This window comes from Pseudomonas sp. 2822-15 (genome assembly GCF_002742515.1).
Classification (GTDB): domain Bacteria; phylum Pseudomonadota; class Gammaproteobacteria; order Pseudomonadales; family Pseudomonadaceae; genus Aquipseudomonas; species Aquipseudomonas salomonii.
The window spans coordinates 449216-506886 of sequence record NZ_LJRY01000156.1; the positions used below are offsets into that span (position 1 = coordinate 449216).

Below are 57671 nucleotides of genomic sequence, written 5' to 3' on the forward strand. Positions count from 1 at the left end.
CGACAGCCCGCTGAAAAGCGAAATCACCAAAGGCTTCGAATACTCCGACTGCTGGGTCGATGACGCACGTCTAGTCGTGCTCAACGCCATGGCCGCCCGCGAAAAAGGCGCGCATATCCACACCCAGACCCGTTGCATCAGCGCACATCGCAGCAACGGCATGTGGGAAATGAACATGGAGCGCGCCGATGGCAGCCTGTTCTCGATCCGCGCCCGCGCCTTGGTGAATGCCGCCGGCCCGTGGGTCGCCAAGTTCATCAAGGAAGACCTGAAGCTGGACTCGCCTTACGGCATCCGCCTGATTCAGGGCAGCCACTTGATCGTGCCGAAACTCTACGAAGGTGCGCACGCGCACATTCTGCAGAACGAAGACCAGCGCATCGTCTTCACTATTCCGTACCTGAACCACCTGACCATCATCGGCACCACCGACCGTGAGTACACTGGCGATCCGGCGAAGGTTGCGATTACTGAAGGTGAAACCGACTACATGCTCAACGTGGTCAACGCGCACTTTAAGAAGCAGCTGAGTCGCGACGACATCGTGCACACCTACTCCGGCGTGCGCCCGCTGTGCAACGACGAATCGGACAACCCGTCGGCCATCACCCGCGACTACACCCTGTCACTGTCTGGCGGTAAGGGTGAAGCGCCGATCCTGTCGGTGTTCGGTGGCAAGTTGACCACCTACCGCAAGCTGGCCGAGTCGGCGATGGCGCAACTGGCGCCGTTTTTCACGCAGATGCGCCCAAGCTGGACCGCCACCGCGAGCCTGCCGGGCGGCGAAGACATGACCACACCAGAAGCCCTGGCCGAAGCGATTCGCGCCAAGTTCGACTGGGTACCCAGCGAGATCGCACGCCGTTGGTCCACCACGTACGGCAGCCGTACCTGGCGCTTGCTCGAAGGTGTGCAATCGTTGGCTGACTTGGGCGAGCACCTGGGTGGCGGCCTGTACACCCGCGAAGTCGATTACCTGTGCGCCGAAGAATGGGTGACGCAACCGCACGATGTGCTGTGGCGCCGCACCAAGCTGGGCTTGTTCACCACACCACAAGAGCAGGACAACCTGCAGCGTTACCTGTCCAAGGTTGAGCAAACCCGCGCAAAGATTGAAGCGGCCTGATCGCAGGCCGTAACAAGAAGCCCCTGCACCGCAAGGTCCAGGGGCTTTTTTATGTCGCGAGTGCCAGGCGCTGATAACGCAGGCCCATGTCTCGAATCGCGCTGGACGCCGCGCTCAGCAGCACCGGATAAGCCGCCTGCAGAAACCCCGGCGTCGCCGTCGCCAGCGCACGCTCAAGCCATACGCAGGCCTGGGCTTCATCGCCCTCTGCCACCAACTCCGCAGCATGGTTGTACTGCCCGCGAAAATCTCCGGCCTCGGCCGAGCGCTGATACCACGCTTTGGCCAGGCGCACATCCTTGGGCACCACCACGCCCTCATGGTGGAAACGCCCCAGCAGGTTCATCGACTTGGCGTGGCCCTTATCCGCCGCCTGCGCAAACAGCGCATACGCCGCGCCCAGGTCACGCTCCACACCGCGCCCGCCGGTGAGCAATTGCGCGTAGTTGTACAACCCCCAATCCAGGCCCAGGTCGGCGGCGTGTCGGTAATGCTGCGCGGCATCCGCCAGATCGATGGCGCAGCCCCAGCCATTCTCCAGGCAGCGCCCGATCATGTTGATCGCCATGGGGTGGCGCTGGCGTGCGGCGATGCGAAACCAGCTCAGCGCCAGCGCCTCATCCTTCTGCACGCCACGGCCGTCGAGCAACAGCTGCGCCAGTGCTGCCTGCGCGTCGGCATCGCCCAGTTGCGCGGCATGCATGACCCAACGTGCATAGGCGCGTGGGTTTTCACCGATATTCGACGGATCGCTCTGCATGGCAGCCCTGTATTGCGATCGAGGACCGCAAAAGTTTCATGAATTATTTCGTTACAAACTATTACATTTGAGATCCTTTATCAATTACGATCGCCTCTCACTTTCACTCACACGAGAATAATCAATGGCTACCGGGATCAGTTCTGCCCCCCTTTCATCGCGGCATTTGCTCGCGTCGGCAGTGGGTTTGGCAGTGGCTGCGCAGGGAGGATTCAGTTATGCAGCGCAGACGGCAGCAGATGACGGCACGGGCGTAATCCAGCTCGGCGCGACCAGTATCGAAGGTCAGGCGCCGAGCCAGAGCACTTACACCCCCGCCGCTCCCTCATCCCCCAAGTACACCGAGTTGCTGCGCGATACGCCGCAGACCATCACGGTGGTGCCCAAGGAAGTCATCCATGACCAGAACCTGCTGACCCTGCGCGATGTGCTCAGCACCGTGCCCGGCATCACCTTTGGTGCCGGCGAAGGCGGCAGCGGTTATGGCGACAGCATCAACCTGCGCGGCTTCTCGGCCAGCGGCGACATCTACGTCGACGGCGTGCGCGACAGCGCGCAATACAGCCGCACCGACCCGTTTAACCTGGAACAGGTCGAAGTGGTCAGCGGCGCAAGCTCGGTGTACTCAGGTTCCGGTGCAGTCGGCGGCACCATCAACCTGGTGACCAAGCAACCTGAGCTGCGCGATAAAACCACGATCAGCGCCGGTATCGGCACCGACAGCTACAAGCGCCTCACCCTGGACACCAACCAGCAACTCAACGACACCACCGCCTTCCGGTTGAACCTGATGGCCCATGGTAACGACGTGCCGGGCCGCGATTATGAAGATTACTCGCGCTGGGGCATCGCGCCCTCTATCGCTTTCGGCCTGGGCACGCCAACCCGCGTCACCGTCAGTTATGAGCATCAGAAAGACGACAACACGCCGCAATACGGCATTCCTATCTACAACGGCAAACCGATGCCGGGCGTGGGCTGGAGCGATTACTACGGCTACCACAACATCAATGACCAGCAAATCACCGCGGACGCGTTCAGCCTGAAGCTTGAGCACGACTTCAACGACGCCGTCTCGGTGCGCAACTTCACCCGCGTCGAGCGCGTGCGCCAAGACCTGCGCGCCTCCGGCCCCGAAGGCGCCCAAGCCGGCTGCCTCGCCACCGGCACCCAGATCACCGGCGCCCCGTGCACGGGCGGGCTCAAACCCGGCTACTTCCAGCCAAGCGGCGGCTCGCTGGGTAACGAGCGCAACACCCAAAACAAGATGTTCACCAACCAGACTGACGTGACCAGCCACTTCAGTACCGGTTTCGTCGAGCACACATTGGTCACCGGTATCGCCATCAGCCGCGAGGAATACGAGGCGGACACCGGCAAATGGCTGACCAACGCCAACGGCAGCACCCTCGTGCCGCCACCGGTCAGCTTCAGCGACCCGAACTCGGAATGGAACGGCCCGGTCAACTTCACCCGTGCGGCGCATATCGACGGTGCGCTTAACAACCGCGCCGCCTATGCCTTCGACACGCTCAAGCTCAGCCCGCAATGGGAAATCAACGGCGGCCTGCGCTACGAGCACAACGCCGGCAGTTCGGTGACCAACGCCTACTCCAGCACCGGCGTGGAAACCCCTGGCGGGCGCTTCGGCCAAGCGGATGACCTGACGTCCTATCGCCTGGCGCTGGTGTACAAGCCGGCCGAAAACGGCAGCCTCTACATCGCCTACGGCAACAGCAAGACGCCGTCCCAGGCCAGCGTGAACGGCAGTTGCTACACCCCGGCCAAGAACAACATGGCAGCCATCAACAACTGTAATGTCTCGCCGGAAACCGCGGTCAGCTACGAAATCGGCACCAAGTGGGACTTCTTCGACAACGCCCTGTCGATCACTGGCGCAGTCTTTCGCAATGACCGCACCAACTACAAAGTCGCCAGCAATGACCCAACCAACCTCAGCGGCACGCAATCGCTCGACGGTAAAGCGCGTGCCGATGGCGTTGCGCTGGGCCTGAGCGGCGCGATCACGGACAAGTGGAAGGTCTTCGCCAATTACACCTACCTCGACACCCGCGTACTGCGCAGCGCCAGCGACTTCACCCTGGCAACCACCGGGTTCGACGCACAGAAAGGCGAACCGCTACCGTTCACGCCCAAACATGCAGCCAGCCTGTGGACGGTGTACGACCTGCCGTATGACTTCCAAGTGGGCTACGGCATCACCGCGCAATCCAGGCAGTACCTGGTCAGCGCCGCCGGGGCACCGACTGCGCCTGGCTACGCGGTACAGCGTGCGATGCTCGGGTATAAGGTCAATAAACAGCTGAACCTGCAGTTGAACGTCAACAACCTGTTCGACAAGCAATACCTGACGCGCATCCGCAACAACGGTTGGGCCGTGCCGGGTGATGGGCGTGCGGCGGTGGTGTCGGCGGACTACACCTTCTAAAACCTGCACCTTCCCCTGTGGGAGCTGGCTTGCCTGCGATGCAGGCAACTCGGTACATCAGGCAAACCCGGTTGATGCCATCGCAGGCAAGCCAGCTCCCACAAAAGGCCTGCCGGGAATACCGTGCTAACCATTCGGTTTTCCGAACACCAAACCCCACCCTATTCGGTTTGCCGGACCGAAGCGTTACAAATCCCTCGTAACACAAAGTTAATCTCCTTATAAATCAAACAAATAACCTTTTATTTCCGGTATGGCACGACTCATGCTCTACACTCCCTGACGATTGCCTGAGGCGCCTTAGGAGCCGTCATGGGCAGTCGCAGTACAAAGAGAGCCGCTTAGCAGGCTTCATAAAAAAAACAAATGTCGAGGAAGTATTGATGCGCATCGTTCCCCATATCCTGGGCGCAGCTATCGCTGCTGCTCTGATCAGCACTCCAGTTTTCGCCGCCGAACTCACCGGCACACTGAAGAAAATCAACGACTCCGGCACCATCACCCTCGCTCACCGCGACAGCTCCATTCCGTTTTCCTACATCGCGGATGGCTCGGGCAAACCCGTGGGCTACTCCCACGATGTTCAGTTGGCTGTGGTTGAAGCCCTGAAAAAAGACCTGAACAAGCCCGACCTGAAGACCAAGTACAACCTGGTGACTTCGCAGACTCGTATCCCGCTGATCCAGAACGGCACTGCGGACCTTGAGTGCGGCTCCACCACCAACAACGCCGAACGCGCCCAGCAAGTTGATTTCACCGTCAACATCTTCGAAATCGGCACCCGTCTGCTGGTCAAGAAGGACAAGGATGGCAAGCCGTCCTACGCTGACTTTGCCGACCTGAAAGGCAAAAACGTCGTGACCACCGCCGGCACCACGTCCGAGCGCATCATCAAAGCGATGAACGCCGACAAGCAGATGGGCATGAACGTCATCTCCGCCAAAGACCACGGCGAATCCTTCCAGATGCTCGAAAGCGGCCGTGCCGTTGCGTTCATGATGGACGACGCCCTGCTGGCCGGCGAAGAAGCCAAGGCCAAGAAGCCGGACGACTGGGTCATCACCGGTACTCCGCAGTCCTTCGAAGCCTACGCGTGCATGGTGCGTAAAGACGACCCGGCCTTCAAGAAAGCCGTGGATGACGCCATCGTCGCCCTGTACAAATCCGGCGAGATCAACAAGATCTACAGCAAGTGGTTCGAGAGCCCGATCCCACCAAAAGGCCTGAACCTGAACTTCCCGATGAGCGAAAAGGTTAAGGAGCTGATCGCTAACCCAAGCGACAAGCCAGCCCCCGACGTAAAAATCTGATACCTGACTAAGCTTATGTCCTGAGGGAGCCAACCCTCCCTCAGGCGTCTGTTACTACCTGCTGGCTTTAATGTGGAACACTCGACCTGGCGGTTTTCGAGCCGATCGCGTGTGCCTGGCGTTCACCGTCAGGCGGGAAAGGATCTTCCCCAAGCAGGTGCTTGTACATCGATCGATCTCGAGGGGAGACCCTAATGAATTACAACTGGGACTGGGGCGTGTTCTTCAAGTCCACGGGCGTTGGCAGCGAGACTTATCTCGACTGGTACATCGCCGGTTTGGGCTGGACCATCGCCATCGCTGTCGTGGCATGGATCATTGCCTTGTTGCTTGGCTCCATTCTGGGCGTCATGCGCACCGTGCCAAACCGTCTCGTAGCGGGTATCGCGACCTGCTACGTGGAACTGTTTCGTAACGTGCCGCTGCTGGTGCAGCTGTTTATCTGGTACTTCCTGGTGCCCGATATGCTGCCGCAGAACCTGCAGGACTGGTACAAACAAGACCTCAACCCGACCACCTCGGCCTACCTGAGCGTTGTCGTGTGCCTGGGCCTGTTCACCGCCGCCCGTGTGTGCGAACAAGTGCGTACCGGCATCCAGGCGCTGCCACGTGGCCAGGAAGCTGCGGCGCGTGCCATGGGCTTCAAGCTGCCGCAGATCTACTGGAACGTGCTGCTGCCCCAGGCCTACCGCATCATCATTCCGCCGCTTACCTCGGAATTCCTCAACGTGTTCAAGAACTCCTCCGTGGCGTCCTTGATCGGCTTGATGGAACTGCTGGCGCAAACCAAACAGACCGCCGAGTTCTCGGCCAACCTGTTTGAAGCCTTCACCCTGGCCACGTTGATCTATTTCACCTTGAACATGAGCCTGATGTTGCTGATGCGCGTGATCGAGAAGAAAGTCGCGGTGCCCGGCCTGATCTCCGTGGGGGGTAAATAATGGACTTCGATTTCAGCGGTATCATCCCCGCCATCCCGGGCCTGTGGAACGGCATGGTCATGACCTTGCAGTTGATGGTCATGGGCGTGGTCGGCGGCATTGCGCTGGGTACGGTCCTGGCGCTGATGCGCCTGTCGTCCAGCAAACTGCTGTCACGCCTGGCCGGCGCCTACGTGAACTACTTCCGCTCGATCCCGCTGCTGCTGGTGATCACCTGGTTCTACCTGGCGGTGCCGTTCGTGTTGCGCTGGATCACCGGCGAAGACACCCCGATCGGTGCGTTCACCTCCTGCGTCGTGGCCTTCATGATGTTCGAAGCCGCGTACTTCTGTGAAATCGTGCGGGCCGGCGTGCAGTCGATTCCCAAGGGCCAGATGGGCGCAGCCCAGGCGATGGGCATGACGTATGGCCAGACCATGCGCCTGATCATCCTGCCCCAGGCGTTCCGCAAGATGACCCCGTTGCTGCTGCAACAGTCGATCATCCTGTTTCAGGACACCTCGCTGGTCTACACCGTGGGCCTGGTGGACTTCCTCAACTCCGCCCGCTCCAACGGCGACATCATCGGCCGCTCCAATGAGTTCCTGATCTTCGCCGGTGTCGTCTACTTCATCATCAGCTTTTCCGCCTCGCTGCTGGTCAAGCGTCTGCAAAAAAGGTTTGCCGTATGATCTCTATCAAGAACATCAACAAGTGGTATGGCGACTTCCAGGTGCTGACCGATTGCAGCACTGATGTCAAAAAAGGCGAAGTGATCGTGGTGTGCGGCCCATCGGGTTCGGGCAAATCCACCCTGATCAAGTGCGTCAACGCGCTGGAACCGTTCCAGAAGGGCGACATCGTGGTCGACGGCACCTCCATCGCCGACCCGAAGACCAACCTGCCCAAACTGCGCTCGCGCGTGGGCATGGTGTTCCAGCACTTCGAGCTGTTCCCGCACCTGACCATCACCGAAAACCTGACCATCGCGCAGATCAAGGTGCTGGGCCGCAGCAAGGAAGAAGCCACCAAAAAAGGTCTGCAACTGCTTGACCGTGTGGGCCTGTCGGCACACGCCCATAAGCATCCGGGCCAGCTCTCCGGCGGCCAGCAACAGCGTGTGGCCATTGCCCGCGCCCTGGCCATGGACCCGATCGTCATGCTGTTCGACGAACCGACCTCGGCACTCGACCCGGAAATGGTCAACGAAGTGCTCGACGTGATGGTGCAACTGGCCCACGAAGGCATGACCATGATGTGCGTGACCCACGAAATGGGCTTCGCGCGCAAAGTGGCCGACCGTGTGATCTTCATGGACGCCGGCAAGATCATCGAAGACTGCCCGAAAGAAGAGTTCTTCGGCGACATCAGCGCCCGCTCCGAACGCGCGCAGCACTTCCTTGAGAAAATCCTGCAGCACTAAAAAGCAGCACTGTTCTCCCTGTGGGAACCGGGCTTGTGTGGAAGACGGCTTGTGAGGGAGCTGGCTTGCCTGCGATAGCATCACCTCGGTGCAACTGATACACCGAGGCGCCTGCATCGCGGGCAAGCCCGGCTCCCACATAATCAAATTGCCCACACAACCGGGTTCGCAACAGGGCTGACAGCGCTGGTTGACCCAAGGCATCTGTGATGAAATGCGACCCCAACCAATTTCGCGCCGCACCGCCATCACTTGCCGTGAAACCTCGTCTGATTCGCCAACTGTTCCTGCCGCCGTTGATCATCGCCCTGATGATCGGCCTGGGTTACATCGGCTTCTGGGTCAGTGAGTACTATGGCATCCGCACCCTCAGCGACAACGGCGAGCGCCAGCTCGAACTGCATGCCCGCACCGTCGAAAGCGAGCTGAGCAAATACACCTACCTGCCCAGCCTGCTGGAGCTGGAATCCAGCGTCTCCAGGCTGCTGGCCGACCCGAGCCAGGAAACCCGGCAAACGGTCAACGGTTACCTCGAAGGCCTGAACCGACGCAGTCGCAGTCGGGCCATCTACGTGATGGACACCACCGGCCGCGTGCTGGCCACCAGTAACTGGCGCGATGCCGACAGTTACCAGGGTGAAGACCTGTCCTTCCGTGCCTATTTCCAAAATGCCGTACGCGGCCAGCCCGGCCGTTTCTATGGCATTGGCAGCACCAACGGCGAACCCGGTTACTACCTGGCCCACGGCCTCGAAGAGCATGGCAAGATCATCGGCGTGGCCGTGGTCAAAGTGCGCCTTGAAGCCCTCGAAGAACGCTGGCAACGCGCGCGTCTTGAAGCCTTTGTGAGCGACGAAAACGGCATCATCATCCTTTCCAGCGACCCGGCCCGGCGCCTCAAGGCCGTGCGCCCGCTGAGCGATGACACCAAGGAACGCCTGGCCCACAGCCTGCAATATTACTGGGCAACGTTGAACGAGCTGGAGCCGTTGGCCCGCGAGCGTCTCAACGAAGGCTCCGAGAAACTCACCTTCCCGGCCAACAGCGAAGTGGTCAACGACGAGCGTGAAGTCAGCTACCTGGCCCAGACCCGCCCGCTCAGCGACACGCCGTGGAACTTCACCCTGCTGACCCCGCTTAACGACCTGCGCCGCGCCGCGATCAATCAGGGCATTCTGGTGGCGGTCGCCTTTGGCCTGGTCGCGTTCCTGCTGATCGCCTGGAACGAGCGGCGCAAAGTCATCGCCACCCGCCTCGCTGCGCGCGAAGCCTTGCAGGAAGCCAACAGCCAGCTGGAACGACGGATTGCCGAACGCACCGCCGACCTGCGCGCCAGCAACGAACGGCTCAAGGGCCAGATCCGTGAACGCCGCCAGGCCGAAGAAACCCTGCGTCGCGCCCAGGACGAACTGGTGCAGGCCGGCAAGCTGGCCGCCATCGGCCAGATGTCGACCAGCATTGCCCATGAATTGAACCAGCCGCTGGCGGCATTGCGCACGCTGTCGGGCAACACGGTGCGCTTCCTCGAACGTGGCGCCCTCGACACCGCCAGCGCCAACCTCAAGACCATCAACGAGCTGATCGACCGTATGGGCCGCATCACCGCCAGCCTGCGCTCGTTTGCCCGGCGCGGTGATGACCAGGGCGAAGCCAACCTGGGCAAAGCCGTGGACGCCGCCTTCCAGGTGCTGGGCGCGCGCCTGGACGGCTTGCCATTGACCGTGCACCGCGACTTCGCCCCCGCCCGGCTGCAGATCGACCAGACCCGCCTGGAGCAGATCCTGGTCAACCTGATCGGCAACGCGCTCGATGCGATGCAAGCTCAGCCGACCCCCGAACTATGGTTGGACGGCCAGGGCACCGACGGTAAATACCGTCTGCACGTGCGCGACAATGGCCACGGTATCGACCCCGAAGCGCGCAAACATTTATTCGAACCGTTCTTCACCACCAAACCCGGCGAACAAGGCCTGGGCCTGGGCCTGACCCTCTCCGCCAGCCTGGCGGCGGCCACCGGCGGCAACCTCGCCGTGGAACACCCGGCCAGTGGTGGTACTGCCTTTGTCTTGTGCCTGCCGTTGGTGGGCACCCAAAAAGCTGAGTCGACATGATGAGTACCGATCCTAAAGACCTCACCGTTCTGATCGTCGAAGACGACCCCCATGTGCTGCTCGGCTGCCAGCAAGCGCTGGCGCTGGAAGACATTCACAGCGTGGGCGTGGGCAGTGCCGAGGAAGCGCTCAAGCGCATCGGCGAGAACTTTGCCGGCATCGTCATCAGCGACATTCGCCTGCCAGGCATCGACGGCCTGGAGCTGCTGACCCGCCTCAAGGCCCTGGATAAAAGCCTGCCGGTGGTGCTGATCACCGGCCATGGCGATATCTCGATGGCAGTCGGCGCCATGCGTAACGGCGCCTACGACTTCATGGAAAAACCCTTCTCCCCCGAACGCCTGGTCGATGTGGCGCGCCGCGCCCTTGAGCAACGTGGGCTGGCACGGGAAGTCTGGTCGCTGCGCCGCCAACTGGCCGAGCGCGACTCGCTGGAAGGCCGCATCATCGGTCGCTCGCCCGCCATGCAGAACCTGCGCGAGCTGATCGCCAACGTCGCTGACACCTCGGCCAACGTGCTGATCGAAGGCGAAACCGGCACCGGCAAGGAACTGGTCGCGCGTTGCTTGCACGATTTCAGCCGGCGCCACGACCACCAGTTCGTTGCCCTGAACTGCGGCGGCCTGCCGGAGAACCTGTTCGAAAGCGAAATATTCGGTCACGAAGCCAACGCCTTTACCGGCGCGGGCAAGCGGCGTATCGGCAAGATCGAACACGCCCATGAGGGCACGCTGTTCCTCGACGAAGTGGAAAGCATGCCAATCAACCTGCAGATCAAGCTGCTGCGCGTGTTGCAGGAACGCACCCTGGAACGCCTGGGCTCCAACCAGAGCGTGGCGGTGGATTGCCGGGTGATTGCCGCGACCAAATCCGACCTTGACGAGCTGAGCCGCGCCAGCCAGTTCCGCAGCGACCTGTACTACCGCCTTAATGTGGTGACCCTGGAATTACCACCGCTGCGCGAGCGCCGCGAAGACATTCTGCAGTTGTTCGAACACTTCCTGCAGCAGTCCTCCTTGCGTTTTGACCGCAGTGTGCCGGAGCTGGACAACCAGACCGTATCGACCCTGATGAGCCACGACTGGCCAGGCAACGTGCGTGAACTGCGCAACGTCGCCGAGCGCTTTGCGCTGGGCTTGCCGGCCTTCAAGAAAAGCGGCGCCGGCAGCAGCAATCACGGCCTGGCCTTTACCGAAGCGGTGGAAGCCTTCGAGCGCAACCTGCTCAACGATGCCCTGCAACGCAGCGGCGGCAACCTCACCCAGGCGAGCCTGGAACTGGGAATGGCCAAGACCACGCTGTTCGACAAGGTCAAGAAATACGGGTTGAGCCACTGATGGACTTACTACTGAAAGCCGCCCTGGGCGCGGCGGTGGTGCTGATCCTGGCGGCGCTGGCGAAGACCAAAAACTACTACATCGCAGGGCTGGTGCCGCTGTTTCCGACCTTTGCGCTGATCGCGCATTACATCGTCGGCAAGGGCCGTTCGCTGGACGACCTGAAGACCACCATCCTGTTTGGGATGTGGTCGATCATTCCGTATTTTGTGTATTTGGCGACACTGTATGTGATGGTCGACCGCATGCGCCTGGAGGCGTCACTCGCCGTGGCGGCGGTGGCGTGGCTGATGGCGGCGACCGTGCTGGTGAGCGTGTGGGTACGCGTCCACGCCTGACACACCTCAAACTGATCGTTCCAACTGTGGGAGCTGGCTTGCCTGCGATAGCATCAACTCGGTGTGCCTGATGTACCGAGGTGTCTGTATCGCAGGCAAGCCAGCTCCCACAGAAAATCAGCTCTTCAGTGACTGATCGTTCCCACGCAAAGCGTGGGAACGATCGGCATCAAACACTTTCAGCGGATGATCTTCTCGACCTGAATCCCCAGCTTCTTCAACCGATACCAAAAACTCCTCTCGGAAATCCCGATCTTCGCCGCCGCCGCAGCCTGCACGCCATTGCTCTCGTTCAGCGCCGCCATGATGTAGGTTTTCTCAACCTCAGCCAGCGCCGCATCCAGGTCGGCAGGCACGCCCGGTGTGTCGCCCAGCAGCGCCGTAACGCCGTCCTCGGTAGGCTTGGACGCAAACAGGTAAGCCGGCAAGTCAATGTCTTCGATCACCGGCGAGGCCGCCACGATAGTCGCCCGCTCTACACAGTTTTGCAGCTCACGGATATTGCCCGGCCAGTGGTAAGCCGCCATCGCCTGCAATGCCTCGGGGCTGAAGCCGGTGATGCGTTTGCCCGCAGTAGCACTCAGGGTCTGGGCGAAGTGGCGAGCCAGGGGCACGATGTCTTCGGCGCGCTCGCGCAGGGCCGGCAACGGGATTGGGAATACATTGAGGCGGTAATACAAGTCTTCGCGAAACTCTTTATTGGCCACCGCATCCAGCAGGTTCTTGTTGGTGGCGGCGATCACACGCACATCCACCTTGCGCTCGCGGGGGTCGCCCACCGGCTCGATCACGCGCTCCTGCAAGGCCCGCAGGATCTTGGCCTGCAACGCCAACGGCATGTCGCCCACTTCATCCAGAAACAAAGTGCCCTGGTCGGCCTGCATAAAGCGCCCTACCCGGTCGGCCACGGCGCCGGTAAAGGCGCCTTTGCGATGGCCGAACATCTCGCTTTCCAGCAAGCCTTCGGGAATGGCCGCGCAGTTGACCGCCACGAACGGTTTGTCGGCGCGGCTGCCATGTTTGTGAATCGCTCGCGCGACCATTTCCTTGCCGGTGCCGCTCTCGCCGGTCAGCAGGATGGTGGCGTTGCTGTCGCGTACCGAATCGACCGCGTGCAGCACCTGGCGAAACGCCGGGCTGTCGCCCACCAGGCTGTCGAACTGCGCATGGTGATCCAGCTCGGCGCGCAGGCGTGCGTTGTCGCGCATAATGTCGCGAAACTGCAAAGCCTTGGCCACAGTGATGTCCAGCTCGTCGATATCGAACGGCTTGGCAATGTAGTCATAGGCGCCGTTGCGCATCGACTGCACGGCGTTTTTTACCGTGCTGTAGGCGGTCATCACGATCACCGGCAACTCCGGGAAGCGCACTTTTATCTCGGCCAGCAGCGCCGGCCCGTCCATGCCCGGCATGCGCCAGTCGCTGATCACCAGGTCGATGTCTTCCTGCTCCAGCACCTTGAGCGCGTGCAGGCCGTTGCCGGCGGTAAACACCTGGATGCCATTCTGGCTCAAGGCCGATGACAGCAAGTCGCAGAGCTTGGGCTCGTCGTCGACTACCAATACGTTATGCGTCATGAACTTCCTCATCGTCGCCGTCGTCTTCGCCATGGGCCGGAATGTACAGGCTGAAGGTGGCGCCGGCATCTTTCTCACTGGCACATTCGATGCTGCCGTCATGACTTTCCATGATCGAATAGACTTTAGCCAGCCCCAGGCCCGTGCCCGAGGCCTTGGTGGTGACGAATGGTGTGAAGATGCGCTCGATCATATCGGCCGGAATGCCTTGGCCGGTGTCGGCGATGCTGATCACCGTATTGCCGTCCACGCTGCGAATGCCCAAGGTCAGGCGCCCGCCGCCGGGCATCGCGTCGATGGCGTTGAGGATCAGGTTCAGGCACGCCTGCTTGAGTTGCTTGGCATCGGCATAGATCGTCGCGCCGGGCGACTGGTCATCGATGTGCGAATCGATGTTATGGGTGGCCAGTTCCGGGCTGCAAAAGCCGAGGATTTCTTCCACCACCGGGCGCGCCGCCTGCAACACACGCAGGGGCGGATTGGGCTTGGCGAAATCCAGAAACTCGGTGATCAGGTCGTTGATGCGGCTGACTTCGCTGATCACGTATTCCAGGTGGCGCTTGTCGGTGTCCGGCAGGTCAACTCGGCGGTGCAACAATTGGGTGGCGGTCTTGATGATGCCCAACGGGTTGCGAATCTCGTGGGCCAGGCCCATGGCGACCTCGCCCAACGCATGCAGCCGGTCACGACGGCGCAGTTGAGCTTCAAGGTGATGCAACTCGCCCAGGCGCTCGGTCATGTGGTTGAAGGTGCTGCTCAGTTGCGCCAGCTCATCGCCGCCGGTGACCAACACGCGATGCTCGTAATTGCCCGAGATCACCGCGTCAACGCCCTGGGATAAATCGCGCAGCGGTTTGGTCAGGCGGCGTGACACCAGGACCCCTGCGCCCAGGGACAACGCCGAACTCAGCAGGAATATCAGCACGAACAGGTTGCTCTGGTTCACCAGCCCCACCAGGCTGGTGTGGCGCAACAGGCCGCTGAAGATCACGCCTTGCAGTTCGCCGGAGTCATTGAAGATCGGCCAGTACAAACCGCTGTAGTTATTGGTGAACTGCTCGCTCGGCTGCTTGGTGGCGCGCATGGCGGTTTCGACATTCTTCGGGATGCGCGAAGGGTGGTTTTCAAAACGCTGGGTCGAGAATATCTCGGAAAACCCTTGGGGGTTGGCCAGGTACAGGCGCAGGTCGAGGGAATGCACATCGGCCACGCTGGTGAGGAAACTGCTGTCCAGGTACGTGGCCACCAGCAGCAGGTAATCGACGCCCTCCTGGGTGGTTTCGAATGTGGAGACCACCAGGCCTGTGGTCACGCCGGCCACTTGCACGGTCTGCAATACCGCGTTGCTGGTCAGGTTGATCTGCTTGACCACATCGTCGGCGGCGGTGCTGAACACCACTTTATGGTCACTCACGCGAATCAGCGCGACCACATCGATATCGGTGGCGTCGGCGATGTCGGCGGTCAGGCGGTCATGCTTGGCCGCTTGCTTGCTCGACGGCGGCGCGGTGTAGCGCAGGAACAGTTTGGCCATGCGCGCGTTGTCATGCAGGATGTCGCCGATTTCGTCCTTGACGATCTTGGTCGATTCTTGCAGCCAGATGCGCACGTTGCTGTCGAAAATCTGCGACAAGGTGGTCGCCGCCAGTTCGGCCGCGATCATGGTCGGGATAACGCTGACCAGCCAGAACGCCAGCACCAGCTTGCGCTGGACGCTCCAACGCGAAATGGCAAAGGGGCGGGCTTTTTGGCGGGTCTTGGTGATCATCAGGTTTCGCTTATCGCAGCAGCCATGGCAGGGTCGGATCGATCCGGTCTTATATACATTTTCACGAGCTTGAGCACGCTGTTGACCAGCCGGTTACGGTGACGGAAGAACATGCTGTTGCCCCGGAACTCACAGCCCAGGCGCAGCTTACTGGCATAACCCTCCTGACCGCACTCGTACAGCGGGATCTTGTGTGCAATACAGTAGTCGACATTGGTCAACCAATAGCGAAAGTACAAACTGTATTCACGGGTGAATTCACGGTCATGCCCGAAAAACTTATCGACCAGGCGGTGCTCGTCCAACAGCACCAGGTTGAACGCTACCAGCCGCTCATCCACCCAGTAAAGAGCACAGACCGCACGCCCTTGCAGCCGTTCCAGGATGCCGGTGAAGTAACTCGCCGGCAGGCGTTCGAACTGCAAATCGGCGCGGCTGAGCGTGTCTTCGTACAGGCGCATCACCTCAGGCAACACATCATCAATCCTGTGCCGCCACTCGACCCGTGGGCCTGGCGCGCGCAACTTGCGGCGCAGGTCTTTGCGGGCCGCCTTGCACAGCGAGCCGAGGTAGGCGTCCACCGAGCCGTAAGGCACCGTCAGCCAGCCACTGGGCAAGCTTGGCATGCTCTGAAAGCCCGCCTGGCGGCAATTGTCTGCCCAGTCGAGGTCATTGGTCGGCACGTCTTTGACCGCCACCAGGCCAATCCCGAAGGTATCGGCGTCCTGGCGGGCCGCCTCCAGCAAGTGCTTGATCAGCAGCGGGCGCTGCTCCTGGTGCACGTGACTGGCGATACCCGCGTCGCAACGCTCGGCCACCGGCGAACCGATGGCGTACAACTGCAAGCGCAAAACACCCGGGCACAGTCGCTCCAGGCGCTCGGTAAAGCGCTTGCCGGCGCCCGACACCGTGGTGTCGAGGCGATAATAAGTGATGAACGCGGGGGCAACGGCCACCAGCGTTTCATCGTCGTAGACGGCCAGGTAACGCCACTTGAAATCATCGATCGCGGCGTTTTCCACGGCGACGTAAAAATCCCAATCCTCCAGGGCTGCGGGAAAGCAGTCATTCCAGGCGCAACGCGGGATGGCCCGGATAGTCGAGAAGGCTTGGGCGGTAATCACGTCTAGTCCTTAGGCTGATGCCCGCTGTCGATAATCCACGGGTGCCTGTACAGCCGGGGCGGCGTGTTGCTCGACAAATTCTGCGCTCAACTCGATCACCCGGCGGTATTGCAGGTCGACGGTGATCATGTGGTAGCAGTTATCCAGCAGAATCTTGGTCACCGGGCCACCGAGGTGGCGTTCCACGTAATCGGCGTTCCAGCGGCTGGTGATGTCGTCCTCGATGGAGTGCAACACCAGCGCCGGTACCTTGATCTCGGGCATGCGCTTTTTGACCACGGCGTTCATGCGGTGCAACTCGCGCACCGTGATGCCTTCCATGGTCAACAAACCGGCCTCGCTGCTTTCGCCTTCCTTCATCTGACGCTCGACGATCGCCCGCAGGCGCTCGTTCTTGATGCCGTAAGGCGGCTTCTCTTCGAAGCGGCAGATGTGCACGCCGAACGGGATCTTCATCAGCAACGGCGTCAAAAACGCCAGCTTGTTAATGCTCCAGCCGTCGTACTTCAAGGTGGTCGAATACATCAACAGCCCGGCCACTTGCCCTGGGTGCTCGGCGGCCACATACATGGACATCACCGCGCCCATGGACAAGCCACCGACAAACACCTGCTCGTGGCGCTGCTTGACCTGCGCAAAGGTCTTGCGCACGCCTTCGTACCAGTCCAGCCAGCCGGTGGCCTGCAGGTCGCTGTTATCGCCGCAGTGCCCAGCCAGTGTGGGCACGTACACCGTGCAGTTACCCGCCTTGGCCAGACCTTTGGCGACCTGGCGCAATTCCGTCGGGGTGCCGGTCAGGCCGTGGATCAACAGGATCCCGACCGGACCTTCACCGAGAACGAAGCCGGCATCACCTTCACCGAGGTCGATCCCGATGCTTTTTAACTCAGGAGCATTCACCGCTTGGTCGCTCGCACCAGCAACTGCTCAAGGAGTTTCAGGCCCAGGTCGATTTCCGGGTAGCTGATTTCCAGGGACGGTGCCAGGGTGATCACGTTTTTGTAGTAACCGCCCACGTCGAGGATCAAGCCGAGTTTCTGGCCATCCAGGATCATGTCGCCCTTCATGCCTTCTTCGACCATGTAGTCCAGGGTCGCCTTATCCGGCGTGAAGCCATCCGGGCCGCAGATTTCGCAGCGCAGGGCCAGGCCCAGGCCGTCGACGTCGCCGATGATCGGGAAACGTTTCTGCAGGTCTTGCAGGCCTTCCAGGAAGTATTTGCCCTTGGCCATAACCATCGCGCCGTAGTCGACTTCGCTGGTCATCTTGAACATTTCCAGGCCTACCGCCGTACCCAGTGGGTTGGAGGCGAAGGTGGAGTGGGTCGAACCTGGCGGGAACACCTTCGGGTTGATCAACTCTTCACGGGCCCAGATGCCGCCCAGCGGGTTGAGGCCGTTGGTCAGCGCCTTACCGAAGACGATCACGTCCGGCTGCACGTCGAAGTGCTCGATCGACCACAGTTTGCCGGTGCGGTAGAAGCCCATCTGGATTTCGTCGGACACCATCAGGATGCCGTGCTGATCCAGCACTTGCTTCAATTCGCGGTAGAAGTTCATCGGCGGGATCACGTAGCCGCCGGTGCCCTGGATCGGCTCGACGTAGAACGCTGCGTATTCGCACTGGTTGGTTTTAGGGTCCCAGACGCCGTTGTATTCGGTCTCGAACAGCCGCGCGAATTGCTGCACGCAGTGGCTGCCGTACTCTTCTTTGGTCATGCCTTTAGGGCCGCGGAAGTGGTACGGGAACGGGATGAAGTTGGCGCGCTCGCCAAAGTGGCCGTAGCGGCGACGGTAGCGGAAGCTCGAGGTGATCGACGAAGCGCCGAGGGTACGGCCGTGGTAGCCGCCTTCGAAGGCGAACATCAGGCTTTTGCCGTTGGAGGCGTTACGCACCACTTTCAACGAGTCTTCGATCGACTGCGAACCGCCGACGTTGAAGTGCACGCGACCGTCGAGGCCGAATTTGTTCTTGGCGTCGACTGCGATCATTTCCGACAGCTCGATCTTGCCTTTGTGCAGGTACTGGCTGGCGATTTGCGGCAGGGTGTCGATCTGCTGTTTCAGCGCGTTGTTCAGGCGCGGGTTGGCGTAGCCGAAGTTAACGGCCGAGTACCACATTTGCAGGTCGAGGTAGGCCTGGTCTTCGGTGTCCCACACGTAGGAGCCTTCGCAACGGCTGAAAATACGCGGCGGCTCGATGTAGTGAACGGTGTCGCCGTAGGAGCAGTATTTGGCTTCTTTATCCAGAAGAATCTGGTCTTCGGCGGTAGCGATACGAATATCAGACATGGTGGAAGAGTTCCTGATTTTCAACAGAGAGGTCGGCGGCAAAGGCGCCGGAGTTAGCGGCGATGCCTTGTGGCAAAGCGGTCAGCAATGCGGGCAGTTCGGCAAAGGTGTCGAAGCGCGCATGGGGAATATTGTTGGCTTCGCAGTACTTGGCGAGACTGCCTTTGGCGAAGACGAAGTCGGCGGTTGAAGCCACGCACATGTCGGACTTGCCGTCGCCGATCACCAGCACGCGCTTGTTGCGCGGGGTGGATTTGCACTTGCAGTTGCCGGAGGCGGCGCGACAGGCATCGCTGGAGTACGGGAAGTCGATGCGCCAGCTGTTCTGGTCGACCTGGCGCAGGCGGTTGGCGAGGATCGGCAGCAAGGTCACGTAGTTGCGCGACAGGATGCGCGCGATGCCTTGTTCGATGCCGTCGCTGACCACTTCGATGGTCGCGCCCAGGCCCATGACGTGATCGACGAAGTCCGGGAAGTCCGGGTCGATCTCAACGCTGTCGAAGTACGCCAGCAGTTCAGCCGGGGTGGCTTTGATCAGCGCCAGTTGACGGCTCAGGCATTCGCGGGAACCGATATGCCCATCCAGCCATTCCTGTTCGATGGTTTCCCACTCAGGGCCGGCGAAGCGCTGGAGGACGTTGTCGATGACGTCGGTGGGGGTGATGGTCCCGTCGAAGTCGCACACGATATGCCACTGGATCATTGCGTTTACCTGGAAGAGGAGCGCTCTGTGCGCTTGTGCCAGGGGTATTGCAGAGACTGTGCCAACTGGCCAAAGCCCAGCGGGGCTGGGGTTTTGGTCGCTATGCAGGGTGATTTGTGTCGCAGGAGCTACAATTTTTGTAGCTTGCTACAAACAAGATGAGTGCTTGCGTCAGGGAGGCGCTTCGCGCGTGAATGCGCGCAAGTTCAGATAAGGAAACGCTCCATGTTCAAGGTTACTTCTGCTGTATTCGCCGGCTTGCTGGGGCTGTGGGGCTTTTCCAGCTCGGTATTGGCCGAAGGCATCACCGGCGAAGTCGGCGCAGGCGTCAGCTACCAGCCCCACGACCCGACAGGCAGCCGCTACGAAACCCGGCCGATTCCCTACTTCGATCTGGACTGGGGCAATGTGAGCCTGGGCACCGACGATGGCCTGACCTGGAGCGCACTCAATACCCACGGTTTCACCGCCGGCCCGTATATCAATTACTTGCCGGGGCGCACGGCCGATCGCTCGCTGCGTGGCTTGCGGGATGTGCCGGACATGGCCGAAGTCGGGGGTTTCATCCAGTACGCACCGGCCGAGTTCTGGCGCGTGTACGCCCAGGTCGGCCAGGCCGTCGGCGGCCCGCGTGATCAGAGTGGTGTGTTGGGCAAGGTCGGTGGCGAACTGGGCTACCCGCTGGGCGGCGGCATTATCGGCAGCACCGGCCTGATGGCGCATTTTGCCGATGCGCGCCAGACCCAGGCGTTTTTTGGCGTTGACGATAAGGAGTCAGCGGCGTCCGGCATTCGCGCTTATAACGCCAGCGCGGGCTTTCAGAACCTGACGCTGACCCAGAGTTTCGAGTTCCCGCTGGCGACCCATTGGTCGCTGTTGACCAGCGCCAGCTGGACACACCTGGTGGGTTCGGCGGCCAACAGCAGCATCGTCAAGGAGACCGGCAACGTGAACCAGGGCCAGGTGCAGACGGCGATCAGCTACACGTTTGACTGAGCCATTGATCGTTCCCACGCTCTGCGTGGGAAGGCATCCTGTGACGCTCTGCGTCACGACTTCAAGAGCAGGACGCGGAGCGTCCGGGGCGGCATTCCCACGCAGAGCGTGGGAACGATCATCAGGCCTTGGCTTCCTGGATGATCTGGCGAATCGCACCCACAAAGGCCTCCGCCGGCTGCCCACCGCTGACCGCATATTGGTCGTTGAACACGATGGTGGGGACTGAAGTCACACCGCGTGAAATCCACAATTCTTCCTGCTCACGGACTTCAGCAGCGTATTCGTCAGACGCCAGAATTTCAGCCGCACGCTGGATATCCAGCCCGACACTCTCGGCGATGATCGCCAGCGTCGCGTGGTCGGACGGGTCTTTCCCATCACTGAAATACGCCTTGAACAGCGCTTCCTTGAGGTTGTATTGCAACCCTTCAAGCCCCGCCCAATGCAGCAGCCGGTGCGCATCAAAGGTGTTGTAGATGCGGCTCTGCCCGTCCGTGCGAAAGGCAAAGCCCAGCGCCGCGCCCATGTCGCGGATACGCGCACGGTTGGCCTGGGACTCTTCGGCGGTGGAGCCGTATTTTTCAGTGATGTGCTCGACGATGTTCTGCCCTTCGGCGGGCATCTTCGGGTTCAGCTCGAACGGCTGGAAATGAATCTCGGCCTGCACCTCGCTGCCCAGTTGGTCGAGGGCTTCGGTCAGGCCGCGCAGGCCGATGATGCACCAGGGGCAAGACACGTCGCTGACGAAATCGATTTTCAGGGGAGTACTCATGGCAGGCAACCTCGCTGGCAGTATTAATGCGCCGTAAAGGTTGCACGATACACCAACTTCACAGCAGCTTCGAAGGCTCGCCCAGGTCAATCTGCGCCCAATGCGCGGCATCCTCACGATGGGCTTTGAGGTACGGCAGCACTGCCGTCAGCAGCGGCGCCTTGAAGGCTTCCTGGAAACGGTGGGCCATGCCCGGTATGAGCTTCAGCTGGCTGCCCTGGATATGCGCAGCCAGGTGTACACCGTGCATCACCGGCAACAGCGGGTCGGCGGTGCCGTGCACCACCAGGGTCGGCACGCGCAACTGGTTAAGCAAAGGCACGCGGCTCGGCTCGGCCAGAATCGCCATGATCTGACGCTTAACGCCGTCCGGGTTGAAGGCGCGGTCGTAGGACAGCGCAGCCTGATGCAACAGCGCCTGGCGATCATCTTTCACGTTGGGGCTGCCCAGGGCGGCGAGTAAATCGGCTTGTTGTTCCAACGCCACTTCACGGTTCGGCGCACTGCGCCGCGACAGCAACTGCACCAACGCGGCGTTGGGCGCCGGCAGGCCTTCGGCGCCGGAGCTGGTCATCACCAGGGTCAGGCTTTCGACCCGCTGCGGCGCCATGGCTGCCAGATGCTGGGCGATCATGCCGCCCATGCTTGCGCCCAGCACGTGGAATTGCTGGACCTGCAGCGCGTCCATCAAGCCCAATGCATCGTCGGCCATGTCGGTCAGCGTGTACGGCGCCGCCACCGGCAAACCGAGTTTGTAGCGCAGCACTTCGAACGTCAGGTTGGCGCTGGCGGGTGCCTGGCGCCAGGTGGACAGGCCAACGTCACGGTTGTCGTAGCGAATCACCCGAAAACCCTGTTCACACAAGGCCACCACCACTTCATCCGGCCAGTGGATCAACTGCCCGCCCAGGCCCATGACCAGCAGCAACGCAGGGTCGGACGCTCGGCCGATACTCTGATAGGCGATGCTGACTTTTTCCAGGTCGACCGTTTGGGTCGGGACATTGACATCACATCGAGAAGCCGCAAAGGACGGCAGGCCGAACAATAGAGCGGCCAGTAAAAACCACACGCGCATGAAAAACACCGAAACGCAGAACCCCAGTAGAGCGCGAGTCTGATGAAGTTTGTTCAAGCGCGCTGCCACAGTTGCGTGACAGTTTGATGAAGTACGCCCAACGGTCATGGTCGACATAGATGGGAACATGAGACAAACTCACGCTATCTCTCTTTATCACAAATTATCTTCATGGAGCGCCCGTGCTCGAAATCCGCCACCTCAAGACCCTGCACGCGTTGCGCGAAGCCGACAGCCTGGTTGAAGCCGCCGAACGCCTGCACCTGACGCAATCGGCGCTGTCCCACCAGTTCAAGGAGCTGGAAGAGCGCCTGGGCATGCCGCTATTCGTGCGTAAGACCAAGCCGCTGCGCTTCACCAGCGCCGGCCTGCGCCTGCTGCAACTGGCCGACGCCACCCTGCCCTTGCTGCGCGGCGCCGAACGCGACATCGCGCGCCTGGCCGGTGGCACCGCCGGTCGTTTGCACATGGCCATCGAGTGCCACAGCTGCTTCCAGTGGCTGATGCCGACCATCGACCAGTTCCGTGATGCCTGGCCAGAGGTTGAACTGGACCTGGCCTCAGGTTTTGCCTTCGCGCCGCTGCCGGCCCTGGCCCGTGGCGACCTGGACTTGGTGGTGACCTCCGACCCGCTGGAACTGCCGGGCATCACCTATGTGCCCTTGTTTACCTACGAAGCCATGTTGGCCGTGGCCAACCAGCATGCGCTGGCGAACAAGTCGTATATCGTGCCGCAAGACTTGCTCAGCGAAACCCTGATCACCTACCCGGTTGAGCGCGACCGCCTGGACATTTTCACGCGGTTCCTGGAACCGGCTGACGTGGAACCGGCCCAGGTGCGCACCTCGGAGCTCACGGTGATGATGATGCAGTTGGTCGCCAGCGGCCGCGGCGTGTGCGGCATGCCGCATTGGGCGCTGCATGAATACAGCTCGCGTGGGTATGTGAAGGCCAAGCGTTTGGGCGAGAAGGGCTTGTTTGCGACGTTATATGCGGGGATTCGTGCGGACATGCTGGACGCGCCGTATATGCGCGACTTCTTGCTGACCGCCAAGGACACCTCGTTTTCGACCCTGGATGGTGTCAGCGCCGTGCGGTAATCCCGCATAAATAACGACTCTAATGTGGGAGCTGGCTTGCCTGCGATGCGGATGACTCGGTCTGCCTGGTACACCGAGGTGATGCCATCGCAGGCAAGCCAGCTCCCACACAGAATTGGGTTTCCCTATAGAGTTTCAGTCGGCTTTGAGTTCACGCCACATGTGGATCTTGTCGAAGTACTCGATGCCCACCCGTACCGCCAACGGCTCCAGGCCGTACTGGATAAAGCCGCAGCGCTGGTACAACGCGAATGCGGCGTGGTTGCCCGCGGTGACGGTCAGTTGGATCAGTTTGACGCCGGGCTGGCGGCGCGCGCCATCGAGCGCCGCCTGCACCAGCTGACGGCCCAGGCCCTTGCACTGATAAGTCTCGGTCACGTACATGCCGAACAGCGTGACTTTGTGCCGGGCCTTTTCCCGAGGTTCGAAGGCCAGGCCGACAATGCCGGCCAGCGTTTGCCCTTCGAAAGCGCCGAGCACCTGATCCAACGGGCTCTGTAGGCGCTTTTCCCACCAGTTCAACGGCATCCGCGCGCGCTCCGCCACGCTGGAGGTAAACGCCTGGGGATAGGTGCCATAGGCCTCCAGCATCAACGCCCGATAAGCTTCGGCGTCATTCGCCCCCAGTGTGCGGATCAGCATGCAGCGAGCGACGCGCGATAAAACGGCAGGATCCAATCGCGAGTCAACGGCGCCAGGTGCAAACCACCCTCACCGGCCGGGTCGATCCAGCGCACTTCTTCGATTTCAGCGGCGGGGCTCACCGGCGAATCGATATGCACCTGGAACAGCTCAGCCTCCACGGTGAAGCCCGGCTCGTTGGCTGCCGGGGCCGAAAAATGGCCCAGGTAGACAGCCTCAGCCGGGTCGATGCGCAGGTTCAGTTCCTCGTACAGCTCACGGGCCAGCGCCTCGGCGGGTTGCTCACCGGCATCGATCTTGCCGCCCGGTTGCATGAACGCCTGGGTGCCACGTTTGCGCACCAGCAGGGTTTGGCCGTCGCGGCCGATCAGCAGGGCGGCGGCGATTCGAATAGTGGAAATGCTCATGAAAGAATCGGTGTCTCTTCAGGTTGTTTGATAAACACGCTGTATTTCGCGCCTTCCATCGCCTCGAACGCGATCAGCTTGTCCACCAGCGGCAGGTTCAACACCTTGCCGGCGTTCAGCAACAGCATGCCGTTATCGGCATTGAGGTTGCGGGCCAGCACCATGCCGGCTTCCAGCTCTCGGGTGGAGAGGACCTTGACATTGGGGTCGCCCAGGGTCACATCGCTGAGGAAGGCCGCGCAGGCCTGCACGAAGTCTTCCACCAGTTCCGGATCGTAAAGGCGCCCGGCGTACTTGCGGATATACAGCAACGCTTCGTCGTTGTTCAGATGCCGTTCAAGGATCAAGCCTTTTTGCAGTTCGATGAAGTCCACCGCCAGTTTAAGCAGGCGCGAGCCGGGCGGGATCGCATCGCCCTTGAGGTGATCGGGAAACCCCGTGCCGTCCCAACGCTCCTGGTGATGGCGAATGATCCGCGCCGCATCCTTCATGGGTTCGAGGGTCATCAGCAGCGATTCGCTCTGGGTCGGGTACTCGCGGTACAGGCCACGGTCGGTGCTGTGCAGCTTGTCCGACGGCGCAACCATCATGCTGTCGCTCCAGCTCAGCTTACCGATGTTGTACAGCGCAGCGGCCATGGTCAGGTCGCGGGTGCTGGCTTCGTCGATGGACTGGGCCGCGCAGTAGACCCGCACCAGTTCGATCAAGGCGCGGTTGGTCTGTTTGTCCTTGGGCAAGCGCAGGTTGGCCAACAGCGAAAACACTTCGGTACCGGTCACGTAGCTGCGCTTGAGCTCGTCGTAGGCCAGATCGAGCATGTCGGCGGTCTGTTGCAGCTCGCTGGTTCGGGCTGCCACGCGTTTTTCCAGGTTGGCGTTCAACACCTTGAGCTGATCGTTCTGCTCATGGGCCAGGCGCTCCAGGCGCTGATGCTCCAGGGCCTGGCGCAACACCAGCGGCAGTTCTTCGTCATTCCAGGGTTTACTGATGTAACGGTGAATCTGCCCTTCGTTGATCGCCTTGATGATCGTCGCGAGGTCAGCATAGCCGGTCAACAGGATGCGGCTGGTAGCCGGGTACAGCCGGTGCACTTCAGCCAGCAACTGCGCGCCGTCCATGCCGGGCATGCGGGCGTCGCTCATCACCAGGTCGATGGGCTGGGCCGCCATGATCTCCAGGGCCTGGGCGCCGCTGCCGGCGAGCACGACATTGAAAGGGTGGCCGCGCAACAGCCGGCGCAGGCTGTTGAGGATCGATTCTTCATCGTCAACCAGCAGAATCGTGGGTGGGGTCGCGAGTTGTTCATCCATGGTTACTGCGCCTTGAAAATAAACGAAATTGAGCGGAATTGAACCCTGATATCCCGTCGCGTTTCTGCGCTTGATGCACGCATCCACGCAGCTGATTTGACGCCAATTGGCCGTCGATATCAAGGGAACTCAACTATGCTGTCTCAACCGGTACGTCCATCCTCCCGGACATCAAACCAAGGAAGGAAGCGTTATGCCATCGAACCTGTTGCCAGTACAGAGTGCGCCATGAACCCGGACTCAGGGCGGGCCAACCGGCGCATTCTGATCGTGGATGACACCGCCTCTATCCACGAAGATTTTCGCAAGATTCTGTGCGCCAACCCCCACGATGCCCCCTCACTGGACAGCCTGGAAGAAGCCCTGTTCGGCACCGAGGTGCCGGTGCGCCAGACGTTTTTGCTCGATTCGGCCTATCAGGGCCAGGAGGCCCTTGCCCTGGTGAACAAGGCCCTGGCGGACGGTGCGCCCTACGCCATGGCGTTTATCGACATGCGTATGCCACCCGGCTGGGATGGTCTGCACACCATCGAACAATTGTGGAGCGTCGACCCCAACCTGCAGATTGCCCTGTGCACCGCCTATTCCGATTACTCCTTTGAGGCCATCGAAGCGCGGTTGAAGTACAACGACCAGTTACTGATCCTGAAAAAACCCTTTGACCACCTGGAAATCCGCCAGATGGCCAGCGCCCTGACCTGGAAATGGCAGCTCGCCCAAGACGTCGCCCTCAAGGTGCGGAGCCTGGAGCGCACCATTGAAGAACGCGTGCAGGAACTGCTCAAGGTTTCGCACCTGCTGCAATACGACGCGCTCACGCAGTTGCCCAACAGCGCCTTGCTGGGTGACCGCCTGACCCAGGCCATCGCCCTGGGCCGACGGCATGACACACAACTGGCGGTGATATTTATCGGGCTGGACCGCTTCAAGCGCATCAACAATGCCTTGGGGTATCCGGTGGGCGACGAGGTACTCCAGCAGGTCAGCCAGAGCCTGGTGGCGACGGTACGAGGCTCGGATTCAGTGTTTCGCTACGTGGCCGATGAGTTTGTGATTCTGCTCAACGATATCCAGCACCCGCAACAAACCCAGCATATTGCGCAAAAGTTGCTCACGTCCGTGCGCGCAACCCGCCACCTCGCCGGGCACGACCTGAGCGTCACCGCCAGCCTCGGCATCAGTATTTACCCCAATGACAGCCGCACCGCGGTGGAACTGATCAAACATGCCGAAACCGCCATGCACACCAGCAAGGAGCGCGGCCCGGGTGACTTCAGCTTTTATACCCAGACCATGAACCTGCGTGCGCAACAGCAACAGGGCCTGGAAAGCGCGATCCGCCAGGCCCTGGAGCGTGACGAGTTTGTGCTGCACTACCAGCCGAAACTGGAATTGAAAACCGGCAAAATCGTCGGTGCTGAAGCCCTGATACGTTGGTTTGAGCCGCGCTGGGGATGGATCAGCCCGTCTGAGTTCATTCCGGTGGCTGAAGACAGTGGGCTGATAGTGCCCTTGACCCAGTGGGTGCTGCGCCAGGCCTGCGAGCAAGGGCAAGCCTGGCGCGCCATGGGTTTGAGCCCGTTGTGCATCTCGGTGAACGTCTCGGCCATCGACTTTCGCCAGCGGGACTTTACCGACAACCTGGCCGAGATACTGACACAGACCGGCCTGCCGCCTGCCCAGCTGGAGTTGGAAATCACCGAAAGCGTGTTAATGCAGAATGTCGACGACACCGTTGCCACCTTGAACACGATCAAGGCCATGGGCGTGCGTCTGGCCCTGGATGACTTCGGCACCGGTTACTCCAGCCTCAGCTACCTGCGGCGCTTTTCCATCGATGTGCTGAAAATCGACCAATCTTTCGTGCACGGCATGAGCGTAAATAGCCAGGACGCCCAACTGATCAGCGCTATCATCGCAATGGGCAAAAGTCTGAACCTGAGCATCGTTGCCGAAGGCGTGGAGACCCGCGAACAACTGGACTTCCTGCAAGCTCAGCGGTGCGAAGAAGGCCAGGGTTTTCTATTCAGCAAAGCCGTGCCCCCAAAGGATTTTGCGCAGTTGATGCAAGCCGGTCACCCTGCCCTGATGCCCGATCAATAGCCGATTGCAAGGAGTGCTCGCTTGAACGAAGTATCAACCCAAGGGCTCATCTTCACCTTATGGTTAAGCGCGAGTCTGCCACTGGCGGCCGCACCGCTGGACGAGGCACTCAAACCCTTGCCGGACGTGCCGATGCTGGACCCGGCCAAAGTCGAACTGGGCCGGCAACTGTTCAATGAGCCGCGCCTGTCAGCCAACAACACGCTGTCCTGCGCCAGTTGCCATCGCCTGGAGTCCGGCGGCGCCGACGACAAGGCGTTTTCGATCGGTTTTGACGGCAAACCGGTAGAGTTCAACACCCCATCGGTGTTCAACGCCAGCCTGAATTTCAAACAGTTCTGGAATGGCCGTGTCGACACGCTGGAGGCGCAAGTCGAACACGTGGTCATCAGCACGACAGAAATGGGCAGCGACTGGAAAACCGTGGTGCAGAACCTCGCAGCCGTGCCCGCCTACCGGAACGCATTCCAGCGGACCTATCCCGATGGCGTCACTGCAGCCAATGTGCAAAACGCCCTGGCCACTTATGAGCGCACGCTGCTCACGCCCGACTCGCGATTTGACCAATACTTGAAGGGCAATACAGAGATCCTGACCCTCAAGGAAAAGTACGGCTACCAGCATTTCAAAGATTACGGCTGTATCGCCTGCCACCAGGGTGTGAACATCGGCGGCAACATGTTTCAAAAATTCGGCGTGATGGATGACTACTTCCAGGCCCGCGGCAACCCGGTCGAGTCGGACCTGGGGCGTTACCTGTTGACCAAGGATGAAGAGGACCGCTATGTGTTCAAGGTACCCAGCCTGCGCAATGTGGCGGTCACCGCGCCCTACTTTCACGACGCTTCGGCCAAAAGCCTGGAAGAGGCCGTGGACGTAATGTTCAAATATCAACTGGGGCGCATTCCGACCCAGGAAGACAAGGACCTGATCATCCTGTTTCTCAAGACCCTGACCGGCCAATGGGCGGGCAAGCCGTTATGAGCCGACTGTCCCGCCGCCGTACCAGCCAGCTGTTGCTGGGGTTGATGACCCTGCTGCTGGCCTCGACCCTGATCTTTTTGTACCTCATGTCCTCCCGCGACCAAACGGCCAGCTACACCCAGTCACGGGACCTGATCCGCCAGCTCCAGCAACTCAATGCGCAATGGGACAGCGAAGTACTCAAGGCCCGGGTCTCGATTACCCACAACTACGATCCGCTGGTGACACCGCTTACCGAAATGACGCGCATATGGGCCGAACTGGGCAGCCGCGACACCTACCACCACACCGCCGACCTGACCGGTTGGCACGCCACCCAGCAAGCGTATCAAGCCGCCATCCAGGAAAAGGCACGGCTGGTAGACCAGTTCAAATCCCACAATGCGGTGCTGCGCAACTCGCTGGCGTTTCTGCCGACCGCTGAAGACGATATCCAGGCCCAGTTCAGTCGTATTGACGATGGAGGTCGGCTGCAACTGCAAAGCGTGGCCACCGACACCTACGACCTGCTGCTCAGCAGCCTGGAGTTCGCCCAGGTCACCAGTGACGATCGCGCCGCCGATATTCTGGTGGGCCTGGGCAAGCTGAAAGTCAACAAGGAGCGCCTGCCCAGTGAATTCCAGGCCCCGGTCGTGATCCTCAGCAACCACATTTCGCTGATCCTGCGCGAGCAGCCGGTGGTCAACAGCCTCCTCGAACGAATTGCCACAGTGCCCGTGGCCGAGCGCCTGGATGACTTGACCACCCACCTCAACCAGGACCAGCAGGCGGCCGACCTCATTGATCATCAATACCACCGCTACCTGTTGATTTTCTCAACCCTGCTGGTGGTGTTGCTGCTGTACCTGGCGGTACGCCTGTTGCGCAGTTTCGCCGAGATCAACCGGATCAATCGTGCCTTGCAGGCCGCCAACGAAACCCTGGAACACAGAGTGGAGCGGCGCACGCAACAGCTCAAGGACGCCCAGAGCGAGCTGATGGACAGCGCCCGCCAGGCGGGCATGGCGGAAATCGCCACGAACGTGCTGCACAACGTTGGCAACGTGCTCAACAGCGTGAACATTTCCGCCGACCTGGTGGCGCGCCAATTGCGCAACAGCAAGGTCCAGGGCCTGGGCAAAGCCATGCAACTGATCAACGCGCATCAGGGCGACCTGGGCACCTTCCTCAACGAGGATGAAAAGGGCAAATTGCTGCCGGGCTACCTGAACCAGTTGGTCGAAGCGATTGCACTCGAACAGCAAGGCATGAGCGAGGAACTGACGCAACTGAGCAAAAGCGTTGACCACATCAAGGACATCGTCTCGACCCAGCAATCCTATGCCGGCGCCTCCACACTGCTCGAACCCGTCAACATCAGCGCGCTGATGGAAGACGCCCTGCGCATGAACGCCGGCGCTTTAAGCCGTCATCACGTCACGGTGGTCAAGGAGTACGCCCAAGTACCGGAGATTCTGGGCGACAAACACCGACTGCTGCTGATTATGGTCAACCTGATCAGCAACGCCAAGTACGCCATGTCCAACCTCAGTGACCGGCCACGGCAAATGACCCTGACCGTGCAACCGGCGGCTGACGAGACCCTGAAAATCAGTGTAAAGGACGATGGCGAAGGCATACCCGCCGAGAACATGACCCGGATATTCACCCACGGTTTCACCACCCGCAAAGAAGGCCATGGTTTCGGCCTGCACAGCTGTGCCCTGGCCGCCGTGGAAATGCACGGCCAACTCAGCGCTCACAGTGATGGGCCAGGCCTTGGCGCAGTGTTTACCCTGACGATTCCTCTCACCCTTGCCGGAACTGCCCCATGAACCAGCCTCCCAACCGGCGCATTCTGCTGATTGATGACACACCGTCAATTCATGAAGATTTTCGCAAGATTCTGATGCCGAGCGTGGCCTCCAACCCCGCACTGGATGACCTGGAGTCAGCGCTGTTCGGCGACGCCGCCACGCCTCAGGCTCAGGCATTCGACCTGCATTCGGCGTACGGTGGCGAAGAAGGCCTGGGTTTGCTGACCACGGCCATGGCAGAACAACGGCCCTACGCGCTGGCTTTTGTGGACATGCGCATGCCCCAGGGCTGGGACGGCGCGAAGACCATCGAGGCATTGTGGAAGGTCGACCCCGACCTGCAAGTGGTGGTGTGCACCGCGTACTCGGATTACTCCTGGGAGGACCTGCTCTTTCGCCTGCACGCCCATGACCGTTTGCTGATCCTGAAAAAACCCTTCGACAACATTGAAGTCCAGCAAATGGCCAACACCCTGGCCAACAAGTGGGACATGGCCCGTCGCGCCGCCTTGCAAACCTTGCACCTGGAACAGCTGGTGGAACAACGTACCCAGGCGCTGCAACTGGAAATCGACGAGCGCAAGCACTTGGAAAGCCAGCTGGTGCAGTCGGAAAAGCTCGCTTCGCTGGGTCAGCTTGCCGCCGGTGTCGCCCATGAGATCAACAACCCGGTAGGCTTCATTTCGTCCAACCTCAACACCCTTGATGGCTACTTTAACCAGCTGCAACAGATGCTTGAAGCTTATCGAAACAGTGAGGAAATAATCGCATCGCAACCACAGCGCGACCAGCTCAAGGCCTTGCGCACTACGTTGGAGCTGGACTTTCTCAAGGAGGACATCCCGATCCTGATCCGCGAATCCAAGGATGGCATTGGCCGCGTGGTGCAAATCGTCAAAGACCTGAAAAATTTTTCGCGGGTGGACAACGACCAGACCTGGCAATTCTCCAACCTGCAACAAGGCATTGATTCGACGCTGAACATCGTCGCCAGCGAACTCAAGTACAAGGCTGATGTGGTCAAGCACTACATGCCGCTGCCGGACATCGAGTGCCTGGCGTCGCAGCTCAATCAAGTGGTGATGAATCTGGTGATCAACGCCGCACAAGCCATGGGCCCGGAACGCGGCACCATTACCATCAGCAATGGTGTGGAAGGCGAGAACATCTGGCTGGAAGTGGCGGACGACGGCTGTGGGATTGCGCCGCAAACCGTGCAGAAAATTTTCGACCCCTTCTTCACCACCAAACCCGTCGGCGAAGGCACCGGCTTGGGGTTGTCACTGTCCTACGGCATCGTCAAGAAACACCGGGGCACAATCTCGGTCAGCAGTGAGTTGGGCAAGGGCACAACCTTTCGGGTGGTGCTGCCGATTCGGCAAACGGCGGCGTAGGGCACGCCGCCGAGTCAGGGTTATGCATCCGCCTTTTTTGGGCTGGACCCAAACGAAGCGAAACGCTTGTTGAACCCGGCAATCCGGCCTTCGACCTGGGTCTTGCGCTGCTGGCCGGTGTAGATCGGGTGCGAGGCGCTGGACACATCGAGCGGGATGTACGGGTAAGTGTTGCCGTCGCTGTGTGTATGGGTGCGGTCGCTGTCGGCGGTGGAGCCGATCAGGAAGAACACGTCGGCGGCGGTGTCGTGGAACAGCACGGTACGGTAGTCGGGATGGATACCAGCTTTCATAAGGCCTCCGGGGCGTCTGGGTGCAATTTAAGCGTTATACAGTAACACAAATCATGCGCCCAAACGAGAACCGATTGCAATAAGAATAGGCCGGCCGCTTCTATGCCGCTTCCTGAAAGTCCATTTCCGGCGGTTGCTTTGAGAAACCGCGTGTGAGGAAGCCCAGGTAAACCACGCCAATCGCCAACCACACCGCGCCCAGGTAAATCGCCAGTTGATCGAGGCTGACCATCAGCCACAGGTCCGCCAACAGGCCGATGGTCGGGAAGATCAGAAACAGGATCACCTCACGCACACCGCGCGCTTTGGCGCCGATCCAGTAGTGAAAGATCACCGACAGGTTCACCAGGCTGAACGCCAGGAACGCACCGAAGTTAATGAACGAAGTCGAGGTGGTCACGTCAAGCTTCAACGCCAGCAAGGCCACCAGCGCACACAACAGGATGCTGTTGACCGGCGTGCCGAAGCGCGCATGCAAGGTGCCGAAGAATGACTTGGGCAACACGCCGTCACGGCCCATGGCAAATAACAGGCGCGAACCGCTGGCCTGGGCCGACAGCCCCGAGGCGAACTGGCCGACGATCAGCCCGATCAGGAAGATCGACACAAACAGGTCACCGCCCAGGTTGCGGGCAATCTCATAGGCCGCCGAGTCCACATCGGCAAACTCAAACGACGGGTGGGCGATCTGCACGAAGTACGACCCCCCCACGAAGATCAGCCCGCCGATCAAGGTGATCAGCATGATCGCCCGTGGGATGGTGCGGCGTGGGTCGCGGGTTTCTTCGGTGAGGGTACTGACCGCGTCAAAGCCCAGGAACGAATAACAGGCGATGGCCGCGCCGCTCATGATCAGCGGCATGTGCATCTGGCCGTTGAAAAAGGGTGCAAGCGTCCACAGTGGCTTGCTCGCGTCACCGCCGATGTAGTGGATGCACAGCGCGACGAATGCGATCAGCACCAGAAACTGCACCAGCATCAACAGCGCGTTGATGCCGTTGGCGAGCTTTAAGCCGATGATATTGATTGCCGTGGTGATGCCGATAAACGCCAGCACCCACACCCACTGCGGCACCGTCGGGAACGCCGAATGCAGGTACGCAGCGCCGATCAGCCAGATGGCCATGGGCAGGAACAGGTAGTCGAGCAACACCGCCCAACCGGCGATAAAACCCAGCTTGGGGCTGATGGCCTTGCGCACATAGCTATAGGCGGAACCGGCCACCGGGAAGGCCTGGGCCATGCGCCCGTAGCTCATGGCGGTAAAGAACATCGCCACCAGCGCCGCAAGATACGCGGCCGGCACCATGCCGCCGGTGGATTGCGCGAGGATGCCGAAGGTGCCAAGCACAATGATCGGCGTCATATAGGCGATGCCAAACAGCACCACCGACCCTAACGACAGGGTGCGTTGCAAACGAGCCATGAGCGATTCTCCGCTGAATTATTAGATTTATGGCAGAACTGAAGTCGGTGAAGCGCAAACTATTTTTATGATTGATCGTTCCCACGCTACGCGTGGGAATACAGCCCAGGACGCTCTGCGTCGGCTCTTGAACGTCGTGACGCAGAGCGTCACCGCAGGCATTCCCACGCAGAGCGTGGGAATTATCATCAGTGCCGGGGGATCAGGAGTTCGCGCGTCCCATCGCTGTGCTCAATCACCTCGCCGGGCAATTTCAAGCGCTGGTCATCCAGGTAGCGGTAGTCCTTGCGAGCTGCCACCAACTGGTCGAGATCCAGCTCGACGGCGAATTGCCCTTCCTCACGCCCGGCTTCAAACAGCAAGGTGCCGATCGGGTCCACCAGCGCGCTGCCGCCGGCGAACAACAGGTCGCCGTCGCCTTCTCCGACCCGGTTGACCATCAGCGCAAACGCCTGGTTTTCCTGGGCGCGGGCCATGATCGCGGTGCGGTGCGTGGTGCCGTAAGGGTCCATGTTGCCGTTGGTGACGATCAGCAGTTCGGCGCCCAACTGCGCCAGGGCGCGGGCGGTTTCCGGGAACTCGATGTCGTAGCAGATCAGCAGGCCGACGCGCACGCCGTTCCACAGGCACGTGGCGTAGCGATCACCCGGGTTGAACACGCCGCGATCCGAAGCCCACAGGTGGGTCTTGCGATACCGCAGGGCGATGCCTTCGGGGGTGATCAGCAAGGTGGTGTTATAGAACTGACCATCGTCGTGCTCGGCCATGCCGATGACCACGGCAATATTGCGCGCACGGGCCGCCTGGATAACCGCGTGTACGGTGGGGCCGTCTACCGGCTCGGCGATCGCGGCGACAGTCTCGGCCGACGGAAAGCCCATTAAGTGGGTTTCCGGGAAGACGATCAGTTGCGTGTCGGCGGCGCACGCAGCAATGGCCGCCAAGGCGCGCTCAAGGTTGTAAGCTGTAGCGTTATCGCGCCCTGCCAATTGGGCAATTTCGACCTTCATGGGTATTCCTTGTTCTTTATCCGTGCCGCAGTATGCGCAGCCAACACCGGCCAGGGAATTACGCGGCCGGGGTAACCCGATAGGGGTAGATTGATGAGCATGACGCTGCAAGACATCGCCTGGCACCGTTCGGTGGGGCAAATGATAGACGCCCTGGACCAGCCCAACTTCTGGACCCAGTTGGTGCGGCTGTTGGACCAGTACGTGCCGTCCGACAGTTGGGTCGCCTTGCTGTTCAGCAATGAGCACCGCCCGCTGGTGTTCGCCGAATGCCCAGGCGCCGACGGCGCGCCGGACCCTCTGTTCCAGGACTACCTCAACGGCCTGTACCTGCTTGACCCGTTCTACATCGCCAGCCGCGAACACCCGCGCACCGGCCTGTTGCGCCTGGCGGAAGTGGCACCGGAGCATTTCGAGCTGACCGAGTACTACCAGCGCTACTTTCGCCTGAACGTGGTGGCCGATGAAATCCAGTTCAATTGCCACCTGCCGGACGGGCGCACCCTGTGCCTGTCGCTGGGCTCAAAACAGCGTTTTGACCCACAGAAAATTGCCCTGCTGTCACTGATCCAGCCTTGGGTGTTGAGCCTGCTGCGCCAGCGCCTGCCCCATGAACTGAACCAGGTGAGCGCGCCGCAGCCGCCGATTCAAAAGGATGATTGGGGCGCTCAACTCACCGCCCGCGAGCTGGATGTGGGCCGCTTGATGCTCAGCGGTTGCTCCAGCAAGGAGATCGCCCGTAAGCTGGAAATCTCTGTTGAAACCGTGAAAGTCCATAAGAAACACATGTACAGCAAGCTGGGGATCAAATCCCAGTCGGAGCTGTTCTCGATCTTTCTTCAGGCGCAAAACGCCTAGCCGATGAGTCCGAACCCAAGGAAACCCGTATGAGCCTGTCGTTATTAAGCCGTTACGCCTTCTTTGCCGTGTGCGTCATTTTTACCCTCGCCAGCCTCCCTTTTATCGAACATGAGTGGCTGTGGCCCATCACCGTGGTCACCGGCGTCCTCAGCCTGATCGGCCTTTTCGACCTGCTGCAAAGCCCCCACGCGGTACGCCGCAACTACCCGATCCTGGGCAATATCCGTTACCTGGTGGAAGCCATCCGCCCGGAGATCCGCCAGTACCTGCTCGAATCCGACAGCGACGCCCTGCCCTTTTCCCGCGCTCAGCGCTCGCTGGTCTACTCGCGCGCCAAGAACGAAACCGCCGACAAACCCTTCGGCACCCTGATCGACGTGTACCAGTCGGGCTTTGAGTTTATCGGCCATTCCATGCGCCCGGCGCCGCTCAGCGACCCCAGCGCCTTTCGCGTGATGGTCGGCGGCCCGCAGTGCACCCAACCCTACTCGGCCTCGGTGTTCAACATCTCGGCCATGAGCTTCGGCTCGTTGAGCGCCAATGCGATTCGTGCCCTCAACCAAGGCGCCAGGCTCGGCAACTTTGCCCATGACACCGGCGAAGGCAGCATCAGCCCCTACCACCGCGAAAACGGCGGCGACCTGACCTGGGAACTGGGCAGCGGTTACTTCGGCTGCCGCACCAGCGACGGCCGTTTCGACCCGGAACGTTTTGCCGTGCAGGCACAGAACCCGCAAGTGCGCATGATCGAAATCAAGATGAGCCAGGGCGCCAAACCCGGCCATGGCGGCATCCTGCCAAAGCACAAAGTCACCCAGGAAATCGCCGAGACGCGCGGCATCATGATGGGCGAGGACTGCATCTCGCCGTCGCGCCACAGCGCGTTTTCCACACCGGTTGAGATGATGCAGTTCATCGCGCAACTGCGTGAACTGTCGGGCGGCAAACCGGTGGGCTTCAAGTTTTGCCTGGGCCACCCATGGGAATTCATGGGCATCGCCAAGGCCATGCTCGAAACCGGCATTCTCCCGGACTTTATCGTGGTCGACGGCAAGGAAGGTGGAACCGGCGCCGCGCCGGTGGAGTTCACCGACCATATCGGCGTGCCGCTGCGTGAAGGCCTGCTGTTTGTGCACAACACCCTGGTGGGCTTGAACCTGCGCGACAAGATCAAGCTGGGCGCCAGCGGCAAAATCGTCAGCGCCTTCGATATCGCCAGCGTGCTGGCCATCGGCGCGGACTGGGCCAACTCGGCGCGCGGCTTTATGTTCGCCATCGGCTGCATCCAGTCGCAAAGCTGCCACACCAACAAATGCCCGACGGGCGTGGCTACACAAGACCCGCTGCGCCAGCGTGCGCTGGTGGTGCCCGACAAAGCCCAGCGCGTGTTCAATTTCCACCGCAACACGCTGCACGCCCTGGCGGAAATGCTCGCCGCCGCCGGCCTGGATCATCCGTCGCAGTTGTCGGCCAAGCATTTGGTGCGGCGCATGTCGGCGACCGAAATCAAACTGTTCTCGCAGCTGCATGTGTTCCTCAAACCCGGCGAGTTGCTCACCGGCGAGGTGAACGGCGAGTTCTATTCGCGCATGTGGCAGATGGCGCGGGCGGACAGTTTTGAGCCGCATGAAGTCGCCGCTGCGTAAATATTCGAACACTCTTGACCGCTGAACCGGACCACCGACGGCATTGTTGAAACAAGGAGCTTCACATGCCGTTACTCGACTTCAGCGCCATTGCCGCACAACTGCCCGACAGCTGGAAATCCACGCGCCTGGGCCAGGTTGGCCCTGCGCGGATCAAGGTGTTGCGTATGGATGAGCAGGCTTATCAGGAGGAAACCCATGATTACAACGAAGGGTTGTTGGTGATCGACGGTCAATTGCGCTTGAGCGTCGGTGATCAGGAGGTTCGGGTGAGCGCCGGGCAGATGTACTTTGTGGAAGCAGGGGTTGCACATGCCGTGGCTGCTGGGAGCCATGGCACGTTGGTGATAATCGATACGTAGGTAAACCGGCATCGCTAAAGCGCTTGGTAAAGACGCAGCTCAAGGTCTCCCGCGGGCAAATAGTCGATCGCCTGCCTCTTACCACGGTAAGGGTGATGTACGTCCAGGCTTGGATTGCCGGTCACCCACCACACTCTGCGAGCGCTGTTAGGCTCCCCGTCAGGGTCGACCAGGAAGTGCTCATCCCAAGTATCTAACATAAGTGTTAATGCTCCATACCCATTTGGCCGACTCAGCTTTTCTCTGCCAAACGATTCATCCAACAGATACAAGCCTTTATCGGAACCATTATAAAAAGCTGCGCTAAAATAAAAGAAGCCTCCTCCCACCACAACCATATCGGTCTTTCGCCGATGATCACGAATATAATTAAACACCTGCTCCATACGTACTGCTTGACCGCTTTTTACATAGCCCACCTCACTGTCTTGTTCGTAAATGGCATTTAACCCAATCAGTTCCAAACCTATAACGCAAAAAAACAACAGTGCGGAAACTGGCGCATGCGCGCGTCTGAGCCCCACTATCGCACCCGTCATTAGCAAAGGCAGCCCAGCAGCGGAAAAAGCCACATACCGTTCCAGATAAGCTGGCATTAACAATGAAAGGCAAAACAGCACGAGCATAGGCACAAAAGAAAAAAACGTCAGCAGAATGGAGAGCCGATACTGGGTCCGGTCCTGAAAAACTACCCATCCAGTCGCCACCATCATTCCTATGGGTACCAACCAGTACCCTACCCGCAAAGCCCCTTGTGGAGATAGCAACGTAAAAAACCGCCACACAGTGTCCGGTAAAGTATAAAGGTTGCCCACTGCCAACCACGCCACACTGCCGACCTCTTCTATTTTCGCGTAGTGCCTTATTAAATCAAACAGACTAAATAGCCAAGGTACATAAGCAACAGCTATCAGCGCATTACACATCCACCACACGTTGCTTGTAACGTGTGGCGCCTTCACTGAGGGATGTACGCGTAGCACGATCAAGTACAGCCAATGTGCCAAAGCAGCAAGCACCGCGTAATAGTGTGTGTAAAGTGCGGCCGTCATACACAAGGCATACAAAAGGCAATAACGATATTGCGCCGACTTTCTCATCCAATAGATCAATGCAAGTGTCGCGCCCATCAGAAACATAGCTTCCACTGCGTACATTCGGGCTTCCTGGCTCAATCGAACCGACATCGGTAACAAAGCCAGAAACAGCCCGAACACCAATGATGCTCGAGAACCGAAGACGCTGCGCGCCATCAGCACTCCCAGGGGGACCGTCAGCGTGCCGGCGATGGCACTCAGGCTCCGGATCGATAATGGTGTTTTTCCAAACACCTCCATCCAACAGTGAAGCAACAGGTAATAGAGAGGTGGGTGAACATCTCTTCCGGTGTGAAACCAGATCGCTTCAGGTGACAACGCGCTTATCCAGACACTAAAGGCTTCGTCGTACCAGACATAAGCATCCGTGATCGCGTAAAACCGAATACCGGCCGCGAGTACAGTGATCAACAGTAATATCGCAAAATGCCTTGTACCTTCTGGCTTAAGCTGAGTCATCGCCCGCTCCCTGACGCGCGCGCCGGGCGGTCATACTGGATAACATCCTTCACCACATACCTGGGCCGATGCTTGGCCTCCATATAAATCCGCCCCACATACTCCCCCAATATCCCAATCCCAATCAGTTGCACCCCGCCCAAAAACAAAATCGCGGTCATCAATGACGGATACCCCGGCACGTCATTGCCAAACAACACTTTGTCGACGATCAAAAACCCCGCATACACCAACGCCACCAGCGAAATACACCCGCCGATATAACTCCACAGCCGCAGCGGCAAGGTGCTGAATGAGGTGATGCCGTCCAGCGCCAGGTTCCAGAGTTTCCAGGCGTTGAACTTGCTCTGGCCTATGGCGCGCGGGGCGCGGTCATATTCGACGATGGCCACGGTAAAGCCGGCCCAGGACAACACGCCTTTCATGAACAGTTGCTGCTCGGGCAGGGCCTTGATCACGTCGACTACCTTGCGGTCCATCAGCCGGAAGTCGCCGACGTTTTCCTCGATGTGGGTGTAGGCAATGCGGTTGAGCAGGTGGTAGAACAGCGAAGCAGTGTGGCGCTTGAGGTAACCGTCACTGGCGCGGTTGCGGCGTTTGGCCAACACCACATCGGCGCCGTTTTGCCATTCGGCAAGCAATCGCGGAACGACCTCGACCGGGTCTTGCAAGTCCACGTCCATGGGCACCACCGCGTCACCCGTGGCGTACTCCAACCCGGCGAACAAGGCGGCTTCCTTGCCGAAGTTGCGCGAGAAGTTGATCAACATCACGTCGCGGTCAGCCATGGCGAGCGCGTGCACCCGTTCGGCGGTGCGGTCGGTGCTGCCGTCGTTGATAAACACAATCTCGACCGTATGGTTGCGCAACAAAGGCTCCTGCCGCGCCGCGCGGTAAAACCCATCCACGGCCTGCTCCTCGTTGTACAGCGGCACCACCAGCGAGATCCTCATTGGTCACGCTCGCGAAACACCACCCAGCGCGACAGTAAAAACCCGCACACCAGGCTGACCAGCGAAAACACCAGCACGGTGACCATGCCCGGCACGCCCCAGCGATCGGCCAGCCCGCCCACCACCAGGCTCAAGCCGCCCATGCACAGCATGAACAGCCCATAACGCGGCAATGAGGGCGGTATGGAAAAGGTGTAAAGCGCATTCATATAAAAGGACAGCGATGCCGCCGCCGCGAAGGCAAGAAAATTGCTAGCCGCCTGGCTCATCTCAAACGCGGTCCTGAACACAAAAAACAGTTGCCAATGGACCACCGTATTGGCGATACCAATGACCGTGTAGCTGGAGAATCCCTTCCATACTCGGCGCATAAAGTTGTCCTGTGGCGGCTGGCCCAGCAAGCCACGGCGCGCCCACGGCGTCTACTGTCAAAGTTGACAGGTAGTCCGCCCGCCACACTGAGACATTCAGTAATACCCAGCCTTTGCAATTGCTTACAAATACCGCCAACCTGCGCCCGCCCGACGTGCGGCGTGTGACAACACGCGCATTCGCCTGTCATGACTTAAACCCCAGCTCAAGAGCCCGCTGCCATGCTGAACGGACGCGACCCGCGCATCGATTTTTTTCGGGGCCTGGCGTTGATCTTCATTTTCTGGGATCACGTCCCCCACAACCCATTCGGCCAGATCACCCTGCGCAATTTCGGCTTCAGCGATGCCGCTGAAGTGTTTGTATTCCTTGCCGGTTATGCCTCAGTGCTGGCCTATGGCAAGGTCTTGCAACGCGAAGGCTACTGGATGGCCGGCCTGAAGATCCTGCGGCGCACCTGGGTGCTTTACGTGGTGCATATCTTCTTGCTGGCGATGCTGATGGGCATCGTGTTCTTCGCCAACAGCCATGTGGAAACCCGCGACCTGGTGCAGGAGATGGGCCTGACGCACTTTGTCACCCAACCACAGCAAGCATTGGTGGATGAATTGCTGCTGCGCTTCAAGCCCAACCTGATGGACCCGTTGCCCTTGTATATCGTGCTGCTGGCCGGCCTTCCGCTGGTGTTGCCGTGGCTCCTGCGCAAAACCTGGTGGGTGGTCGCGGGGTCGATGGCGGTGTACCTGCTGGCGCCACACTTGGGTTGGAACCTGGCAGCGATTGCCGATGGGGTGTGGTACTTCAACCCGGTTACCTGGCAGTTCCTGTTCGTGCTGGGCGGCGCGGCGGCGATTCATGGGCAACAACCCCGCGCGCAGGACCATCGGCCACTGCTGCGGCAGCCGTTGTTCATCATGGCAGCGACCTACGCATTGATGGCCGGCGTGATCACGATCGGCTGGCGCTGGCCCGAAGTGCATGACGCACTGATGCCGCACGCGCTCAGTGAACTGTTGTACCCGATCAGCAAGACCGACCTGTCGCCGGTGCGTCTGCTGCATTTTTTGGCCTTGGCCTATGTCACCGTCAAACTGTTGCCGGGGCGTGCCTGGACGCAAAACTGGCTGGCACAGCAGTCCTGCCGGATGGGCCGCTTTTCGCTGGAAGTGTTCTGCCTTGGCGTGTTGTTGGCGCCGCTCGCGGACATGGTCAACGCCATGGCCGGCGATGCCTTTGCCATGCAGATTTTTACCGCACTTGTGGGCGTTGCCTTGATGGCGATGTTGGGCGCCTGGCTGGAGTTCAACAAACGGCTGGACCAATCGACACGCATGGCCGCCGCCTGAAAACAAAAAGCCCCGATCAAGGGGCTTTTTGTTGTGCGCCAGGCCGTCAGGCTACGGAGCGTGCCGCAGCATGGGTCGGCTGCAACTTGAACACGTAATACAGTACCGTCAACAGCACCAGGAACGCAGGCCCTACATACAGCGCCACCCGCGTATCCGGGAAGTACGCCATCAGGCCAACCACCAGCAGCAGGAACGCCAGCGCCAGGTAGGAACTGACCGGGTACAGCCACATGCGGTACTTGAGGCTCGCCGCTTCGGCCGGGCTCAGGCCCTTACGGAACTTGAGCTGGGCGAGCAGGATCATCAGCCAGGTCCAGATCGCGCCGAAGGTGGCGATGGAGGTCACCCATACGAACACCTGGTCAGGTACCATGTAGTTGAGCAACACGCCCAGCAGCAGGGCAAAGATCGACAGCAGCAGCGCCTTGCGCGGTACGCCATTGCTGGAGGTAGTGCCGAAAGCCGCCGGCGCCTGGCCGTTCTGCGCCAGGCTGTAAAGCATGCGCCCGGTGCTGAAGATACCGCCGTTGCAGGACGACAGCGCGGCGGTGATCACCACGAAATTGATGATGCCTGCGGCGGTCTTGATGCCCAAACGTTCAAAGGTCATCACGAACGGGCTGCCCTGGGTGCCGATTTCATTCCACGGGTAGATCGACAGGATCACGAACAGCGCGCCGACGTAGAACAGCAGAATGCGCCAGAACACCGAGCCGATGGCGCTGGGGATGGTCTTCTGCGGGTTACGTGCTTCACCGGCGGTGAGGCCGATCATCTCGACGCCCAGGTAGGCGAACATCACCATCTGCAAGGACATCAACACGCCCTGTACGCCATTGGGCATGAAGCCGCCGTGAGCCCACAGGTTGGATATGCCCAGCGCCACGCCGTCATTGCCAAAGCCGAAGGCAATGATGCCGACGCCGCCGATCACCATGGCAATGATCGTGACGATCTTGATCAGCGCGAACCAGAATTCGAACTCACCAAAGGCTTTGACGGCGATCAGGTTGATGGTGCCCATGCTGATCAGTGCCGCCAGGGCCCAGATCCAGCGCGGCGTGTCGGGGAACCAGACGCCCATGTACACCGCCACGGCGGTGATTTCCGCCACGCAGGTCACCAGCCACAGGAACCAGTAGTTCCACCCGGTGAGAAAGCCTGCCAACGGCCCGAGATAATCCTGGGCATAGCGGCTGAACGAACCGGCCACGGGGTTGTGTACCGCCATTTCACCGAGGGCACGCATGATCACCAGAATGGCCAGGCCACCGATGATGTAAGAGAGCATGATCGCCGGGCCGGCCATCTCGATGGCCTTGGCCGAGCCGAGGAACAGGCCCACACCGATGCAGGCGCCGAGGGCCATCAGACGGATATGCCGTTCACCCAGTTCACGTTTGAGCGGGCCGCCTTGAGCGGTCTCGCCAGGGGGCAGTGGTTTGCCGACAGGCATAGGGAAACAACCTCATTTTGTTATTGGTTTGTCCGTCGAGTTTCCAGGGTGCAGGCCGGTAAGCCTGTGCCCTTGTCGAAACCGGGGCCGCCTCATGGACGGGCCCTTCTTGCCGGGCAAGATCAGCGGGACGTGCAGTATAAAAAGCCGGAGGCAGGGTCTTTCACTATAAAAACCATACAATTCAGTGAAAGACCCGGCTAAAAACCCACTTTACAGGAGCATCTTACCTGCGTTGAGCGACAAAACGTCGCAACCCACCCTGCATTCACACAGCCTCCAAGAAGATTCCCCCCCCCATCACAATTCCCTCACAGCTGTCGCCCAGCGACTAAGCTTCAAGCAAGTCCGATCAATCTGCATGCAGGGATCAATCGACTATGGGCGCACTGTGGCAAACCGAATCGACCAAGGCTGCGAAACTACAAGGCAGTTCGGACCCAGCGCCTTTACCCAAAAATAAACCCAGGCCCCGTTACATACGTCGCCTGTTCTGGCTGATTGTGTTGATGGTGCTGGTCGCTCTGGGGTTCGCTGCCGCCAAAGAGATACGCACCTCCGCCCTGCAGGCACGACAGTTGAGCCGCCTGGCCCACGACCTCACCTACCGACTGGAACCCGGCCCCAGCCAGGCGATGGTTTACCCCGGCGCCGGCCCGTTCGACCGCCGCTTGGGCTACAGCGACCTGGGCACCTTTTTGCCGCGCTTGCTCAAGCGTGGTTACGTGATCCAGTCCCAGGTGCAGTTTTCGCCAGCGCTGATGAGCTACGCCGGCCAGGGTCTTTTCGTGCCTTACCCGGAGAAAATCCAGGCCGGGCTTTCCATCACTGACTGCCGTGCCTTGCCCCTGTATCAGTTCCAATACCCGCAGCAACTGTACTCAAGTTTTGCCGCCATCCCGCCGCTGGTGGTCAACAGCCTGTTGTTCATCGAGAACCGTGACCTGCTCGACCCCGCCCAGCCTCAGGCCAACCCGGCGGTGGACTGGCCGCGCTTTGCCATGGCGGCCTGGTCACAAGTCGCGAAGGTAATGCACCTGCCCGGCCAGAGTGCCGGCGGCAGTACCCTGGCCACTCAGCTGGAAAAATACCGGCATTCGCCCGACGGCCTGACCTTGTCCGGCAGTGAAAAATTACGCCAGATGCTGTCCGCAGGAGTGCGCGCCTACCAGACCGGGCCAGACACCCTCGTGGCACGCCAGAACATCGTGCGCGACTACCTCAACAGCGTGCCGCTGTCCGCCGTGCCGGGGCATGGCGAAGTGCATGGCATGGCCGAAGGCTTGCGCGTGTGGTACGGCGCCGACTTCAAGCAGGTGAACCTGGCCTTGAGCAGCACCGAAAATGATGCGGCCCAGGTGGCGCAACGTGGCCTGGCTTTGCGCCAGGTGCTGTCGTTGATGATCGCCCAGCGCCGGCCGTCTCATTACCTGGCCAACGGCCGCGAAGAACTGGCGCAACTCACCGACAGCCACCTGCGCCTGCTGGCGCAGAACGCCGTGATCGACGCACCGTTGCTCAAGGCCGCCCTGGCGTCCCACGTCACTTACCGTGACTGGCAGCAACAACCGACCGTGCAGCCCATCGACACCAACAAGGGCATCAGCGTTGCGCGCAGCCGCCTCGCCGCCCTGCTCAACCGGCCGCTGTACGACCTCGATCGCCTGGACCTGGCCGCCACCAGCACCCTGCAAGCCGAGCTGCAAAGCCGGGCCACCGACTACCTCAAGCAACTGGCCGACCCGGCCTTCGCCGGCAAAATGGGCCTGCTCGGCGAGCGCCTGCTCACGCCCGCCAGCACGCCCCAGGTGCGCTACAGCTTCACTCTGTTCGAACTGACCCCTGACGGCTCGCGGGTGCGCGTGCAAACCGACAACACCGACCAACCTTTCGACATCAATGAGGGCAGCAAGCTGGAGCTGGGGTCCACGGCCAAGCTGCGGGTGCTTACCACCTACCTGCAAATCGTCAGCGAGCTGCATGATCGCTACGCCGCACAAACGCCTGCTGCGTTGAAAAAAACCGAAATCGCCGAGCAGGACCGCATCAGTCGTTGGGCGGTTGATTACCTGCTCCAGAACCCCGACAAGTCCCTGGCCAACATGCTTGATGCCGCCCTTGATCGGACTTACTCGGCCAACCCCAACGAAGGTTTTTTCACCGGCGGCGGCCTGCACCACTTCCACAATTTCCGTAACCAGGACAATGGCCGCAGCCCGTCGCTGCGAGACGCCTTGCGCGAGTCGATCAACCTGCCGTTCATTCGGTTGATGCGCGACCTGGAGCGCTACGTCACCTACGCGGGCCCCAACAACAGTGCGCAATTGCTCAAGGATGATGACGACCCACGGCGTCAGGAATACCTGGCCCAATTCGCGGATCGCGAAGGCACCACCTTCCTGCTCAAGTTCTGGAAGAAGTACCAGAAAAAAGACACCCAGGCGCGCCTCGAGACCTTTCTTGACGGGCTGCACCCCACCGCGATCCGCATGGCGGCCGTGCACCGCTACCTGTTTCCCGAGGCTGACCAGGACACCTTCAATCGCTTCGTGCGCTCACACCTGGTGAATGCCAAAACCAGCGACAAACTCACCGACGAACGCCTGCAGCGCCTGTACATCGACTACGGCCCAGGCCGCTATGATTTGCCTGACCAGGGCTACATTGCCAAGGTCCACCCGCTGGACCTGTGGCTGCTCGGTTACCTGCTCAACCACCCTGACGCGACCTTCAGCGAAGTGGTCAAGGCCGGCCAGTTCGAACGCCAGGAGGTTTACAGCTGGCTGTTCAAGAGCCGCCATCAAAGTGCGCGTGACAGCCGCATCCGCACTATGCTGGAGGTCGAGGCGTTCCTGGATATTCAGCAGCGCTGGCAGGCGGTGGGTTACCCGTTCGACCACCTGGTGCCGTCGCTGGCTACCGCGATTGGCAGCTCGGGCGATCGCCCCGCCGCGCTCGCCGAACTGATGGGCATCATCCTCAACGACGGCGTACGCGGCAAAGTGCTGCGCATCGACAGCCTGCACTTTGGCGCCGATACGCCTTACGAAACCCGCGTGGTCAACACGCCCGATGCGGGCAAACGGGTGATGCCGTCCGAGGTCGCTACCGCGTTGCGCGGCGCGTTATCGCAAGTGGTGGACGCGGGCACGGCCAAGCGTGTTTCCGGCAGTTTCGTGCAGGCCGACGGCACGCCGATGGCCATGGGCGGCAAGACCGGCACCGGCGACAACCGCATCGAAGCGATGGGCGCCGGCGGCCGGGTGATCAGTTCCAAAGCGATCAACCGCACCGCCACGTTCGTGTTCTACATCGGCGAGCGCTACTTCGGCACCCTCACCGCCTTTGTGCCAGGCAGTTCGGCGCAAAACTTCACGTTCACCTCGGCACTGCCGGTGCAGGTGCTCAAAGGCATGGCGCCGATTTTGACCCCGTACTTGCAAGGCAGCGGCACCCTGCTGTGCCACGGGGCATGACCGAAGCGCCTGGGGTGAAATGTGTGGGAGCTGGCTTGCCTGCGATGGCGGTGGTGAATTCACTATTGCTATCGCAGGCAAGCCAGCTCCCACATTTAATTTTTAGCGCTGGCAACACTGATCCCCTGTGGGAGCTGTCGAGCTTTAGCGAGGCTGAGAAAGCGCTGGGTCAGACACCTTGTATTTCGCCTGTGCCGCCGATTTCGCGGACGGCAAAGGGCATGCCTCAAGGCGCCGGAAAATCAAACAGCAGGTGCACCGTGCCGTAATACTCGCCGCCCTTGTAGCCGTCTTCCGGTTCAACGGCGGTGATTTCCAGTTCGGCGCGACGGCCCGAGCGGGCTTCATCGGCGCTGATCACCAGGGTTGAATCAAGGGTCAGCGGCACTCGGTTGAACAGCACCTGCAAATCGATGCGGTTGCGGCCACTCAACAGGTAGGGCGTGTCACCCAGGCGCGCCGCCACGCCGCCATTGATGTTTTTCACATCGAAGTTCTTGCGCAGGCGGCCCAGCCGAGCCGTCGCCAGGTCCCAGGCCAGCACTTGGTCGTGGCCCATCCAATCAGGTTCGGAGGGCAGCACATAGGCTTCATGGATCGGGATGCTGACCGACACATCAAAGCTTTGGCGTTCCTGGAACGCCTGCGCGCGATCGCCCACCAGCAAGGGCGCCATCAGTACCGCCAGTACCGTCAGTTGCTTGAACATAGTCATCACCCGTTACTGTTGACCGTCATCGGTTTTTTGCTACGGCCCTCGATCATCTGGAAGCTGAATTGGCGTTCGGGCTTTTTCTCGAACACCAGTTGGCGACCGGGCAGGATGTGGTGCTTGGTGGTGGCTTCACAGTCGGTTTTTTTCGCCACTGCACAGTCGCGGAACTCATCAAGCACCACCACGCTGTTGCCCGCATTGCGCAGGGTGTATTGGCTGGCGGTCTCGTTGATCTGCGTGTCGAAGCGGGTGTCTTGCGGGCGCACGAAAAACACCGTGCCGTAGCCGGCCATGACGTTGACCCCGGCCGCCAGTGCGTCCTTGTACTCGGCACGTTCTTGATCGGTAACGGCAAAGTCATCTTCCTTTTCCGGCACCACCGGAATGAAACGCACGCGGAAATAGCGCTCGCGGTCGCGCTGGCCCATATACAGCAAGCGCGTGCCCTGGCGCCCGCCGGCCGGCACGATCAGGCGTGCGGGGCTGGCCATCAGGCCGTCGCGGTTGGTGGTGCTGCCTTTGGCGTCGGTCATCGACGCAACGGGCACTTCCCTGGAGGTGCCGTCAGCGTTGTAGACGATCTCCAACACGTTGACCTTGATGAAGGCGGTGCTGGTGCCGCCGTTGTACACGCGCTTGAGGTAGGAACTGCGATCGCCTTCGAGGTAGTCGTAGACCACGCCGACATTGATTGCCGGCCCCGCATAAACCGCCAACGACACCAGCCACAGCCCCATCGATAACACTGCATGTTTCATGTTTGATTACGCCTTGATAATTGAACGTCGCCCACTGTTCATGAGCGGCGGATGCCACCTAGACTTCCGAATCCCAGATCACCGTGACCAGGCCCGAATAAGTGCTGCCCGGCTGCTCGAGCATGCTTTTCACATCCTCTCGCTCGACCTCAAAATGCAGGGTGCCGGGGCGGTTGTTCACGTAGTGCTGGGCCTGGAACAGCTCGGTACCCGAGCCGTCCAGCCGCAGGGGCAACTTGTTTACCGCCTGGCCGTATTGGTCGTTCAAACCAAAGGGCAGGCTGACGGCCACCTGCAACGGCACTTCATCCCCCGCGCCATTGCGCAAGCCGCAGGTGTTGCCAATCGCCAAACCACATTCGAGCTTCATCTTGAAACGCCCACTGGCGAAGATGTTGAAGGTCTGGTCGCGGAACAAACGTGAAGGCTGGCGCCCACGATTGAGCCAGGCCTGCCAGCCGCCTTCGGGCAATAGCTCAACACGGTTGCCGCCGGGTGGAAGGGTCACCGTGAGGATGTGTTCGACTTGCAAGGTGAAGTTGAAGGTGGCGATGTTGTCATCGGGGATCATGATGTCGCCGAAATCGAAGTCAGCCCCCGGCCCCATGGTGTAACTCAGGGTGCCTCGGTACTCGCCGGCCGTCATGGTCAGCGGGTTGGGGGTTTTGAGCTCGTAGCCATATTCCAGGTGGTGGTATTTCATGAAGGGTATGTGCATACCCGCCGTCACACTGCACGCCCCGGCGTTTTCGGGCACGATCCAGAAAAACAGGGCAAACGTGTTCCCCGCCGCGAGGTAGTTGATCGGCTGACACGGTGGTGCTCCGTTCCTCCAGGGTGTTGCCCAGTCCTGCCCCGGCTTGCCCCAGGCCGAAACGCCCGGTGGGTAGGCCACCTGCCAATTGGCGCCGATACCCGCGATACGCATCTGGACTGTCGCCTGTTCCCCGGTTTCTGTGTGGGTCACGGGCACATCTCGCCAGCTCGAAGGCATCTTGAAATAAGCGCCCTGGCGCGGGTTATCGGGGTTCGCCGGGACCGGACCGTTCGACGCGGCCTGGAAGTTGTTGTTACGAATACTGAAGATATTCAGCGCTTCGCACTTGGCCGGCACATGCCACGGGCACAAGCCACTTTGCGGCGTAGTGTTCTTGAACTTGTTGCTCATCGGGTTTGTAGGGTCGGGGCGAAACACTGCCGTGATCTCCTCGACGAAGGCGTGCGCCGACAGGCTCATGCCGCCCAGCGCCAGTGCCAATGCACACAGCCCCAAGCCTTTTACAGTTGCGTTAATCAAGGTCATACAATCCTGTCCATGCCATCAACCAGCGGTTTGGGGGGTGTGGGCCGCTTCTGCGAGCGTGTCCTTGGTGCAGCGCAAATCGCCGATCATCAGCACATCGCTTTCGCTTGGCGCATCGGCTGGGTCCAGACGGAACTGGCAGAGCAACTGGTTCTGGTAGCGCACTTGCAAGGTCGGTGAGCTGGCGCTCATTTCCATCGAGAAGAACCCGTCCACTTCGCTGACCCCGCGGCTGGCGTGGTTGATCACGTGATGGCCCCTAAGCGGCGCGCCGTGTTCGTCCAGCAAGCGGCCGAGCACACTGACGGTTTTCATCACGGTGATTTTTTGGTAGTCGACGCCGCCCTTGTTCAGGTGATAACTGGCGCGGGCCGGTTGAATACTCGCCGCAGGCGGGTGATTGCCTTCGAAGTCGAAGCTCACGCTGCTGCTCTTGTAAGCCGAGACCGGCACGTAGTTGCGCCCCGGCCGCAGGAGCGCTCCGCCGCCGCCGAGGTCATCAGCGCGCAGGGCGATTTCGTCGAGGTCGGTTTCCACGTCGATGATCATGCCCGCACCGTTGCCCTGATATTGGCTGCTCAGCAGCATCTGGCCGGCGCCGGCAACGAAGGTGCTGTTGAGGTTCAAGCCGCCGCTCAGGTCGCCATTGAACGAGCTGCGTTGCACGAAGCCGTCACCGCTGACTGCGTCCGTATTGAAGCTGGCCATGCCCGACAGGCCGACGCCATAGGTGTCGGTGATCGCCGTGGCCGAGACGCTTTGCAGCAAATGATCGGTGAGGTCCTGACGCAAAGTCACCGAAGCGTTGTTGTCGCGCCCGCCATCCCGAGCAGTACGGGTGCCGATGCTGCCGGAGATCTGTCGGCCTTCGGTGCCCAGGTTGACGCTGACGCTCACGTCTACGCCGCGGTTGCGGGCGTCGTTGGTACCGGCGCTGCCGGGCCGGTCGAACACCGAGAAGCGCCAGTTGGCGTCACTGCCGAACAGGTTGTCGTGACGGCTCCAACCCAGGTCGATGCCGGTACCCTCCACATTGCCTTCGCTGTGGGACAGGCGCATGTTCAGGGTGTTTTTCGCATCCAGCCGGTGGTTGACCGACAACGCCGTGTTGCTGGCCTCGCCGACGAAGGTGTTACGCCGCAGGCGTGTGCCGTCAGGCAGGGTCTCGTAGGTGTCGCGGGTATCCAGCCAACTGCGGTTATGGCTGAACACCAGATTGGTCGCCCCCAAGGTATACAGCCCTTGCAGGTCCATGCCGGTGCCGTGTTCCTGGGTCTGGTAGAGGTTGGCGTACACGCTGGTGTTGTTGGCCACCGTCCAGTCCGCCGAGCCGCCATATTGGAGTTGTTCGCGGACCTGACGGGCCGACAGGCCGAGAATCACCCGAGGGTGCGCCAGGTAGTTGAGCGACGCACCGGCGGTCATCGCGCCGGAGGCTTGTTCGTCCCAGTTACTGAACAACCTGGTTTCGCGCCCGGCGAACACGTTATAGCGCCAGCGGTCTTCGGCGTTGCGCCAGTTGCTGGGTTTGTAGACCAGCTCCTGGGTGGTGCTGGTGGTGAGGCCGTCTTCCACCAGGCGCACTTCCACTTCATAAATACCGCCGGGCAAGGGCCGGGTGTCGAGGGTTTGCAGGCCGGCGGAAACCGCCTGGGTATTGATCAACAGGCCGTTGCGGTAAATCTCCACCGCTGCCTGGCGGTTGGCGGTGACATAGATCGGGTACACGCTGGGCTTGGCGTTATTGATGGCCAGGCTGTCGGAGCTGCCATACATCAGGCCCAACGCGGTGTCGGGGCTGGCGCCGAAGCTGCGCAACTGGCGGGTCAGGCCATCGGGATTGGGGGGGAAGTGGCCCAGGCGAAAAAACTGCCCTTCGAGTTCACGCTGGGTGTACAGCTCGTGGATCGCATGGCGCATAGGCTCGTCATCGCCGCTCTGGCGCGCCAGCTGCAGGTTGAACACCTGGCTCCAATTGCCCAGGCTGGAGCTGGCTTGCAAGCCATAACGTCCGCCGAGGCTGTCCGCCTGGCCGCCGTTGAGGTTGAGCTGGTTGTTGATGATCAACCCAAGGCTGCCACCTTCAGGCTGCTCATAAAAACGCGGGATGCCACTGCTCAGTTCAACGTCTTGCGTGAGGATCGACAGCTGGGAGCTTTCCAGGTTGTAGTGGGCCGAGAGCATTTTTTCGGGGCAGGACTGGGTGCAAGCGCCCAACGCCACGCCTTTTTCCAGCAGCGCTTGCCAGGTGTCTCGGGTGGCGGCCGGGACTTTACTGTCAGCGGTGTCGGTAAATTCAAGCAAGGTGACACGATCATCGCGAGACAAAACAATCAGCGCCTCGCCCAGCAATTGCTGGTCAAGGTCCACGCGCACCGCCAACGGCACGTCGAAAAAGTGATCGGTAAACCCAGCAGGCAGCCCTTGCGCCTGGGTAATCAGGCTGCCGGGGGTGGAAGCGCCGGAAAAGGCAGGCGCAGCCAGGGCACTCGTACACATCGACAGCGCAAGCGCAGCCGCGATAGGCGTCATCGGGAACATGAACGGAACACTCTGAATGCCAAAAAACGGGGAAGGAAAACCAGGCCGGCAGACCGAGGAGGGAAATCAGCCGACCTGAAAACAAACGCCCGGGGTTATCGGGTATTTTTTGGCATCAAAGCGTTGGCAATACTGCGTCGAATACCACCGGCATTACGGCGGTGTAGGAACCACGCTGGGTCGCCGAAGGCTTGGCCGCGCTGATGCGCATCACGGCGCCGATACCTGGGGTGGAGTCGGCCTCGTTGACCACTTCCTGCGGTGCGCCGGTGAGCGTCACGCCATTGAGGGTGGTGGTCAGCGGGATGTTCTGCGCAGCATCACCGTTGAACAGTACGGCCGGGCCGCCTTCGATGTAGGCGTGGACCGAGCCGTTGGTGTTCTTGATGTCGTAGATGGCACTCAGGGGCGCCAGCTCACCGCTGACCAGGTTGTAGCTCATGGTTTCGTCACGGCCCCAGTTCGGGTCACGCGGCTGGGCGTGGAACACGGTGGTCGGGATGTTTGCCTTGAGGTTGACGGTGTGGCTGGCTTCCCCGGCAGCAAAAGCTGCAACCGAGGAAGACAGCGCCAGAACAGCCAGGGGAACGGCAACAGCAAACTTCTTGAACATGGCATTTACCTGTAGTTAGCAACATTGATTGATTCATTGCCGAGCAAATACTCGACAACGAATAGAGCGCAGTAAGCGGGTTGAGCCAACAACGCAAAACAATGATCAACTTAACTAAACAACCGGTATGCAGGCTGCTTCGCCTAGCTTCGTAGCCACAGGAAACAGGGGTCGCGGGAAAAAGATGGCATTTTGCCAAAACTTTAAAAGTTACCGTAGGAGAAGGACTACGTGATTAAAAATCCAACTAAGGAATGGGCCGTAAGAATCAGGCTACACGAAGTTATACTGCCGGAAAATTAAGGCGTACACGGCAAAACCGAGTAGTTAACCTAATTAAAGTTATAACTCTAAACTTATGAATCGTCTATACAACCTATCCGATTTTGGGCAGCCACCTCTTCACACACGGACCAGGGGCGACCGTTGGTCGCCGCGTGCTTTCGCCGCCTCAAGATATATCTTAAGTTATATCTAAATGTGAAAGAGGATAGAAAAATGCGACACGAGCATCGCAGCGAATTTGAAAAACGCGGTGGCCGCGGCCCTCGGGTATTTGCCCCTGGCGACCTGAAGCTGCTGCTACCGGCCTTGATCGCCGAACAGCCCTGCCATGGCTATGACCTGATCCGCCAGATCGAAAGCCTGTTCGACGGCGCCTACAGCCCCAGCCCCGGTGTGATCTACCCCACGCTGACCTTTCTGGAAGAAAGCGAGTTGATCAGCGGCGACGCCGAGAGTGGAAAAAAACGCTACACAATCACCGACGCCGGTCGTCTCTTCTTAAGCGAGCAAGCCGTTGCCCTGGAAGGCGTGCGCATGCGCATTGATGTCAGCAAGCGCTCGCTGCGTGGCCATGACCGCCCACCGGAAATCCACGAAGCGGTGCATAACCTGCGCCACGCCTTGCATTCGCACCACGGGCGCTGGAGCCCGGAAGAAATCGTTCGTGTCGCGGCGCTGCTCAACGGCACCGCCCAAGCCATCGCCGACGGGAAAGACCAATGAATACTCAAGCTATCCATCGCGTTACCCACGAAATCAAACGCCGCCGCCTCGAAGTACTGCGGGTGGTCGACATCACCCCACGCATGCGTCGCGTCACCTTGGGCGGGCCGGAACTGGCAGGTTTTATCAGCCTGGGCAGTGACGACCACATCAAGCTGCTGTTCCCGCAAAACGCCGCCGAGCAGGCCGCGCTGGAAAGCCCGACGTTCAACATCAAGGGCGACGGCCCGCAACCGGCCATGCGCGACTACACGCCACGGCGCTACGACCTGAGCATTGGCGAACTGGATATCGACTTCGTGCTGCACGGTGATGGCCCTGCCTCGACCTGGGCCGATCAGGTGCAGGTCGGCCAGCACCTGTACATCGGTGGGCCGCGTGGCTCGATGATCGTGCCGGACATCTTCGACAGCTACTTGCTGATCGGTGATGAAACCGCGATCCCGGCCATCGCCCGTCGCCTGGAAGAATTACCGGCCGGGCGCAAGGTGTTGGCGGTGATTGAAATCGCCAATAGCGCCGAACAGCAGCCACTGAACAGCGCCGCCGATGTAGAGGTGATTTGGGTGGTGCGCGGCCAGGACGACCTGCTTGAGACTGTGCGCAGCCTGAGCCTGCCGGGCGGTTCACTGTTCAGCTTTGTCGCGACGGAAACCAAGCTGTCGCGCCAGGTGCGCCGCGTGTTGCTGGACACGCACCAGGTCAATGAGGCGTTCCTCAAGGCCGTGGGTTACTGGCGTGCCGAGGGCAGCGAAGAAGAGTAATGCCCTCAAGCCCACTGAAGATCCAATGTGGGAGCTGGCTTGTCGGGTCGCCGCAGGCAAGCCAGCTCCCACATTTTTACGCTGCCCGTTTAAGAACTTTGTCCAACCCCACCACCGCCAACGCAATCCCAACAAACCCCGCCAAAATCCCCCCGGCATTCACAAACACCTGTGGATAACCGAGGCTGTCCACATCGATGAACGGGTACTGATACTGCCCCAGCAAATGCCCGCGCAGCAGCGCATACGCGAAGTACACCAACGGGTAGATCACCCACCCGCCAATGTGCTTGAAACGCAACGTGCCCTTGGGCACACAGCGCCACCAATAGATCACAAACAGTACCGGCATCACGTCGTGCAGCAATTCGTCGGCGATAAATTGAAAGCCGGTGGGGCTCCACAAATGCCGCAGCAACAGGTTGTAAGCCAGGCTCACCACGACGATGCTCGCGGCAATACCGCCAGTGACAGCGGGTGCCAGGAAGAAGCGCTTTGCCGCCGACTCGCGATTGAGCAGCGCATAGCTCAACACCACGACCACCAGGGTGTTGGTCAGCACCGTGAAGAAACTGAAAAAGTTGATCAGCCCGCCCAACAGGCTCGCGCCGGCCTCCCAGCGTGAATAGAAAATCAGGTATTGCTGAATCGCCAGCCCTGTCCAGCCGGCCAGCGCCGCCGTGGCCACGTACCGCTTCATGGCCTCAATCCAGCGGACGTTTGGTACGCATCAGCTTGACGTACAAGCCTTCGACCTTCTCCCGCGCCCACGGTGTTTTGCGCAGGAAGGTCAGGCTCGACTTGATGCTGGGGTCGCTCTTGAAACAGCGCACATCGATGCGTTCGGCCAGACCGCTCCATTCGTAGTGCTCCACCAACGTGGTGAGCACGTGCTGCAGGGTCACGCCGTGAAGTGGGTCGTTGCTTGTCGCGGTCATGCCAGGCCTTTTGCAAAATTAGGAAACACAGCCGCGCACCTTAGCCGACAGGGCGTAGCGGTGGAAGCACTGCATTGAATATAGCCCCTGGGAAAAAGTTCCCCTTTTCAGGCAAAAAAGAGATGTTATATTGTAACGATACTTATCAAAGCCGATACCGTTTTAAGCCTTCTCTTTTCTGTGCCTTTACCAAGGAATGTTTGATGCCCCTCTCCTCTCTGTGGCGCTTGACCCCGCTTGCCGCCGCCCTGTTGATCGGCTCCGAAGCCCACGCCCTGGAACTGCAACCCCAAGTCATTACCGGCAACCCCTTGGGCAGCGAACAACTCGCCTCGCCCACCACGGTGCTCGAAGGCGACGACCTGACCCTGCAGCAAAAAGGCAGCCTCGGCGAAACCCTGAACAAGCAGCCTGGCGTGTCGTCGTCGTACTTCGGCCCAGGCGCCAGCCGCCCGATCATTCGTGGCCAGGATGGCGACCGTATTCGCGTGCTGCGCAACGGCGTGGGCGCGCTGGATGCCTCGTCGCTGTCCTATGACCACGCCGTGCCACTGGACCCGATCAACGTCGACCGCATCGAAATCGTACGTGGCCCGGCGGCGCTGTTGTACGGCGGCAGCGCCATCGGCGGTGTGGTCAACACCTTCGACAACCGCATTCCCACCGAGGCGATTGAAGGCATCCACGGTGCCGGCGAACTGCGTTACGGCGGCGCCGACACCACCCGCAGCAGCGCGGGCAAACTGGAAGCCGGCAACGGCACCTTCGCCTTGCACCTGGACGCAAATGCGCGGGAATTCAACGACCTCAAAATCCCCGGGCAGGCCCGCAGCCGCCATGCCCCCGAGACCGAAGACGGCCCCGGCAAAAATGGCCGGCTGGGCAACAGCGACGGGCGCCAGGATGGCGGCGCGGTCGGCGGTTCCTACACCTGGGACGACGGTTATGCCGGGCTGTCTTACAGCAACTACGACAGCAACTACGGCTCACCCGCCGAACAAGACGTACGCATCCGCATGAAGCAGGATCACTACGCCTTTGCGTCCGAGATCCGCAACCTGCAAGGCCCGTTTACCTCGGTGAAACTCGACGCGGGCTACACCGATTACGAGCACCGTGAAATCGAAGGCGGCGAAACCGGCACGACCTTCAAGAACAAGGGCTATGAAGCCCGCGTCGAAGCGCGCCACCAACCGCTCGGCCCGTTCGATGGCGTGGTCGGCGCCCAAGTGACGCGCAATGAGTTCTCGGCCCTGGGCGAAGAAGCCTTTGTGCCGCAGACCGACACCAACGCCGGCGCGCTGTTTATCCTCGAAGAGATGCAGGCCACCGAACGCCTCAAGCTCAGCCTGGGCGGGCGCGTGGAACACACTAATGTCGACCCGAACGCCAAGGGCAATGCGCGCTTTGCCGGTGCCGATAAATCCCCTGACTTTACCGCCGGCAGCCTGTCGTCCGGCGCGGTGTACAGCCTCACACCGGTGTGGTCGCTGGCCGCGACACTGGGCTACACCGAGCGCGCGCCAACCTTCTACGAGCTGTATGCCAACGGTGCCCATGTCGCCACCGGCACTTACGAGTTGGGTGATGCCAACCTCAAGAAAGAAAAAGCCGTGTCCAGCGACCTGGCACTGCGCTTTGACAATGGCACGCACAAGGGCAGTTTCGGCGTGTTCTATAGCCGCTTCTCCAACTACATCGGCTTGCTGGGCACAGGCCGCACGCTGAACGATGAAGGTGAAGAAGACGCGGGCGGTATCCCGCAATACAAATACTCCGGCGTGCGTGCACGTTTCGCCGGCTTTGAAGCCCAGGATCACTGGAAACTCGGCGAAGGCGCCTACGGCAAGTTCGCCCTGGAGCTGTCGGGCGATTACACCCGCGCCACCAACCTGGACACGGGCGAAGCCTTGCCACGTATTGCGCCGCTGCGCTTGAACAGCGGCTTGCTGTGGGAGCTGGACCGCTGGCAGGCGCGGATCGACGTGGAACACGCGGCGGGCCAAGGGCGTGTGCCGGATAACGAAAGCGGCACCGACGGCTACACCACCTTGGGCGCCAGCGCCGGTTACCACTTCAATGTGGGCGGCAGCCAGTGGCTGGCATTCGTCAATGGCGAAAACCTCACCAACCAGACCGTGCGTTATGCCAGTTCGATCCTGCGCGATATCGCCCCGGCACCGGGCAGAAGCGTGCAATTCGGCGTGCGCACCACCTTCTAAACAGCAGCGCAAATCCCCTGTGGCAACCGGCTCCTGTGGGAGCCGGGCTTGCCCGCGATAGCAGCACCGCGGTTTTCCAGTGGTACTGCGGTGATGCTATCGCAGGCAAGCCAGCTCCCACACAAGCTTGGCTCTACAGGCATTCCTGCAGCGACGTTCTGTCACTGTTACCAGATCTGAAATGATGCATCTCTCTAATTACGCTTTCTCAAAACGAGAAGGCGCTT

General features: G+C 60.4%; 49 protein-coding genes and 1 pseudogene (1 of these 50 cut by a window edge). 24 read left to right on the forward strand and 26 right to left on the reverse strand.

What is annotated here, in order from left to right:
- Nucleotides 1-1126, forward strand: the 3' portion of a protein-coding gene (gene glpD / locus AOA59_RS03845; RefSeq protein ID WP_099485995.1) for a glycerol-3-phosphate dehydrogenase. The gene continues 413 nt to the left of window position 1, outside the view; the window shows 1126 of its 1539 coding nt (coding positions 414-1539); its start codon lies beyond the left edge, outside the window; its stop codon occupies nt 1124-1126.
- A 49-nt stretch (nt 1127-1175) separates the two neighbouring features.
- Here glpD and AOA59_RS03850 read toward each other — a convergent pair whose 3' ends face one another.
- On the reverse strand, nt 1176-1886 hold the full coding sequence (locus AOA59_RS03850; protein ID WP_099485997.1) for a tetratricopeptide repeat protein: 711 nt from the start codon (nt 1884-1886) through the stop codon (nt 1176-1178).
- Nucleotides 1887-2010: 124 nt separating this feature from the next.
- Between AOA59_RS03850 and AOA59_RS03855 the strand changes: the two genes are divergently transcribed.
- The 8 genes from AOA59_RS03855 to AOA59_RS03895 all read left to right on the forward strand — a co-directional run bounded on the left by AOA59_RS03855 (nt 2011) and on the right by AOA59_RS03895 (nt 11774).
- The gene (locus tag AOA59_RS03855) at nt 2011-4335 is read left to right on the forward strand and encodes a TonB-dependent siderophore receptor (protein WP_099485998.1); all 2325 of its coding nucleotides are present in this window, start codon (nt 2011-2013) and stop codon (nt 4333-4335) included.
- A 383-nt stretch (nt 4336-4718) separates the two neighbouring features.
- Complete coding sequence (locus AOA59_RS03865; protein WP_065928902.1) at nt 4719-5645, forward strand: glutamate/aspartate ABC transporter substrate-binding protein; 927 nt, start codon at nt 4719-4721, stop codon at nt 5643-5645.
- Between the two features lie 194 nt (nt 5646-5839).
- Entirely contained in the window at nt 5840-6586 is a 747-nt protein-coding gene (locus AOA59_RS03870) for an amino acid ABC transporter permease (protein WP_017137031.1), read from the forward strand.
- The gene (locus AOA59_RS03875; RefSeq protein WP_017137030.1) at nt 6586-7257 is read left to right on the forward strand and encodes an amino acid ABC transporter permease; all 672 of its coding nucleotides are present in this window, start codon (nt 6586-6588) and stop codon (nt 7255-7257) included. The genes AOA59_RS03870 and AOA59_RS03875 overlap by 1 nt, the downstream gene beginning before the upstream one ends.
- Nucleotides 7254-7988: an amino acid ABC transporter ATP-binding protein gene (locus tag AOA59_RS03880; protein ID WP_017137029.1), complete on the forward strand. Its 735-nt coding sequence runs from the start codon at nt 7254-7256 to the stop codon at nt 7986-7988. The genes AOA59_RS03875 and AOA59_RS03880 overlap by 4 nt, the downstream gene beginning before the upstream one ends.
- 209 nt (nt 7989-8197) lie before the next feature.
- Nucleotides 8198-10099: a sensor histidine kinase gene (locus AOA59_RS03885; RefSeq protein ID WP_065928901.1), complete on the forward strand. Its 1902-nt coding sequence runs from the start codon at nt 8198-8200 to the stop codon at nt 10097-10099.
- Nucleotides 10099-11436, forward strand: a complete 1338-nt coding sequence (locus AOA59_RS03890) for a sigma-54 dependent transcriptional regulator (RefSeq protein ID WP_065928900.1) — start codon at nt 10099-10101, stop codon at nt 11434-11436. The genes AOA59_RS03885 and AOA59_RS03890 overlap by 1 nt, the downstream gene beginning before the upstream one ends.
- Nucleotides 11436-11774 carry a GlpM family protein gene (locus AOA59_RS03895; protein ID WP_069786192.1) on the forward strand — a complete coding sequence of 113 codons (339 nt, stop codon included), beginning with the start codon at nt 11436-11438 and terminating at the stop codon, nt 11772-11774. Before AOA59_RS03890 ends, AOA59_RS03895 begins: the two co-directional genes overlap by 1 nt.
- Before the next feature lie 179 nt (nt 11775-11953).
- On the opposite strand, the gene AOA59_RS03900 is transcribed toward AOA59_RS03895, so the two are convergent.
- The 6 genes from AOA59_RS03900 to AOA59_RS03925 are packed head-to-tail and all read right to left on the reverse strand — an operon-like array spanning nt 11954 to nt 19237.
- Nucleotides 11954-13351 carry a sigma-54 dependent transcriptional regulator gene (locus tag AOA59_RS03900; protein ID WP_099486000.1) on the reverse strand — a complete coding sequence of 466 codons (1398 nt, stop codon included), beginning with the start codon at nt 13349-13351 and terminating at the stop codon, nt 11954-11956.
- Nucleotides 13341-15119 (reverse strand): HAMP domain-containing sensor histidine kinase, encoded by a 1779-nt coding sequence (locus AOA59_RS03905; RefSeq protein WP_065928898.1) that lies wholly within the window; start codon nt 15117-15119, stop codon nt 13341-13343. Before AOA59_RS03905 ends, AOA59_RS03900 begins: the two co-directional genes overlap by 11 nt.
- On the reverse strand, nt 15119-16243 hold the full coding sequence (locus tag AOA59_RS03910) for a GNAT family N-acetyltransferase (protein ID WP_099486002.1): 1125 nt from the start codon (nt 16241-16243) through the stop codon (nt 15119-15121). Before AOA59_RS03910 ends, AOA59_RS03905 begins: the two co-directional genes overlap by 1 nt.
- 9 nt (nt 16244-16252) lie before the next feature.
- Complete coding sequence (locus AOA59_RS03915) at nt 16253-17143, reverse strand: carboxylesterase (protein WP_065928896.1); 891 nt, start codon at nt 17141-17143, stop codon at nt 16253-16255.
- Nucleotides 17140-18534: an aspartate aminotransferase family protein gene (locus AOA59_RS03920; protein WP_099486004.1), complete on the reverse strand. Its 1395-nt coding sequence runs from the start codon at nt 18532-18534 to the stop codon at nt 17140-17142. The genes AOA59_RS03915 and AOA59_RS03920 overlap by 4 nt, the downstream gene beginning before the upstream one ends.
- Entirely contained in the window at nt 18527-19237 is a 711-nt protein-coding gene (locus AOA59_RS03925; protein ID WP_065928895.1) for an MtnX-like HAD-IB family phosphatase, read from the reverse strand. Before AOA59_RS03925 ends, AOA59_RS03920 begins: the two co-directional genes overlap by 8 nt.
- 225 nt (nt 19238-19462) lie before the next feature.
- Here AOA59_RS03925 and AOA59_RS03930 point away from each other — a divergent pair, with 225 nt between their 5' ends.
- Complete coding sequence (locus AOA59_RS03930; RefSeq protein WP_099486006.1) at nt 19463-20233, forward strand: MipA/OmpV family protein; 771 nt, start codon at nt 19463-19465, stop codon at nt 20231-20233.
- A 121-nt stretch (nt 20234-20354) separates the two neighbouring features.
- Here the strand turns inward: AOA59_RS03930 and AOA59_RS03935 are convergent, their stop codons facing one another.
- Together AOA59_RS03935 and AOA59_RS03940 are read right to left on the reverse strand one after the other, a co-directional pair.
- Nucleotides 20355-21008, reverse strand: a complete 654-nt coding sequence (locus AOA59_RS03935; protein WP_099486008.1) for a DsbA family oxidoreductase — start codon at nt 21006-21008, stop codon at nt 20355-20357.
- A 58-nt stretch (nt 21009-21066) separates the two neighbouring features.
- Entirely contained in the window at nt 21067-22086 is a 1020-nt protein-coding gene (locus tag AOA59_RS03940; RefSeq protein WP_069786187.1) for an alpha/beta fold hydrolase, read from the reverse strand.
- 182 nt (nt 22087-22268) lie between these two features.
- Between AOA59_RS03940 and metR the strand changes: the two genes are divergently transcribed.
- A complete protein-coding gene (metR, locus tag AOA59_RS03945) occupies nt 22269-23186 on the forward strand; it encodes a transcriptional regulator MetR (protein WP_056858838.1) in 918 nt (305 codons plus the stop codon).
- Between the two features lie 135 nt (nt 23187-23321).
- Here the strand turns inward: metR and AOA59_RS03955 are convergent, their stop codons facing one another.
- The 3 genes from AOA59_RS03955 to AOA59_RS03965 are packed head-to-tail and all read right to left on the reverse strand — an operon-like array spanning nt 23322 to nt 25545.
- The gene (locus AOA59_RS03955) at nt 23322-23828 is read right to left on the reverse strand and encodes a GNAT family N-acetyltransferase (protein WP_099486010.1); all 507 of its coding nucleotides are present in this window, start codon (nt 23826-23828) and stop codon (nt 23322-23324) included.
- Nucleotides 23822-24235: an NUDIX domain-containing protein gene (locus AOA59_RS03960; RefSeq protein ID WP_065928890.1), complete on the reverse strand. Its 414-nt coding sequence runs from the start codon at nt 24233-24235 to the stop codon at nt 23822-23824. Before AOA59_RS03960 ends, AOA59_RS03955 begins: the two co-directional genes overlap by 7 nt.
- Nucleotides 24232-25545 carry an HD domain-containing phosphohydrolase gene (locus AOA59_RS03965; RefSeq protein WP_099486012.1) on the reverse strand — a complete coding sequence of 438 codons (1314 nt, stop codon included), beginning with the start codon at nt 25543-25545 and terminating at the stop codon, nt 24232-24234. Before AOA59_RS03965 ends, AOA59_RS03960 begins: the two co-directional genes overlap by 4 nt.
- A gap of 228 nt (nt 25546-25773) precedes the next feature.
- Between AOA59_RS03965 and AOA59_RS03970 the strand changes: the two genes are divergently transcribed.
- From AOA59_RS03970 to AOA59_RS33435, 5 genes and pseudogenes are all read left to right on the forward strand, one after another.
- Nucleotides 25774-27648, forward strand: coding sequence for a bifunctional diguanylate cyclase/phosphodiesterase (locus AOA59_RS03970; RefSeq protein ID WP_099486014.1), 1875 nt, complete (start codon nt 25774-25776; stop codon nt 27646-27648).
- 21 nt (nt 27649-27669) lie between these two features.
- Nucleotides 27670-28632 (forward strand): cytochrome-c peroxidase, encoded by a 963-nt coding sequence (locus AOA59_RS03975; RefSeq protein ID WP_099486015.1) that lies wholly within the window; start codon nt 27670-27672, stop codon nt 28630-28632.
- Complete coding sequence (locus AOA59_RS03980) at nt 28629-30446, forward strand: DAHL domain-containing protein (protein ID WP_069786280.1); 1818 nt, start codon at nt 28629-28631, stop codon at nt 30444-30446. The genes AOA59_RS03975 and AOA59_RS03980 overlap by 4 nt, the downstream gene beginning before the upstream one ends.
- A gap of 569 nt (nt 30447-31015) precedes the next feature.
- Nucleotides 31016-31099, forward strand: a pseudogene (locus AOA59_RS33430) (hypothetical protein); the annotation flags it as partial.
- 360 nt (nt 31100-31459) lie between these two features.
- Nucleotides 31460-31822 (forward strand): sensor histidine kinase, encoded by a 363-nt coding sequence (locus AOA59_RS33435; protein WP_371919055.1) that lies wholly within the window; start codon nt 31460-31462, stop codon nt 31820-31822.
- Between the two features lie 20 nt (nt 31823-31842).
- Here the strand turns inward: AOA59_RS33435 and AOA59_RS03990 are convergent, their stop codons facing one another.
- The 3 genes from AOA59_RS03990 to AOA59_RS04000 all read right to left on the reverse strand — a co-directional run bounded on the left by AOA59_RS03990 (nt 31843) and on the right by AOA59_RS04000 (nt 34551).
- Nucleotides 31843-32115: a type B 50S ribosomal protein L31 gene (locus AOA59_RS03990; protein WP_017135901.1), complete on the reverse strand. Its 273-nt coding sequence runs from the start codon at nt 32113-32115 to the stop codon at nt 31843-31845.
- 100 nt (nt 32116-32215) lie between these two features.
- On the reverse strand, nt 32216-33541 hold the full coding sequence (locus AOA59_RS03995; RefSeq protein ID WP_099486019.1) for an APC family permease: 1326 nt from the start codon (nt 33539-33541) through the stop codon (nt 32216-32218).
- 188 nt (nt 33542-33729) lie between these two features.
- On the reverse strand, nt 33730-34551 hold the full coding sequence (locus tag AOA59_RS04000) for a carbon-nitrogen hydrolase family protein (RefSeq protein WP_099486021.1): 822 nt from the start codon (nt 34549-34551) through the stop codon (nt 33730-33732).
- A 93-nt stretch (nt 34552-34644) separates the two neighbouring features.
- Between AOA59_RS04000 and AOA59_RS04005 the strand changes: the two genes are divergently transcribed.
- The 3 genes from AOA59_RS04005 (at nt 34645) to AOA59_RS04015 (ending at nt 37420) form a co-directional block, all read left to right on the forward strand.
- Nucleotides 34645-35409: a LuxR C-terminal-related transcriptional regulator gene (locus AOA59_RS04005; RefSeq protein ID WP_099486023.1), complete on the forward strand. Its 765-nt coding sequence runs from the start codon at nt 34645-34647 to the stop codon at nt 35407-35409.
- 29 nt (nt 35410-35438) lie between these two features.
- Entirely contained in the window at nt 35439-37058 is a 1620-nt protein-coding gene (locus AOA59_RS04010; protein WP_065928882.1) for an FMN-binding glutamate synthase family protein, read from the forward strand.
- Nucleotides 37059-37123: 65 nt separating this feature from the next.
- Nucleotides 37124-37420, forward strand: a complete 297-nt coding sequence (locus AOA59_RS04015) for a cupin domain-containing protein (protein ID WP_099486025.1) — start codon at nt 37124-37126, stop codon at nt 37418-37420.
- Between the two features lie 14 nt (nt 37421-37434).
- Here the strand turns inward: AOA59_RS04015 and AOA59_RS04020 are convergent, their stop codons facing one another.
- The 3 genes from AOA59_RS04020 to AOA59_RS04030 are packed head-to-tail and all read right to left on the reverse strand — an operon-like array spanning nt 37435 to nt 40300.
- The gene (locus AOA59_RS04020) at nt 37435-38976 is read right to left on the reverse strand and encodes a glycosyltransferase family 39 protein (protein ID WP_099486027.1); all 1542 of its coding nucleotides are present in this window, start codon (nt 38974-38976) and stop codon (nt 37435-37437) included.
- Entirely contained in the window at nt 38973-39929 is a 957-nt protein-coding gene (locus AOA59_RS04025) for a glycosyltransferase family 2 protein (RefSeq protein ID WP_099486029.1), read from the reverse strand. Before AOA59_RS04025 ends, AOA59_RS04020 begins: the two co-directional genes overlap by 4 nt.
- Nucleotides 39926-40300, reverse strand: coding sequence for a GtrA family protein (locus AOA59_RS04030; protein ID WP_065928878.1), 375 nt, complete (start codon nt 40298-40300; stop codon nt 39926-39928). Before AOA59_RS04030 ends, AOA59_RS04025 begins: the two co-directional genes overlap by 4 nt.
- Nucleotides 40301-40522: 222 nt before the next feature.
- Here AOA59_RS04030 and AOA59_RS04035 point away from each other — a divergent pair, with 222 nt between their 5' ends.
- Complete coding sequence (locus tag AOA59_RS04035; RefSeq protein WP_099486031.1) at nt 40523-41647, forward strand: OpgC domain-containing protein; 1125 nt, start codon at nt 40523-40525, stop codon at nt 41645-41647.
- 46 nt (nt 41648-41693) lie between these two features.
- Here the strand turns inward: AOA59_RS04035 and AOA59_RS04040 are convergent, their stop codons facing one another.
- Nucleotides 41694-43106 carry an amino acid permease gene (locus tag AOA59_RS04040; RefSeq protein ID WP_099486032.1) on the reverse strand — a complete coding sequence of 471 codons (1413 nt, stop codon included), beginning with the start codon at nt 43104-43106 and terminating at the stop codon, nt 41694-41696.
- Nucleotides 43107-43486: 380 nt separating this feature from the next.
- On the opposite strand from AOA59_RS04040, the gene AOA59_RS04045 reads away from it, so the two are divergent.
- Nucleotides 43487-46582: a transglycosylase domain-containing protein gene (locus tag AOA59_RS04045; RefSeq protein WP_099486034.1), complete on the forward strand. Its 3096-nt coding sequence runs from the start codon at nt 43487-43489 to the stop codon at nt 46580-46582.
- Nucleotides 46583-46808: 226 nt separating this feature from the next.
- Here the strand turns inward: AOA59_RS04045 and AOA59_RS04055 are convergent, their stop codons facing one another.
- The 5 genes from AOA59_RS04055 to AOA59_RS04075 all read right to left on the reverse strand — a co-directional run bounded on the left by AOA59_RS04055 (nt 46809) and on the right by AOA59_RS04075 (nt 52512).
- Nucleotides 46809-47291 (reverse strand): CS1 type fimbrial major subunit, encoded by a 483-nt coding sequence (locus AOA59_RS04055; protein WP_099486038.1) that lies wholly within the window; start codon nt 47289-47291, stop codon nt 46809-46811.
- Between the two features lie 5 nt (nt 47292-47296).
- Nucleotides 47297-48055 (reverse strand): pilus assembly protein, encoded by a 759-nt coding sequence (locus AOA59_RS04060; protein WP_065928872.1) that lies wholly within the window; start codon nt 48053-48055, stop codon nt 47297-47299.
- Nucleotides 48056-48113: 58 nt separating this feature from the next.
- Nucleotides 48114-49358 (reverse strand): hypothetical protein, encoded by a 1245-nt coding sequence (locus AOA59_RS04065; RefSeq protein ID WP_065928871.1) that lies wholly within the window; start codon nt 49356-49358, stop codon nt 48114-48116.
- Nucleotides 49359-49376: 18 nt separating this feature from the next.
- Nucleotides 49377-51899: a TcfC E-set like domain-containing protein gene (locus AOA59_RS04070; protein ID WP_099486040.1), complete on the reverse strand. Its 2523-nt coding sequence runs from the start codon at nt 51897-51899 to the stop codon at nt 49377-49379.
- A gap of 115 nt (nt 51900-52014) precedes the next feature.
- Nucleotides 52015-52512 (reverse strand): CS1 type fimbrial major subunit, encoded by a 498-nt coding sequence (locus AOA59_RS04075; protein WP_065912708.1) that lies wholly within the window; start codon nt 52510-52512, stop codon nt 52015-52017.
- Between the two features lie 498 nt (nt 52513-53010).
- On the opposite strand from AOA59_RS04075, the gene AOA59_RS04080 reads away from it, so the two are divergent.
- Nucleotides 53011-53520 carry a PadR family transcriptional regulator gene (locus AOA59_RS04080; protein WP_065912706.1) on the forward strand — a complete coding sequence of 170 codons (510 nt, stop codon included), beginning with the start codon at nt 53011-53013 and terminating at the stop codon, nt 53518-53520.
- Nucleotides 53517-54284, forward strand: coding sequence for a siderophore-interacting protein (locus tag AOA59_RS04085; protein ID WP_099486042.1), 768 nt, complete (start codon nt 53517-53519; stop codon nt 54282-54284). Before AOA59_RS04080 ends, AOA59_RS04085 begins: the two co-directional genes overlap by 4 nt.
- A gap of 76 nt (nt 54285-54360) precedes the next feature.
- Here the strand turns inward: AOA59_RS04085 and AOA59_RS04090 are convergent, their stop codons facing one another.
- Both AOA59_RS04090 and AOA59_RS04095 read right to left on the reverse strand, forming a co-directional pair.
- Nucleotides 54361-54984 (reverse strand): Pr6Pr family membrane protein, encoded by a 624-nt coding sequence (locus tag AOA59_RS04090; RefSeq protein WP_099486044.1) that lies wholly within the window; start codon nt 54982-54984, stop codon nt 54361-54363.
- A gap of 4 nt (nt 54985-54988) precedes the next feature.
- Nucleotides 54989-55222: a VF530 family DNA-binding protein gene (locus AOA59_RS04095; protein WP_010212838.1), complete on the reverse strand. Its 234-nt coding sequence runs from the start codon at nt 55220-55222 to the stop codon at nt 54989-54991.
- Nucleotides 55223-55425: 203 nt separating this feature from the next.
- Here AOA59_RS04095 and AOA59_RS04100 point away from each other — a divergent pair, with 203 nt between their 5' ends.
- The gene (locus AOA59_RS04100; RefSeq protein ID WP_099486045.1) at nt 55426-57444 is read left to right on the forward strand and encodes a TonB-dependent receptor; all 2019 of its coding nucleotides are present in this window, start codon (nt 55426-55428) and stop codon (nt 57442-57444) included.
- Nucleotides 57445-57671: the final 227 nt, after the last annotated feature.

What these genes read in the sequence shown, in the direction of transcription:
- AOA59_RS03850 (WP_099485997.1), bottom strand. Translation starts at nt 1,886, where the DNA reads ATGCAGAGCGATCCGTCGAATATCGGTGAAAACCCACGCGCCTATGCA.
- AOA59_RS03855 (WP_099485998.1), top strand. Translation starts at nt 2,011, where the DNA reads ATGGCTACCGGGATCAGTTCTGCCCCCCTTTCATCGCGGCATTTGCTC.
- AOA59_RS03865 (WP_065928902.1), top strand. Translation starts at nt 4,719, where the DNA reads ATGCGCATCGTTCCCCATATCCTGGGCGCAGCTATCGCTGCTGCTCTG.
- AOA59_RS03870 (WP_017137031.1), top strand. Translation starts at nt 5,840, where the DNA reads ATGAATTACAACTGGGACTGGGGCGTGTTCTTCAAGTCCACGGGCGTT.
- AOA59_RS03875 (WP_017137030.1), top strand. Translation starts at nt 6,586, where the DNA reads ATGGACTTCGATTTCAGCGGTATCATCCCCGCCATCCCGGGCCTGTGG.
- AOA59_RS03880 (WP_017137029.1), top strand. Translation starts at nt 7,254, where the DNA reads ATGATCTCTATCAAGAACATCAACAAGTGGTATGGCGACTTCCAGGTG.
- AOA59_RS03885 (WP_065928901.1), top strand. Translation starts at nt 8,198, where the DNA reads ATGAAATGCGACCCCAACCAATTTCGCGCCGCACCGCCATCACTTGCC.
- AOA59_RS03890 (WP_065928900.1), top strand. Translation starts at nt 10,099, where the DNA reads ATGAGTACCGATCCTAAAGACCTCACCGTTCTGATCGTCGAAGACGAC.
- AOA59_RS03895 (WP_069786192.1), top strand. Translation starts at nt 11,436, where the DNA reads ATGGACTTACTACTGAAAGCCGCCCTGGGCGCGGCGGTGGTGCTGATC.
- AOA59_RS03900 (WP_099486000.1), bottom strand. Translation starts at nt 13,351, where the DNA reads ATGACGCATAACGTATTGGTAGTCGACGACGAGCCCAAGCTCTGCGAC.
- AOA59_RS03905 (WP_065928898.1), bottom strand. Translation starts at nt 15,119, where the DNA reads ATGATCACCAAGACCCGCCAAAAAGCCCGCCCCTTTGCCATTTCGCGT.
- AOA59_RS03920 (WP_099486004.1), bottom strand. Translation starts at nt 18,534, where the DNA reads ATGTCTGATATTCGTATCGCTACCGCCGAAGACCAGATTCTTCTGGAT.
- AOA59_RS03925 (WP_065928895.1), bottom strand. Translation starts at nt 19,237, where the DNA reads ATGATCCAGTGGCATATCGTGTGCGACTTCGACGGGACCATCACCCCC.
- AOA59_RS03930 (WP_099486006.1), top strand. Translation starts at nt 19,463, where the DNA reads ATGTTCAAGGTTACTTCTGCTGTATTCGCCGGCTTGCTGGGGCTGTGG.
- AOA59_RS03935 (WP_099486008.1), bottom strand. Translation starts at nt 21,008, where the DNA reads ATGAGTACTCCCCTGAAAATCGATTTCGTCAGCGACGTGTCTTGCCCC.
- AOA59_RS03940 (WP_069786187.1), bottom strand. Translation starts at nt 22,086, where the DNA reads ATGCGCGTGTGGTTTTTACTGGCCGCTCTATTGTTCGGCCTGCCGTCC.
- AOA59_RS03955 (WP_099486010.1), bottom strand. Translation starts at nt 23,828, where the DNA reads ATGCTGATCCGCACACTGGGGGCGAATGACGCCGAAGCTTATCGGGCG.
- AOA59_RS03960 (WP_065928890.1), bottom strand. Translation starts at nt 24,235, where the DNA reads ATGAGCATTTCCACTATTCGAATCGCCGCCGCCCTGCTGATCGGCCGC.
- AOA59_RS03965 (WP_099486012.1), bottom strand. Translation starts at nt 25,545, where the DNA reads ATGGATGAACAACTCGCGACCCCACCCACGATTCTGCTGGTTGACGAT.
- AOA59_RS03970 (WP_099486014.1), top strand. Translation starts at nt 25,774, where the DNA reads ATGAACCCGGACTCAGGGCGGGCCAACCGGCGCATTCTGATCGTGGAT.
- AOA59_RS03980 (WP_069786280.1), top strand. Translation starts at nt 28,629, where the DNA reads ATGAGCCGACTGTCCCGCCGCCGTACCAGCCAGCTGTTGCTGGGGTTG.
- AOA59_RS33435 (WP_371919055.1), top strand. Translation starts at nt 31,460, where the DNA reads ATGCCGCTGCCGGACATCGAGTGCCTGGCGTCGCAGCTCAATCAAGTG.
- AOA59_RS03990 (WP_017135901.1), bottom strand. Translation starts at nt 32,115, where the DNA reads ATGAAAGCTGGTATCCATCCCGACTACCGTACCGTGCTGTTCCACGAC.
- AOA59_RS03995 (WP_099486019.1), bottom strand. Translation starts at nt 33,541, where the DNA reads ATGGCTCGTTTGCAACGCACCCTGTCGTTAGGGTCGGTGGTGCTGTTT.
- AOA59_RS04000 (WP_099486021.1), bottom strand. Translation starts at nt 34,551, where the DNA reads ATGAAGGTCGAAATTGCCCAATTGGCAGGGCGCGATAACGCTACAGCT.
- AOA59_RS04005 (WP_099486023.1), top strand. Translation starts at nt 34,645, where the DNA reads ATGAGCATGACGCTGCAAGACATCGCCTGGCACCGTTCGGTGGGGCAA.
- AOA59_RS04010 (WP_065928882.1), top strand. Translation starts at nt 35,439, where the DNA reads ATGAGCCTGTCGTTATTAAGCCGTTACGCCTTCTTTGCCGTGTGCGTC.
- AOA59_RS04015 (WP_099486025.1), top strand. Translation starts at nt 37,124, where the DNA reads ATGCCGTTACTCGACTTCAGCGCCATTGCCGCACAACTGCCCGACAGC.
- AOA59_RS04020 (WP_099486027.1), bottom strand. Translation starts at nt 38,976, where the DNA reads ATGACTCAGCTTAAGCCAGAAGGTACAAGGCATTTTGCGATATTACTG.
- AOA59_RS04025 (WP_099486029.1), bottom strand. Translation starts at nt 39,929, where the DNA reads ATGAGGATCTCGCTGGTGGTGCCGCTGTACAACGAGGAGCAGGCCGTG.
- AOA59_RS04030 (WP_065928878.1), bottom strand. Translation starts at nt 40,300, where the DNA reads ATGCGCCGAGTATGGAAGGGATTCTCCAGCTACACGGTCATTGGTATC.
- AOA59_RS04035 (WP_099486031.1), top strand. Translation starts at nt 40,523, where the DNA reads ATGCTGAACGGACGCGACCCGCGCATCGATTTTTTTCGGGGCCTGGCG.
- AOA59_RS04040 (WP_099486032.1), bottom strand. Translation starts at nt 43,106, where the DNA reads ATGCCTGTCGGCAAACCACTGCCCCCTGGCGAGACCGCTCAAGGCGGC.
- AOA59_RS04045 (WP_099486034.1), top strand. Translation starts at nt 43,487, where the DNA reads ATGGGCGCACTGTGGCAAACCGAATCGACCAAGGCTGCGAAACTACAA.
- AOA59_RS04055 (WP_099486038.1), bottom strand. Translation starts at nt 47,291, where the DNA reads ATGTTCAAGCAACTGACGGTACTGGCGGTACTGATGGCGCCCTTGCTG.
- AOA59_RS04060 (WP_065928872.1), bottom strand. Translation starts at nt 48,055, where the DNA reads ATGAAACATGCAGTGTTATCGATGGGGCTGTGGCTGGTGTCGTTGGCG.
- AOA59_RS04065 (WP_065928871.1), bottom strand. Translation starts at nt 49,358, where the DNA reads ATGACCTTGATTAACGCAACTGTAAAAGGCTTGGGGCTGTGTGCATTG.
- AOA59_RS04070 (WP_099486040.1), bottom strand. Translation starts at nt 51,899, where the DNA reads ATGTTCCCGATGACGCCTATCGCGGCTGCGCTTGCGCTGTCGATGTGT.
- AOA59_RS04075 (WP_065912708.1), bottom strand. Translation starts at nt 52,512, where the DNA reads ATGTTCAAGAAGTTTGCTGTTGCCGTTCCCCTGGCTGTTCTGGCGCTG.
- AOA59_RS04080 (WP_065912706.1), top strand. Translation starts at nt 53,011, where the DNA reads ATGCGACACGAGCATCGCAGCGAATTTGAAAAACGCGGTGGCCGCGGC.
- AOA59_RS04085 (WP_099486042.1), top strand. Translation starts at nt 53,517, where the DNA reads ATGAATACTCAAGCTATCCATCGCGTTACCCACGAAATCAAACGCCGC.
- AOA59_RS04090 (WP_099486044.1), bottom strand. Translation starts at nt 54,984, where the DNA reads ATGAAGCGGTACGTGGCCACGGCGGCGCTGGCCGGCTGGACAGGGCTG.
- AOA59_RS04095 (WP_010212838.1), bottom strand. Translation starts at nt 55,222, where the DNA reads ATGACCGCGACAAGCAACGACCCACTTCACGGCGTGACCCTGCAGCAC.
- AOA59_RS04100 (WP_099486045.1), top strand. Translation starts at nt 55,426, where the DNA reads ATGCCCCTCTCCTCTCTGTGGCGCTTGACCCCGCTTGCCGCCGCCCTG.